48 protein-coding genes (2 of these 48 only partly in view) are annotated in these 57,671 nt (G+C 71.0%); 22 read left to right on the top strand and 26 right to left on the bottom strand.

The window, feature by feature from the left end; translation table 11 throughout:
- Positions 1–6,066: the 5' portion of a COG1361 S-layer family protein gene (locus tag ACFFQA_RS01690; RefSeq protein ID WP_377849718.1), read on the bottom strand. It extends 1,173 nt beyond the left edge of the window; 6,066 of the gene's 7,239 nt are visible here — the first part of the coding sequence; it begins with the start codon at positions 6,064–6,066; its stop codon lies beyond the left edge, outside the window.
- Between the two features lie 256 nt (positions 6,067–6,322).
- Between ACFFQA_RS01690 and ACFFQA_RS01685 the strand changes: the two genes are divergently transcribed.
- A complete protein-coding gene (locus tag ACFFQA_RS01685; RefSeq protein ID WP_377849717.1) occupies positions 6,323–7,540 on the top strand; it encodes a DUF1906 domain-containing protein in 1,218 nt (405 codons plus the stop codon).
- A gap of 15 nt (positions 7,541–7,555) precedes the next feature.
- On the opposite strand, the gene ACFFQA_RS01680 is transcribed toward ACFFQA_RS01685, so the two are convergent.
- Both ACFFQA_RS01680 and ACFFQA_RS01675 read right to left on the bottom strand, forming a co-directional pair.
- Positions 7,556–9,031, bottom strand: a complete 1,476-nt coding sequence (locus ACFFQA_RS01680; RefSeq protein ID WP_377849716.1) for an FGGY-family carbohydrate kinase — start codon at positions 9,029–9,031, stop codon at positions 7,556–7,558.
- Positions 9,028–10,302: a four-carbon acid sugar kinase family protein gene (locus tag ACFFQA_RS01675; RefSeq protein WP_377849715.1), complete on the bottom strand. Its 1,275-nt coding sequence runs from the start codon at positions 10,300–10,302 to the stop codon at positions 9,028–9,030. The genes ACFFQA_RS01680 and ACFFQA_RS01675 overlap by 4 nt, the downstream gene beginning before the upstream one ends.
- A 124-nt stretch (positions 10,303–10,426) precedes the next feature.
- Here ACFFQA_RS01675 and ACFFQA_RS01670 point away from each other — a divergent pair, with 124 nt between their 5' ends.
- On the top strand, positions 10,427–11,008 hold the full coding sequence (locus ACFFQA_RS01670; RefSeq protein ID WP_377849714.1) for a pyridoxamine 5'-phosphate oxidase family protein: 582 nt from the start codon (positions 10,427–10,429) through the stop codon (positions 11,006–11,008).
- Between the two features lie 346 nt (positions 11,009–11,354).
- Here the strand turns inward: ACFFQA_RS01670 and ACFFQA_RS01665 are convergent, their stop codons facing one another.
- Positions 11,355–12,140, bottom strand: coding sequence for a response regulator transcription factor (locus tag ACFFQA_RS01665; RefSeq protein WP_377849713.1), 786 nt, complete (start codon positions 12,138–12,140; stop codon positions 11,355–11,357).
- Positions 12,141–12,604: 464 nt separating this feature from the next.
- Positions 12,605–13,933 carry a helix-turn-helix domain-containing protein gene (locus ACFFQA_RS01660; protein WP_377849712.1) on the bottom strand — a complete coding sequence of 443 codons (1,329 nt, stop codon included), beginning with the start codon at positions 13,931–13,933 and terminating at the stop codon, positions 12,605–12,607.
- 27 nt (positions 13,934–13,960) lie between these two features.
- Between ACFFQA_RS01660 and ACFFQA_RS01655 the strand changes: the two genes are divergently transcribed.
- Complete coding sequence (locus ACFFQA_RS01655; protein WP_377849711.1) at positions 13,961–14,314, top strand: hypothetical protein; 354 nt, start codon at positions 13,961–13,963, stop codon at positions 14,312–14,314.
- A gap of 113 nt (positions 14,315–14,427) precedes the next feature.
- Here ACFFQA_RS01655 and ACFFQA_RS01650 read toward each other — a convergent pair whose 3' ends face one another.
- Positions 14,428–15,090, bottom strand: coding sequence for a DedA family protein (locus ACFFQA_RS01650; protein WP_377849710.1), 663 nt, complete (start codon positions 15,088–15,090; stop codon positions 14,428–14,430).
- 666 nt (positions 15,091–15,756) lie between these two features.
- Between ACFFQA_RS01650 and ACFFQA_RS01645 the strand changes: the two genes are divergently transcribed.
- On the top strand, positions 15,757–18,117 hold the full coding sequence (locus ACFFQA_RS01645) for a SulP family inorganic anion transporter (protein ID WP_377849709.1): 2,361 nt from the start codon (positions 15,757–15,759) through the stop codon (positions 18,115–18,117).
- 96 nt (positions 18,118–18,213) lie between these two features.
- On the opposite strand, the gene ACFFQA_RS01640 is transcribed toward ACFFQA_RS01645, so the two are convergent.
- From ACFFQA_RS01640 to ACFFQA_RS01620, 5 genes are read right to left on the bottom strand one after another with little or no spacing between them, the layout of a single operon-like run.
- Entirely contained in the window at positions 18,214–18,951 is a 738-nt protein-coding gene (locus ACFFQA_RS01640; protein ID WP_377849708.1) for a metallophosphoesterase family protein, read from the bottom strand.
- Positions 18,948–19,208, bottom strand: a complete 261-nt coding sequence (locus ACFFQA_RS01635) for a BON domain-containing protein (RefSeq protein ID WP_377849707.1) — start codon at positions 19,206–19,208, stop codon at positions 18,948–18,950. The genes ACFFQA_RS01640 and ACFFQA_RS01635 overlap by 4 nt, the downstream gene beginning before the upstream one ends.
- Positions 19,147–19,782: a nucleotidyltransferase domain-containing protein gene (locus ACFFQA_RS01630; protein WP_377849706.1), complete on the bottom strand. Its 636-nt coding sequence runs from the start codon at positions 19,780–19,782 to the stop codon at positions 19,147–19,149. The genes ACFFQA_RS01635 and ACFFQA_RS01630 overlap by 62 nt, the downstream gene beginning before the upstream one ends.
- Positions 19,783–19,785: 3 nt before the next feature.
- Entirely contained in the window at positions 19,786–20,208 is a 423-nt protein-coding gene (locus tag ACFFQA_RS01625; RefSeq protein ID WP_377849705.1) for a hypothetical protein, read from the bottom strand.
- Positions 20,209–20,224: 16 nt separating this feature from the next.
- Positions 20,225–21,193 carry a TIGR03557 family F420-dependent LLM class oxidoreductase gene (locus ACFFQA_RS01620; protein ID WP_377849704.1) on the bottom strand — a complete coding sequence of 323 codons (969 nt, stop codon included), beginning with the start codon at positions 21,191–21,193 and terminating at the stop codon, positions 20,225–20,227.
- Positions 21,194–21,385: 192 nt separating this feature from the next.
- On the opposite strand from ACFFQA_RS01620, the gene ACFFQA_RS01615 reads away from it, so the two are divergent.
- The gene (locus ACFFQA_RS01615) at positions 21,386–21,577 is read left to right on the top strand and encodes a hypothetical protein (protein WP_377849703.1); all 192 of its coding nucleotides are present in this window, start codon (positions 21,386–21,388) and stop codon (positions 21,575–21,577) included.
- Here ACFFQA_RS01615 and hisS read toward each other — a convergent pair.
- The gene (gene hisS, locus ACFFQA_RS01610; protein WP_377849702.1) at positions 21,563–22,831 is read right to left on the bottom strand and encodes a histidine--tRNA ligase; all 1,269 of its coding nucleotides are present in this window, start codon (positions 22,829–22,831) and stop codon (positions 21,563–21,565) included. The two genes, ACFFQA_RS01615 and hisS, sit on opposite strands and share 15 nt — an antisense overlap.
- A gap of 138 nt (positions 22,832–22,969) precedes the next feature.
- Between hisS and ACFFQA_RS01605 the strand changes: the two genes are divergently transcribed.
- Positions 22,970–23,497, top strand: coding sequence for a GNAT family N-acetyltransferase (locus ACFFQA_RS01605; protein WP_377849701.1), 528 nt, complete (start codon positions 22,970–22,972; stop codon positions 23,495–23,497).
- A 137-nt stretch (positions 23,498–23,634) separates the two neighbouring features.
- On the opposite strand, the gene ACFFQA_RS01600 is transcribed toward ACFFQA_RS01605, so the two are convergent.
- Complete coding sequence (locus ACFFQA_RS01600) at positions 23,635–23,898, bottom strand: DUF3039 domain-containing protein (protein WP_377849700.1); 264 nt, start codon at positions 23,896–23,898, stop codon at positions 23,635–23,637.
- A gap of 59 nt (positions 23,899–23,957) precedes the next feature.
- On the opposite strand from ACFFQA_RS01600, the gene ACFFQA_RS01595 reads away from it, so the two are divergent.
- Positions 23,958–24,881 (top strand): pseudouridine-5'-phosphate glycosidase, encoded by a 924-nt coding sequence (locus tag ACFFQA_RS01595; protein WP_377849699.1) that lies wholly within the window; start codon positions 23,958–23,960, stop codon positions 24,879–24,881.
- On the top strand, positions 24,878–25,792 hold the full coding sequence (locus ACFFQA_RS01590) for a carbohydrate kinase family protein (protein ID WP_377849698.1): 915 nt from the start codon (positions 24,878–24,880) through the stop codon (positions 25,790–25,792). The genes ACFFQA_RS01595 and ACFFQA_RS01590 overlap by 4 nt, the downstream gene beginning before the upstream one ends.
- Positions 25,793–25,808: 16 nt before the next feature.
- On the opposite strand, the gene ACFFQA_RS01585 is transcribed toward ACFFQA_RS01590, so the two are convergent.
- Positions 25,809–26,129: a DUF3099 domain-containing protein gene (locus ACFFQA_RS01585; protein WP_377849697.1), complete on the bottom strand. Its 321-nt coding sequence runs from the start codon at positions 26,127–26,129 to the stop codon at positions 25,809–25,811.
- Between the two features lie 61 nt (positions 26,130–26,190).
- On the opposite strand from ACFFQA_RS01585, the gene ACFFQA_RS01580 reads away from it, so the two are divergent.
- Both ACFFQA_RS01580 and ACFFQA_RS01575 read left to right on the top strand, forming a co-directional pair.
- A complete protein-coding gene (locus tag ACFFQA_RS01580) occupies positions 26,191–27,750 on the top strand; it encodes a PucR family transcriptional regulator (RefSeq protein ID WP_377849696.1) in 1,560 nt (519 codons plus the stop codon).
- A 121-nt stretch (positions 27,751–27,871) separates the two neighbouring features.
- Positions 27,872–29,155: an NAD(P)/FAD-dependent oxidoreductase gene (locus ACFFQA_RS01575; protein ID WP_377849695.1), complete on the top strand. Its 1,284-nt coding sequence runs from the start codon at positions 27,872–27,874 to the stop codon at positions 29,153–29,155.
- Between the two features lie 14 nt (positions 29,156–29,169).
- On the opposite strand, the gene ACFFQA_RS01570 is transcribed toward ACFFQA_RS01575, so the two are convergent.
- Entirely contained in the window at positions 29,170–30,237 is a 1,068-nt protein-coding gene (locus ACFFQA_RS01570; RefSeq protein ID WP_377849694.1) for a C45 family autoproteolytic acyltransferase/hydrolase, read from the bottom strand.
- 173 nt (positions 30,238–30,410) lie between these two features.
- On the opposite strand from ACFFQA_RS01570, the gene dtd reads away from it, so the two are divergent.
- A complete protein-coding gene (gene dtd, locus ACFFQA_RS01565) occupies positions 30,411–30,836 on the top strand; it encodes a D-aminoacyl-tRNA deacylase (RefSeq protein ID WP_377849693.1) in 426 nt (141 codons plus the stop codon).
- Positions 30,837–31,095: 259 nt separating this feature from the next.
- A complete protein-coding gene (locus ACFFQA_RS01560; RefSeq protein ID WP_377849692.1) occupies positions 31,096–32,070 on the top strand; it encodes a sigma-70 family RNA polymerase sigma factor in 975 nt (324 codons plus the stop codon).
- Positions 32,071–32,837: 767 nt separating this feature from the next.
- Here ACFFQA_RS01560 and ACFFQA_RS01555 read toward each other — a convergent pair.
- A complete protein-coding gene (locus ACFFQA_RS01555) occupies positions 32,838–33,554 on the bottom strand; it encodes a tyrosine-protein phosphatase (protein ID WP_377849691.1) in 717 nt (238 codons plus the stop codon).
- A 95-nt stretch (positions 33,555–33,649) separates the two neighbouring features.
- Positions 33,650–34,642 (bottom strand): LacI family DNA-binding transcriptional regulator, encoded by a 993-nt coding sequence (locus ACFFQA_RS01550; protein WP_377849690.1) that lies wholly within the window; start codon positions 34,640–34,642, stop codon positions 33,650–33,652.
- A gap of 58 nt (positions 34,643–34,700) precedes the next feature.
- On the opposite strand from ACFFQA_RS01550, the gene ACFFQA_RS01545 reads away from it, so the two are divergent.
- The 5 genes from ACFFQA_RS01545 (at position 34,701) to ACFFQA_RS01525 (ending at position 41,140) form a co-directional block, all read left to right on the top strand.
- The gene (locus ACFFQA_RS01545) at positions 34,701–35,834 is read left to right on the top strand and encodes an adenosylhomocysteinase (protein WP_377849689.1); all 1,134 of its coding nucleotides are present in this window, start codon (positions 34,701–34,703) and stop codon (positions 35,832–35,834) included.
- Positions 35,827–36,804, top strand: a complete 978-nt coding sequence (locus ACFFQA_RS01540) for a Gfo/Idh/MocA family protein (protein WP_377849688.1) — start codon at positions 35,827–35,829, stop codon at positions 36,802–36,804. The genes ACFFQA_RS01545 and ACFFQA_RS01540 overlap by 8 nt, the downstream gene beginning before the upstream one ends.
- A gap of 88 nt (positions 36,805–36,892) precedes the next feature.
- Positions 36,893–38,557 (top strand): fumarate hydratase, encoded by a 1,665-nt coding sequence (locus ACFFQA_RS01535; protein ID WP_377849687.1) that lies wholly within the window; start codon positions 36,893–36,895, stop codon positions 38,555–38,557.
- A 45-nt stretch (positions 38,558–38,602) separates the two neighbouring features.
- The gene (locus ACFFQA_RS01530) at positions 38,603–39,829 is read left to right on the top strand and encodes a hypothetical protein (RefSeq protein WP_377849686.1); all 1,227 of its coding nucleotides are present in this window, start codon (positions 38,603–38,605) and stop codon (positions 39,827–39,829) included.
- Between the two features lie 60 nt (positions 39,830–39,889).
- Entirely contained in the window at positions 39,890–41,140 is a 1,251-nt protein-coding gene (locus tag ACFFQA_RS01525; protein WP_377849685.1) for a hypothetical protein, read from the top strand.
- A 62-nt stretch (positions 41,141–41,202) separates the two neighbouring features.
- Here the strand turns inward: ACFFQA_RS01525 and ACFFQA_RS01520 are convergent, their stop codons facing one another.
- The gene (locus tag ACFFQA_RS01520; RefSeq protein WP_377849684.1) at positions 41,203–41,682 is read right to left on the bottom strand and encodes a hypothetical protein; all 480 of its coding nucleotides are present in this window, start codon (positions 41,680–41,682) and stop codon (positions 41,203–41,205) included.
- Positions 41,683–41,828: 146 nt separating this feature from the next.
- On the opposite strand from ACFFQA_RS01520, the gene eccCb reads away from it, so the two are divergent.
- Complete coding sequence (gene eccCb, locus ACFFQA_RS01515) at positions 41,829–44,465, top strand: type VII secretion protein EccCb (RefSeq protein WP_377849683.1); 2,637 nt, start codon at positions 41,829–41,831, stop codon at positions 44,463–44,465.
- Positions 44,462–46,882, top strand: a complete 2,421-nt coding sequence (locus ACFFQA_RS01510; RefSeq protein WP_377849682.1) for an FtsK/SpoIIIE domain-containing protein — start codon at positions 44,462–44,464, stop codon at positions 46,880–46,882. Before eccCb ends, ACFFQA_RS01510 begins: the two co-directional genes overlap by 4 nt.
- On the opposite strand, the gene ACFFQA_RS01505 is transcribed toward ACFFQA_RS01510, so the two are convergent.
- The 8 genes from ACFFQA_RS01505 to ACFFQA_RS01470 all read right to left on the bottom strand — a co-directional run bounded on the left by ACFFQA_RS01505 (position 46,883) and on the right by ACFFQA_RS01470 (position 54,807).
- Positions 46,883–47,872: a hypothetical protein gene (locus ACFFQA_RS01505; protein ID WP_377849681.1), complete on the bottom strand. Its 990-nt coding sequence runs from the start codon at positions 47,870–47,872 to the stop codon at positions 46,883–46,885.
- On the bottom strand, positions 47,869–48,210 hold the full coding sequence (locus ACFFQA_RS01500) for a PadR family transcriptional regulator (protein ID WP_377849680.1): 342 nt from the start codon (positions 48,208–48,210) through the stop codon (positions 47,869–47,871). Before ACFFQA_RS01500 ends, ACFFQA_RS01505 begins: the two co-directional genes overlap by 4 nt.
- A 113-nt stretch (positions 48,211–48,323) precedes the next feature.
- Positions 48,324–49,469, bottom strand: coding sequence for a hypothetical protein (locus ACFFQA_RS01495; RefSeq protein ID WP_377849679.1), 1,146 nt, complete (start codon positions 49,467–49,469; stop codon positions 48,324–48,326).
- A complete protein-coding gene (locus tag ACFFQA_RS01490; RefSeq protein WP_377849678.1) occupies positions 49,466–50,725 on the bottom strand; it encodes a glucarate dehydratase family protein in 1,260 nt (419 codons plus the stop codon). The genes ACFFQA_RS01495 and ACFFQA_RS01490 overlap by 4 nt, the downstream gene beginning before the upstream one ends.
- Positions 50,722–51,621, bottom strand: coding sequence for a 5-dehydro-4-deoxyglucarate dehydratase (locus ACFFQA_RS01485; RefSeq protein ID WP_377849677.1), 900 nt, complete (start codon positions 51,619–51,621; stop codon positions 50,722–50,724). Before ACFFQA_RS01485 ends, ACFFQA_RS01490 begins: the two co-directional genes overlap by 4 nt.
- 56 nt (positions 51,622–51,677) lie before the next feature.
- The gene (locus ACFFQA_RS01480) at positions 51,678–52,544 is read right to left on the bottom strand and encodes a carbohydrate ABC transporter permease (RefSeq protein ID WP_377849676.1); all 867 of its coding nucleotides are present in this window, start codon (positions 52,542–52,544) and stop codon (positions 51,678–51,680) included.
- Positions 52,541–53,389 carry a carbohydrate ABC transporter permease gene (locus tag ACFFQA_RS01475; protein WP_377849675.1) on the bottom strand — a complete coding sequence of 283 codons (849 nt, stop codon included), beginning with the start codon at positions 53,387–53,389 and terminating at the stop codon, positions 52,541–52,543. The genes ACFFQA_RS01480 and ACFFQA_RS01475 overlap by 4 nt, the downstream gene beginning before the upstream one ends.
- A 104-nt stretch (positions 53,390–53,493) precedes the next feature.
- Positions 53,494–54,807, bottom strand: coding sequence for an ABC transporter substrate-binding protein (locus tag ACFFQA_RS01470; RefSeq protein WP_377849674.1), 1,314 nt, complete (start codon positions 54,805–54,807; stop codon positions 53,494–53,496).
- A 139-nt stretch (positions 54,808–54,946) separates the two neighbouring features.
- Between ACFFQA_RS01470 and ACFFQA_RS01465 the strand changes: the two genes are divergently transcribed.
- The 3 genes in view from ACFFQA_RS01465 to ACFFQA_RS01455 are tightly spaced (at most 19 nt apart) and all read left to right on the top strand, a layout consistent with a single transcriptional unit that may run on beyond the window.
- A complete protein-coding gene (locus ACFFQA_RS01465) occupies positions 54,947–55,744 on the top strand; it encodes an IclR family transcriptional regulator (protein ID WP_377849673.1) in 798 nt (265 codons plus the stop codon).
- A 19-nt stretch (positions 55,745–55,763) separates the two neighbouring features.
- Positions 55,764–56,588 carry an NAD-dependent epimerase/dehydratase family protein gene (locus ACFFQA_RS01460; RefSeq protein ID WP_377849672.1) on the top strand — a complete coding sequence of 275 codons (825 nt, stop codon included), beginning with the start codon at positions 55,764–55,766 and terminating at the stop codon, positions 56,586–56,588.
- A protein-coding gene (locus ACFFQA_RS01455) for an aldehyde dehydrogenase (NADP(+)) (RefSeq protein ID WP_377849671.1) crosses the window boundary here: on the top strand, positions 56,585–57,671 show its 5' portion. It continues 407 nt past the right edge of the window; only the first 1,087 of its 1,494 coding nucleotides appear in the window; its start codon is at positions 56,585–56,587; its stop codon lies beyond the right edge, outside the window. Before ACFFQA_RS01460 ends, ACFFQA_RS01455 begins: the two co-directional genes overlap by 4 nt.

Raw genomic sequence — 57,671 nt, 5'->3', positions numbered from 1 at the left:
GACCTTCGACAGGTCGTCGGTGAACGTGGCTCCCTTCAGTTCCGTCTGGCCCGTGTTGGTGACCACGACGGTGTAGGTGACCTGCTCCCCGGGACTCGCCGTCTGGGAACTGGAGGTCTTGACGATCGACAGGCCGGGGAGCGGGGTGGTGGTCGTGCAGCTCGGATCGGTCGATCCCGGCGGGCAGTTGCCGCCCGGCGTCTCGGAGCTGACCGCGTTGACGAGCTTGCGATCGCCGGTGATCGGATCCTGCACTCGAACCGAGTAGGTGACTGTCGCGGTGTCACCGGGCTGGAGGTCGCCGGTCCACGTCAGCTTCGGCGGAGCGTAGGCGACAGAGCCGACGGTGGCCTTGGCGTCGGCGTTGTACACCGCGTCGTCGAGCACCTTGCTCAGATCATCCACAAAGGACGCGCCGATCTGCGGTGTCTGACCGGTGTTGGTCACCGTGACCGTGTACGTGACCTGGTCGCCGGGCTTGACCGTGGCGGGCGCCGCCTTCTTGACGATCTTCAGTCCGGAGACGGGCGTGGTAGTCCCGCACTTCGGGTCCTTCGACCCGGGCGGGCAGTTCCCACTGGACGTGACGACGTTGATCAGCTTGTTGTCCCCGGTGTTGGGCTTGCGCACAGTCACCGAGTACTTGACCGTCGCCACAGCACCGATCGCCAGATCACCCGTCCACGTCAAGCGCGGTTCCGCATACGTCGCAGCACCAACGGAGGCGGACACATCCGCGTTGTAGGCAGCGTCGTCCAAGACCTTCGACAGGTCGTCGGTGAACGTCGCCCCCTTGAGTTCGGTCTGCCCGGTGTTGGTCACCGTCACCGTGTACGTGACCTTGTCGCCAGGATTCGCGGACTGCCGGTCAACTTCCTTGCGAACGTCCACACCGGACACTGGCGTCGTCGTCGAACACTTCGGATCCTTCGACCCGGGCGGGCAGTTCCCACTGGACGTGACGACGTTGATCAGCTTGTTGTCCCCAGTGTTCGGCGACTTCACCGTGACCGAGTACCTGATCGTCGCGGTCACACCGATCGCCAGATCACCCGTCCACGTCAAGCGCGGTTCCGCATACGTCGCAGCACCAACGGAGGCGGACACATCCGCGTTGTAGGCAGCGTCGTCCAAGACCTTCGACAGGTCGTCGGTGAACGTCGCCCCCTTGAGTTCGGTCTGCCCGGTGTTGGTCACCGTCACCGTGTACGTGACCTTGTCACCAGGATTGGCCGACTGCCGGTCAACTTCCTTGCGAACGTCCACACCGGACACCGGCGTCGTCGTCGAACACTTCGGATCCTTCGACCCCGGAGGGCAGTTCCCACCCGGCGTTTCCGAGCTGACTACGTTCACCAGTTCGTTGTCCCCGGTGTTCGGCGACTTCACCGTGACCGAATACGTGATCGTCGCGGTCACACCGATCGCCAGATCACCGGTCCACGTCAAGCGCGGCGGCGTGTACGACACCGAGCCCACCGTCGCTGCGGCGTCGGCGTTGTAGACGGCGTCATCCAGGACCTTCGACAGGTCATCGGTGAACGTCGCCCCCTTCAGCTCCGTCCGGCCCGTGTTGGTCACCGTCACCGTGTACGTGACCTTGTCACCAGGATTCGCGGACTGCTTGTCGACTGCCTTCTTGACGGCGAGCCCGGGGAGCGGGGTCTCCGTGGAGCAGTCAGGGTCCTGCGAGCCCGGCGGGCAGTTCCCTGGCGTGCTCGTGCTGACCGTGTTGCGCATGCGGTGATCACCGGTGATCGGGTTCCGAACCGTCACGGAGTACTTCACCGTGGCAGAAGCACCGATCGGGAGGTTGCCGGTCCACGTCAACCGAGGGGTCGTGAACACCGCGGCACCGACCGAAGCCGAGGCGTCCTCGTTGTACGCGGCATCGTCCAGGACTTCGGTCAGATCGTCCACAAAGGATGCTGCGGGAAGCTCGGTCTGCCCCGTGTTGGTCACCGTCACCGTGTAGGTGACCTTGTCACCTGGGTTCGCGGTCTGCTTGTCCGCAAGCTTCTTGACGGTCAGCTCCGGCCCGGGCACCTGCGACGTGCAGTTGGGATCCGTCGAGCCAGGCGGGCAGTTGCCGCCCGGCGTGTCCGAGGTGACCGTGTTGTTGAGCTTCTTGTCCCCAGTGTTCGGGTTCCGGACGGTGACCGAGTACTTCACTGTGGCCACAGCACCAACGGCCAGGTCACCGGTCCACGTCAACCGAGGAGCCGCATACACCACCGCACCAACGGAAGCAGCCGCGTCGGCGTTGTACACCGCATCATCGAGAACCTGGGTGAGATCGTCGGTGAAGGTCGCTCCGGGAAGTGCGGTTTGGCCCGTGTTGGTGACCGTCACCGTGTACGTGACCTTGTCACCGGGCACCACCTGATCCCGGTCGGCCTTCTTCACGATCAGCAGACCGGACACGGGGGTCGTCGTGGTGCACGAAGGCTTGCAGTTGTTGCCGGGCGTCTCCGAGCTGACCGCGTTGATCAGCTTGTTGTCGCCGGTGTTGGGCTTGCGCACAGTCACGGAGTACTTGACCGTCGCCGACGCACCGACAGCGAGATCACCGGTCCACGTCAACCGAGGAGCCGCGTACACCACCGCACCAACGGAAGCAGCCGCGTCCGCGTTGTACACCGCATCATCGAGAACCTGGGTGAGATCGTCGGTGAAGGTCGCTCCGACGAGCACAGTCTGACCTGTGTTGGTCATGGTGACCGTGTACGTGACCTTGTCGCCAGGATTGGCCGACTGCTTGTCGACCTCCTTGCGGAGGTCCACACCCGAGACCGGCGTCGTCGTCGAACACTTCGGATCCGACGACCCCGGAGGACAGTTGCCGCCAGGCGTCTCCGAACTGACCGCGTTGACGAGCTTGTGGTCCCCCTTGACCGGATCGTTGACTCGGACGGAGTACTTGACCGTCGCCGACGCACCGACAGCGAGATCACCGGTCCACGTCAACCGAGGAGCCGCGTACGCCACTGTGCCAGCGGAGGCGACGGCGTCCGCGTTGTACGTGGCGTCGTCGAGCACCTTCGAAAGGTCGTCCACAAAGGACGCGCCAGGCAGGTCCGTCTGCCCCGTGTTGCTGACCGTCACGGTGTAGGTCACCGTGCCGCCGGGGTTCACCTGCGCGGGGTCGGACTTCTTCTCGATGCGGAATCCGGAGACGGGCGTGGTGGTAGTACAGCTAGGACTGGTGGAGCCCGGTGGACACGTGTTCCCAGGAGTCTCCGAACTGACGAGGTTGATCAGCTTGTTGTCCCCGGTGTTGGGCTTGCGCACTGTCACCGAGTACGTGACCGTGGCGGACTCGCCCACCTTGAGGTCACCCGACCACGTCAGCCGAGGAGCGGCATACGTCGTGGTACCGACCGACGCCTTGGCGTCCGCGTTGTACGTGGCGTCGTCGAGAACCTTCGTCATATCGTCCACAAAGGACGCTCCGACCAGGGTCGTTTGCCCGGTGTTGGTCACGGTCACGGTATAGGTGACCTTGTCACCGGGACTGGCCGACTTCTTGTCCACGGTCTTCTCGATGGACATGCCGGGAACGAGCGTCGTCTGCGAGCACGCGGGGTCGGTGGAACCAGGCGGACAGTTGCCGCCGGGGGTCTCCGAAGACACCGCGTTGACCAGCTTGTGGTCTCCGGTGTTCGGCGACTTCACGGTCACCGAGTACGTGATGGTTGCGGTGCCCTGCGCCGACAGGGTCCCGACCCATGTCAGTCGTGGAGCGGCATACGTCGCAGCACCAACAGAAGCAGCCACGTCCGCGTTGTAGTCCGCGTCGTCCAGCACCTTGGACAGATCGTCAACGACCGTCAGGTCCTTGGCCGTGACTCGACCGGTGTTGCGCACCGTGAGCGTGTAGACGACCTTCTCGCCTGGCTTGGCCTCACTCTTGTCCACGCTCTTGTTCACGGTGTAGCTCGGCGCGGGTACCTGTGTGGTCGCACACGCCGCCGCGTCGTCATCGGAACAGCGGTTGTCCGGCGGCACGATTCCGGGCGGCCCTTCGGTCCCCTTGGCCCGGTTGACGAGAGTCTTGCCGATGGCGTCCTCACCGACCAACACCTTGACCTGAAGGCTCGCGGAACCACCGATCGCGAGGTCACCCGCGTTCCACACGAGCGGCCCCGTGCCGGAGACAGTGCCCTGCGAGGGCGCCGAGGACACGTAGCTGGTTCCCGGCGGAAGCGTGTCCGTCACCACGATCCCCGGTGCCGCAACGGTTCCCGTATTGCGGATACCGACCGTGTAGGTCAGTGTCTCGCCGGGCAGCGCCTCGGCCTTGTCCACGGACTTGACCAGCTCGTAGCGCGGCGAGGTCACCGTGTTTCGCACGGTGTTGCTCTCGCGCTCCTGCGAGCGCCCGGTTTCCAGCCCCTTGAAGGTCAGCTGCGCGGTGTTGTCGAGCTTGGTGCCATCTGCGACGGACTCGGCGACCTTGACCCGGAACGTGATCCGCGCGCTCGCGCCAGGCTCCAGGTTCCGCACCGCACACGTGACGTTCTGGCCGCTCGCCGAACAGCCGGGTCCCGATCCGGCCACATAGGACAGACCGGTCGGCAGCTTGTCAGTGACCGAGATGTTCGTCGCGGTGTCCAGGTCGTTGACGGTCCCGTCGGACCGCTTGTTGGTGACGTCCAGGGTGTAGGTGATCTCACCGCCCTTGACCACCCAGCCCGGCGGGTTGTCGTTGGTGGTGCCGATCGGGTCGTTGGCCTTGGTGATGTGGAGGTCCGGCTCGCGGGCATCGGTCATCAGCCACACGGTCTGCGGGTAGATCGCGTCGCCGTTGGTGCCGATCTTCAACTGGAGCCTGTCGGTACCCGCGGGAACCTTGCCGGTGACGTCGACCGTGCGGGCGTCGTAGCCGAAGTTGTTGACCGGGGCGGGATTCCTGCTGGTGATGTTGGTACCGGCACCGGACGCGGTGACGAGGTCGATGCGGCTGCTGAAGGCGTTGGGCTGGTTGGAGCCCGCGATCGCGGGCGCGGGCATCGGCAGCGTCTGCAACGAGGACGCGTCCTTGCCGATCTGGAGGTAGTCCCTGTCGATGTTGGCGTCACCGTCACCGGCGGTGATCCCGAGAGTGGCGTTCGGGGTGCGGGTGCTGACGGTCTTGATGCCGGTGAGGTTGACGGTGACCGCGTTGTTCCCGGACACCTTCTGGTAGCCGTCCCAGACCTGGAGGTAGCGCAACGGCTCCGCCGGGTTCTCGTAGGCGACGACCAGCGACCAGCCGCCCCAGCACCCGAGGTTCGACGACGTGCTGATCGAAAGACCCTGGCACGCCTGGAGGTCGGCGACGGTGTAGTCACCGGACCCCGCCTGGCGCACCAGGGCGGTGACGTCCTTCGCCCCCGCGTGCGCGGTGATCGTCGGTGTGCCCGGGGTGCCGAGCGCGTCGAACCAGTCGTAGGTGTCCGCGGTCAGCCGCTGGTAGGTCGAGCTGCCGGGAACCTTGATGGCGACCTGGTTCGCCTTGGTCGCGTCACCGGAGGTCCCGCGGCTGGCAACCGGGTTGAGCTGCCAGTACAACCGCGCGGAGAGCACGTCGGAGCCGCTGGGCAGCGTGATCCGCGCGCTGGAGGCGGTGTTTCCCGGCGCGGCGGGATCGATCTTGACCCAGGTCGCCGTCTCCCCGTTGCTGCTGCTGTCGGTGCAGTTCGCCGCCCCGCAGCGGACCACGGAGTTCGACGCCATGGTGATCGCGCCGTGGGCCAGGCCGGAGTACACCGGCTCCGGACCGATCTGCCGTTCCGTTCCCAGGCCACGCGGCTGCGGCTGCGGCACGGCAGCGGGAACAGGCGCCGGCGGAGATGTGGCGGCCCGGGGCGTCGGCGCGGCCGGGGAAGCGACCGGAGAGGTGGCCTGAGCTGTCGCCTGAGCCGTGGTCGGCGCAGGAGCCGCTGAGGTGGTCGCGCCGCGTCCGCGATGCTCCCTCGGCACGGCGGCCGCCACCGTCGGGGTCAGCAGGGAAATCGTGAGCACCGCGGCCAGCACGGGCTGCGCGGCACGAAAGAATCCGCGCAGCGACAACGGCTTCAACATTCCTCTGCCCTTTCCGATGGCTCCGAACAAGAGCAAATAGACACGCCCTGACCAGGAGCAACCCGGTGAAATCGAGGAAATACCTCAGATGGGGGACACACTCCTGGACATCGTCACGCACCGCCGAAGATCGCCACGCCGAACCGGAATACGCACCCTCACTCGGAGGTGTGCAATCGGCATCGCCGAAAAGCGGTATTCCGTTCTCGGTGCCAAGGTCGGCTCTCGGAGACCCACACGTTCCGGGGGTTCGACGATGCACCACCGCCACGCCTTGCTGACCGGCTCGGTCCTCGCCACCGCGCTGCTGGCACCGGGCACAGCGACCGCGGACGACACCAAGACCATCACCTACCGGGGCTACCAGCTCGACGTCCCCGCCACCTGGGAGGTCCTCGACCTCGACCACGCCCCGCACGCGTGCGTCCGGTTCGACCGGCACGTGGTCTACCTGGGTCACCCCGACGACGACCAGCACTGCCCCTCGACCGCCGTCGGCAAGACGGACGCACTCGTACTGGAGCCGGTGGAGAACGCCAAGCCCACCACGGCGGTGGTCACCCGGCTACCGTCCTATGTGGCCAGACCGACCGAGCTGCCGGACACACCCGACCACGAGTTCGCCATGGTGGTCAGCGCCGCCGGAGTGCTCGTCACGGCGAGCACCGGCGAGAACAACGACCAGATCCGCCGCATCCTCGACACCGGCCGCATCACGCCGGAAGCCCAGGTGTCCACCACGGACGCCGTCGCCCGCCCGCGGGCGGCAGCCCCGCGAGCGGTTGTCCCCGGCATCTACCGAGGCGCGGGTTTCGACACGTGCACCGCTCCGTCCTCGGAAGCCATGCGGGCGTGGTTAGGCTCGCCCTACCGCGCGATCGGGATCTACATCGGCGGGATCAGCAGAGCCTGCTCACAGCGCAACCTCACCGCGGACTGGGTCGCCGAGCAGATCGCGCAGGGCTGGCGGCTGGTCCCGATCTACGTCGGTCACCAGGCGCCGTGCACCACCTACCGCAACCGGATCGACCCGGAGCTCTCCGGCGCACAGGGCAGGGGTGCCGCCGACGACGCGGTGGTGCGCGCGACCGAGCTCGGACTCGCACCGGGAACCACGATCTACAACGACATGGAGAGCTACGACTCGTCCAATGTGGAGTGTCGTGAGATCGTGCTGACCTTCCTCGACAACTGGACGGCCCGCGTGCGCGAGCTGGGCTTCCTCTCCGGGGTCTACAGCAGCGTTGCGACCGGAGTACGGGCGCTGGCCAACGCCTACGACAGCCCGTTGCTCCCCGACCACATCTGGCTCGCGCGGTGGGACAACATCCCGACCACCTCGGACAGGGCGATCCCGGATCACCTGTGGGCCAACCGCCAGCGCATCAAGCAGTACACCGGCGGCCACGACGAGACGTACAACGGCGTCACTATCAACATCGACTGCGACCACCTCGACGTCGGCGGCCCCTGACCAGGTGCCAGCCGCTCAGCGACGCGCGGGGAACTGCTCCCCCGCCGGCAGGAACCGCCTGCGGTACAACGCCTCGTAGCGCGCGGAGACCACCGGGCCGGCGGTGACGTCCGTGCGCTCGACGCCCGGGTTCCCCGACGCCAGCCCTGCGGCGGGCGCGGCGAGCAGCGCGGCGCCCATCAGCGTGGGATCGCCGGTGACGGTCGAGGTCGGCCACGGGTTTACGGCGGCCTTGATCTGCGTCCACCCGGGCAGCCGCCCGCCGCCGAGCACGGTCACCCGCGCTGGCAGCACGTTGATGATCGCGGAGATCTCCTCGGTCACCCAGCGCGCGTGGAAGGCGGTGCCCTCCAGCACCGCCGCTGCCAGGTCGGCGAGGCTGTGCCGGTCGGTCACACCGCGCAGTGCCAGCCTGCGGTGCGGCCTCGGCTGGGGCGCGGCGCAGCCGTGCAGGTACGGCTCGACGACGATCCCCGTCGGCCGTTCGCTGCTCTCGCCGAGCAGGTCGAAGAACCGCTTCGCCGCGTCGGGGCCCACGCTGTCGGCGAGCATCCGCCGCACGAACCACTCCGCGAGCGCCGTGCTGCTGGGCAGCTCGCCGATGACGCACCAGCGCGCGCCGTCGACGAACCGGCCCGCGCTGGTCCCGGTGGCCACCAGCGCGGAGGGATCGGCGAGCCGGTCGGCGACCGCGATCAGGGCCTCGGTGGAACCGGCGGAGTCCGCGAACTGCCCCGGCGCGCGCACACCGGCCGCGTAGGCGCCCACCAGGTGGTCATGACCGGCGATGACGACCGGCGTGCCCGCGAACAGGCCGGTGCCGACGGCGACGGACTCGGTGACCTGGCCGGTGACCTCACCGCGCGCGAGCACGGCGGGCAGCTGGGACCGGCGCAGCCCGGCGAGCGCGAGCAGGTCCGAGTCGAACTCACCGGTGCGCACGTCGAAGGCCATCGTGCGCTGGGCGAGGGTGACGTTCGTGCTGAGCTCGCCGGTCAGCGCGAGCGCGACCAGGTCGGAGACGCTGACCCAGCACCGGGTCTTCCTGAGCAGACCGGCCGCGTGCTCCCGCAGCCACAGCCACTTCGGCAGCGGGTGCCGCGCGTGCACCGGGAGCCCGGTTGTCGTGGCCAGCGACACCGCGCCGAGCTCGCGGTCCAGCCACGCGGTCTGCGCGGCGGCCCGGCCGTCGGCCCAGGACAGCATGGGGTGCAACGGTTTCAGGTCGGCGTCCAGGGCGACCCCGGTCTCGGCCATGCTGGCGACACCGATCGCCTCCGGGGCCGTGCCCGCGACGCTGACGCACTCGGCGAGGCAGTCGAGCACGAGCTGGACGATGCCCTCGGCGTCGTAGTACTGGCCGCCGGAGCCGCGCGGGGTCGGCCGGACCAGGCGCACGACCGGGACCCCGTCCACACCGAACAGCCCGACCTTGGTGTTGCCGCTGCCGACGTCGATCCCGGCGAGCAGCCGGCGCACCGCGGTGGTCATCCGGAGAACGCCGTGACGAGCCTGCGCAGCGCGTCGTCCTCGCCGACCGAGCCAGGCACGACCACGAACGGCCGGTTCTCCAGCAACCACAACGGGACGCCCGGCATCAGCTGCCCCGCCACCGTCGCGCGGCGCGCGCCGAACCCGTCCGTCGCCACCCTGGACGAGGTGATCCCGCCCTTGACGATCACACTGTCCACTGTGGGCGCGACGGCCGAGACGACGTCGGCGATCGCGTCCAGCAGCACGGCGGGCGTGTCCGGGCCGGGGTGCGCGGTGCGTTCGGTGCTCAGCACCGCCACCCCGTGCGTGGCCAGCTCCTCGCCGATCCGGGTGGTCAGCTCGCCGACCAGGGCGGGGCAGCCGCCGAGCGCGGCGTCGGTGGACATCTCGATCCGGCGCTCGGCCAGCTCGCCGAGCGCGCTCACCTGCCGGGTGCTCGTCTCGCTCACCGACCCGCAGACCACCAGCAACCTGCCCCGACCGCTGAGCCTGCGGTCGTCGATGGTGCGCTGACGCAGCCCGGCCCGCACGGTGGCGAAGGAGACCCCGCAGCGGACCACGACGGACTTGCCGGAGCGTTCGGCGGCCAACAGCCCGGCCGAGATCGTCTCCAGGTCGGAGTACTCGGTGGCGTCGGGCACGACCACCTCGTGCGGCCCGGCGTCGAACAACGCGTCGCGCACGACGTGGGGGCCGCCCTCGCGCAGCTCGTCCAGCGCGATCGTCCTTGCCCGCCACCGCCCCTTGGTGACCTCATCGACCCAGTCGGCGATCCGGTGCGAGCGGAAGCCGAAGAGCCGGTCGCGGGCGAACTCCGTCTCGGCGGCGGGTACGGCCCGCCCGTCGACGCTGAGGTGGTGCACACCGTCCCTGGTGAACCGGCCGCGCTCCAGGAACGCCGGGACGAACAGGCCCGAGGTGTTCTGGAGGACGGCCTCCATCTCCGGGAAGACGTGCCCGCGCAGCGCGGAGTCCCCGCGCAGCAGGAAGGCGAGCTCGTCACCGGTGGCGCCGGCGGCTGTTCGAGCCTGCTCGACGATTCCCGCGACCATCGCGACGGCGGCGGCCCGTGGCAGGCTCCGCGAGTTGGAGAGCGCGAACACGGCCTTGCGCGGGCCGCGGAGGAACGCTCCGAAGGCCGCGGTGTCCGGTCGCAGGACGACGTCGATGTCGGAGGCCGTGTGGGTCCCGGTCGGGTCGTCGTCGATGATGACGACCCGGCGGCGGTCGTCCTCGGCGGCGAACACGTCATGAGTGGCAGCAGTCAAGACCGTTCCAGCCGATGGGCGTAGCGAGCGGTGTGATGCAGGGCACTGCGAACCTCTCGCATCCACGCGTGGGATGTCAACAATCTGACGACCCTTCGGGAATATCGCGTGCACACTCGCGGACATGGGAAAGAGCTACGAGCGCATCGACGGCAGGCTGCGCGAGTTCATCGAGAGGCAGCCGCTGTTCTTCGTCGCCACGGCCCCGCTGTCCGGGAACGGGCACGTCAACCTCTCCCCCAAGGGCAGGTCCAGCTCGCTGGTGGTGCTGGACGAGCTGACCGTGGCCTACCTCGACTTCGGCGGCAGCCACGCCGAGACCATCGCGCACCTGCGGGAGAACGGCCGGATCACGGTGATGTGGTGCGCCTTCGAAGGGCCGCCGACCATCGTCAGGGTGCACGGGACGGGCGAGGTGGTCCTGCGTGACGACCCGAGGTGGGCCGGGCTGGTCCCGCGCTTCGCCGAGGCCGACGCGCCGGGGGTTCGGGCGATCATCGTCGTCAACGCCAGGCGGATCACCGACACGTGCGGCTACGCGGTGCCCTTCATGGACTACCGCGAGGACCGCGACCTGCACGCGCAGTACTTCGGCCGCAAGTCCGACGAGGAGTTCGCGCACTACTGCGAGACGAAGGAGTTCAACGGCACCAGCATCGACGGGCTGCCCGCGCTGCCGCTCCCGCTGCCACCGCGAACCGCCTAGAACCTCATCCCGCAAGCCGTCCCGATACCCCGAAACCCCAGCCACCCCCGCACCCCCGTGCACGCGTGGGCCGGCTGGCGTGGCTGGGGTCTCGCGTTTTGTAGCCTTATTGCGCAAGAGAGCGCTCTCATTTCGCATTAAGCCTACAAAACGCGAAAAAGGGGGCACGCGGACCACGTGGAAAGAGGACGGACCTGGGTCAGTGGTGACTGGAGATGGTCACCACCGACCCAGGTTCCCACCGGCTCCACTCCGTCTGGTCGCCCATCCGGTGCAGGGTGTGGAGCCGGATCGCCCCGACTGGCAGGTCTGGGCCGACCCCCGAAGCCGGCCCAGGCGGTGCTCTCTAGCTCGCGGAGCGGCGGGCGCCGGTCATCACCGGCTCGGCGTCCAGGACGCGCAGTCCGCCGCCGAAGCCCTCGGGCCCCGGCACGAGCAGTCCGTTGGACAGGGCGTTGGCGACGGCCGCGGCCCGGTCACTGACGTGCAGCTTGGAGAAGACCCGCTGCAGGTGGGTCTTGACGGTGGTCTCGGCGACGAAGAGCCTGCGGCCGATCTCGGCGTTGGTCAGCCCCTCGGCGACCAGCCGGAGCACGTCCAGCTCCCGGCCGGAGAGCACCGAGCGGCTCTCCTGCCTGCGCAGCCGCGGCATCCGTCCGGGCATCGGCAGCAGCTGCGACGGCATCGCCGCCACCCCGCTGCGGGCCTGGCGGACCGCGGAGATCAGCTCGTCCGGCGCGGCGGTCTTGAGCACGAAGCCCATCGCACCGGCCTCCAGCGCGGCGCCCGCCCGCGCCTGGTTGTCGGAGAAGACCACGACCACGATGGGCAGCCGGGTGCGCAGGACGGCCTTGATGACCTCGATGCCGTCGACCTCGCCGAGGTCGAGGTCCACCAGGACGACGTCCGGGCGCGCCGCGCAGACCTGGTCGACGACCCTGGCGCCGCCGCCGACGGCGCCGACGAAGGCGAAGTCCGCGTGTCTGCCGAAGCAGGCACGCAGCCCCTCAGCCACGACCGGGTGACGATCGACCGCGAGCACGCGGAGCCTGGTGTCGTGCGCCTCCTCGCGGGAGCAGGTGCACGAAAGCTCGCGTGGCCGCAGGTCAGGCGGCGGGGTGTTCAGCGACATGACAGACCTTTCCACTGGCCCCAGAGGCAGAGCTGACAACGTGGAACTTCGTGTTGACAACCGCTGACAACAGCATCCTACTTAAGTATGTGTCCGGCAGTCAACACGCGTGTCATCACGATGGGCAGCTGCTTCCTTCCGGGCAACGCGGTCCCCACCTGCGCGGAACTCCGCGTGGAGTAGTCCAGACGCGTGTCCTTCGGCCAGAGTAGGCCGACCCGGTTCTTGTCAAACTGTTGACAACCCGTCCCAGCCAGCTGAGTCACGTTGACGGGCTCGGCTCGCCCTCTTACCCTCAGCGCGTGAACACAGTGGGTGAGCACCACCGTGTTCGGGCAGCACCATGGCGCGGCGGACCTACTTCCGTAGCCACTCAGTCAGGGTCAACCATGACAGTGCGTGACAAGCGAGCGGGCGGCTCGCAGGGCGGAATGCCGGGCACCCCAGGGGCAGGGGACGTCCGGCTAGGAGCGCGCGCGCTGGTCGCGAAGGGTCTGCACGGACAAGGAGGCGACCTCCTTGAGCAGCGCGGGCCGCACCTCGTCCGGATCGGCGGAGTCCAGGTGCTGCAGCAGCTCGTCCAGCGCGCTGAGCCTGCGCTCCTCCCGGCCGAGCTGCGCGCTGACCCGCACGATGGTCATCAGCGCCCGCATCTGGTCCGCGGTGTCCAGCGGGCCGGTCAACGCGTTCTCGGCGTGCTCCAGTGCGGCTTCGAGGTCGTCGGAGCGCACCGCGACGGCCGCCCGCATCAGCGCGACCTGCGAGTCGACCTGGCTGGCGGACGCCCGGCGGACCTGGGTGACCTCCCCGAGCAGGGACTCGGCGGAGACCGGAAGGGGAAGGTCGAAGTTCAGCATCATGTAGACGGCGGTGATGCGGACGCGGCACCACAGGTCGGTGCCGATGGAACCGACCGGGTGCGCCAGGGCCGCCTGGATCTGCTGCGAGGCCTGGTCGACGAAGCCCGCGCGGGTCAGGGCCCCCGCGTAGGTCCAGTGCATGGTGACCGCGGCCTCGGTGTAGGTCGGCCTGTCCCGCCAGTCCGGGGTGTCCAGCGGTCCGGCGTTGACCAGGTCGATGCCCCGCGCGCACACGCGCAGCGCCTCGTCGGTCCTGCGGGCCTCGGCCAGCGAGGAGGCCAGCGCGACGGACGCGCGCAGGCGCAGCAGCCATGCCTGGTCCGGGGCGAACCCCGAGTTCGCCAGGCCCTCGGCCTCCAGCAGCGCCTTCTGCGCCAGCTCGGCGGCCTCGCGGAACCGGCCGAGGTTGCGCAGGGCCGCCGCGTTCAGGGTGGCGGTGACGACCTTCGCGGCGGGCGGCAGTCCCCGGTACATCGGCTCGATCGCCTCAAGCCGGTCGGCGACGTCCTGGGTGCGGCCGAGCTTGCCGGCGCACGCCGCCGCGACGTACTCGCAGAGCCAGCGGTCCTGCGGGTCGCGCACGCTCTCCCGCAGCGAGTCCAGCAGCTCCAGCGCCGCGTCCGGCCGAGCCTCCAGCAGCAGGTCCATCACGCGGGCCGCGCCCACCATGAACTCCCCACCGCTGAGCCGGGTGCCGCTGTCGAGTCCGGCGAAGGACTCCGTCGGCACGCCCAGCCTGGCGGCGAGCTGTTCCACCACCTTGGGGGTCGGCGTCCGCTGCCCGGACTCCAGGCGGGACAGGTAGCTGCTCGACAGACCCTCACCGGCGAGATCGCGCTGGGTGAGCCCCCTGGAAACGCGAAGAGCACGCAGTCGGTCGCCGAACGTGGCAGGAAGCTCACGTTCGAGGCTGACTCGATCGGCAGATGTCATGACAGGTAGCTACTCGAGGAGGCAGGCATGCTTGTTGCCTTTCTGATGACACTGTACGCGGGAATTCTTTCACCCCTAGACAGTGGCGTTCAATCCACCGATACCAATTCGACGCTCGCGCAGGAGACGCAGCAGGTACAGCTCGATCCGGGCCGCAAGCCCTGCGACGTGGCATGGCCGATGTGCCAGCCACCGAACCCGCGCGCGGTCGAGCCGGTCGTGTTGACCGCCGACTTGCCTGACGCGTGTGGCAACGTCGCGTGGCCGGACTCCTGCCCGCCGCCGCGCACCGTCTCGGTCACCGGTATCGAGTGGCCGCTCGCGCCCGCTCCGGACCCCGGCAAGCCGGGTGGCCCCGGCGTCGAGTGGCCCAAGCCTTGACCTGTCTGGGCTGAAGCCATGCGCTGACTAGCACCGACATGACATGAGGGGCGGGGTGTCCGCGGGGGCGGCACCCCGCCCCTTCCTGTGCGGAGTCGGGTGTGCGGCGCGCTCTAGCGCGCCTCTTCCAGCTCCTTGTCCTGCGGCGCGGTTGCGACCGCCTTGGCCTTCGCCTTGCGCTTGCGGACGAGGAAGATCACCAGACCGGCGACGGCCAGGCCGCCGAGCAGGAAGTAGCTGGCGGTGCTGAGCTTGGACTCGATCTGCTTGGCGGCCTCGCCGGCCATGGCGGCGATGGTCACGTGCAGCGCGGCCCACGGGGCGGCGCCGCAGATCGAGGCGATGAGCAGCTTCGGGTAGGCCAGGCCCGCCGTGCCCGCCGCGGCCGGGGTCAGCGAACGCACGACCGGCAGCCACCGGGCGAAGAACACCGCCCACGCCCCGCGCCTGCGGATCAGCGCGGTCGCCTTGTCCCAGTTGTCCTGGCCCATCTTCTTGACCAGGCGGGTCTCCCGGAGCCTGCCGCCGAAGCGGCGCCCGACGAGGTAGCCCACCGAGTCCCCTGCGACGGCGGCCAGGGTGACCACCGCCCACATGGCGATGCCGGTGCCCAGCGCCTTGACCGTGCTCGCGGCCACGAGCAGGCCGACCTCGCCGGGCACGATCAGGCCGAGGCCGATCGTGGTCTCGCCGAACGTGAACGCCGCAGCGGCGGCGAGTACCAGCGGCTGCGGGAGTCCTGCGATGGACTCCAAGCCGTCACTGATCAGTCCCACGGGTTGAGTCCCCCCAGTTTCGGTACGTGAGAAAGCTCGATTCAAGAAATTGAGCGCACGGGCCGTGACGAAGCCTCCCCCGGCGGCCCAGCGACCTAGCCTATCCGGGCGATCATGCTCGCGAATCCGTTTTGGGGGGTAATGTCCGTTCCGCCCGAAGATCGACGTCCGGGGGGTCGACAGCGGGGAGACTTGGTCAGAGCCGCCCGTCATCTACTCCCCTGACAGGCTGAATTCAAGATCTCGGACGCGCGAACTTGCTCCCCGGAGATCGTTTTCGGTACTGATGATGGGGACGTAGGTCACACAACTGACTCCGACGCGGGTAGGGCCAGGAGGAGCCGTCATGGCAACGACCCGGTACCGCGCCGAAGCCGAGCCAGTGCTCGACGCCTTCTGCGCCGACTTTGCCGACACGACGAACGACGCACGCCTGTGGCCGCCGGAGGCCACCCGGACGCCCCGTTCGTTATCCGCTCGCGCGCCGCGACGCCGCCGCGCGCGAGACCTTCACCCGCTCGGGTAACCGCACACGCTCACCCGGTCGTCGACCCGGGTACCACGCAGGTGGGAGCCGCCGCAGGAACTGCGGCAGAGCCCGCCTGCCTTCCCCACCCCAGCCCCGGGCAGCCCGCCCGGTGGCGTTTGTCCTGGAGGCACCACACCATGATCAACATCCGCCGCCCGCGCACCTCCGCGGGAGACCACGCCAGCACCGGTCCGCCGGGCGCGCGGCGGACGGAGTCGCCGTCCCAGCCGGAGCAGCCCTCGTCCTCGTGGCTGCGCACCGTGCTGCGGCACGACCTGCCCGCGTCCCTGGTGGTCCTGCTGATCGCCATCCCGCTGTCGCTGGGCATCGCGGCCGCCTCCGGCGCCCCGATGATCGCCGGCCTGATCGCCGCCGTGGTCGGCGGCGTCGTCGCCGGCGCGCTCAGCGGGGCTCCCCTGCAGGTCAGCGGGCCCGCCGCCGGTCTAACCGTGATCGTCGCCGGGATGATCGCCGAGTACGGCTGGGCCGCGACCACGTTCATCACCGTGGCCGGCGGTGCCGTGCAGCTGGTCCTGGGCGTGACCAGGATGGGCCGCGCCGCGCTCTCCCTGTCGCCCGCCGTGGTGCACGGCATGCTCGCCGGCATCGGCGCGGTCATCGCGCTGAGCCAGATCCACGTCGTGCTCGGCGGTGAGGCGCAGAGCTCGGTCCTGGCCAACCTGCTCGACCTGCCTGGCCAGATCATCGGCCACCACGACGCCGCGTTCGGGATCGGCATCGTCACCTTCGCGGTGCTGCTGGTGTGGCCCAGGATTCCCAAGGTGTCGCTGATCCCCGCGCCCCTGGTCGCGGTCGCGGTCGCCACCCTGGTCTCGATCGGCTTCGGGCTCACCGTGCCCAGGGTCGACCTGCCGGAGAACCCCTTCTCCGGGCTCGCCCTTCCGACGCTGCCCGCCGGTGACCTCGGCGGCATCCTCGTCGCCATCTTCACCATCGCCGCCGTCGCCAGCGTCGAGTCGCTGCTGTCGGCGGTGGCGGTCGACAAGCTGCACTCCGGGCCGCGCGCCAACCTCGACAAGGAGCTCGTGGCGCAGGGCGCGGCCAACATGGCCTCCGGCGCGCTCGGCGGCCTCCCGGTCACCGGCGTGATCGTGCGCAGCTCCACCAACGTCGCGGCGGGCGCGAAGACGCGTGCGTCCTCGATCATGCACGGCGTGTGGATCGCGTTGTTCGTGCTGTTCCTCGGGAGCACGCTTGAGATGATCCCGATGGCCGCGCTCGCCGCGGTCCTGGTGCTCACCGGTGTCCGCCTGGTCAGCCTCGCGCACATGCGGGAGCTGTGGCGCCACCGCGAGTTCCCGGTCTACGTGGTCACCTTCGCAGGCGTGGTGTTCCTCGACCTGGTCAAGGGCGTGCTGCTGGGCATCGCCGTCGCGCTGCTGCTGGCGCTGTGGCGGCTGACCAGGGCGACCGTGGAGGTCGTCGAGGACTCCACCGACAACTGGCGCGTCGTCGTGCGCGGCTCGCTGATCTTCCTCGGGGTCGCCAAGCTGGTCAACGAGCTGCGCCGGGTCCCGGAGCGCAAGCGGGTCGTGCTGGAGCTGCACGTGGACTTCATGGACCACGCGGGCTACGAGGCGATCCACGACTGGCGGTCCAGCTACGAGCGGACCGGCGGCACCGTGCGCGTGGACGAGGTCCAGGACACCTGGTACCAGCGGGCCCGCCAGGGTCGTCCGGAGCAGCGCAAGAGCCTGCCCGGCCAGCTGCCGCGCTGGTTCGCGCCGTGGTCGTACTGGCAGAACATGCACGCGGACGACATCACGGCCGACGGCGCCTGCCCGGACGCCGGCTCGATCGTCCCGGAGCCCCGGCCCGGCGCCGACCCGATGATGCTCGGCATGCACGAGTTCCAGCGCAGATCCGCGCCCCTCGTGCGGCCGTTCCTGTCCGAGCTCGCCGCGCGGGGGCAGCAGCCCAGCCAGTTCTTCGTGACGTGCGCCGACTCGCGGGTGGTCCCGAACCTGATCACCAGCAGTGGCCCCGGTGACCTGTTCACCGCGCGCAACGTCGGGAACCTGGTGCCGCGCAACGACAACGAGACCACCGGCTCATCGGTGGGCGCGGCGATCGAGTTCGCGGTCGAGGCGCTGAAGGTGCCCAGCATCGTCGTCTGCGGTCACTCGTTGTGCGGCGCGATGAACGCCTCGCTCAACGGTGGCGCGCGGCAGGGCTCACACCTGGCGTCGTGGCTGCGGCACGTTGAGCCGAGCCTGAACCGCTTCCGCGCGGAGGGGCACGACCACGACCCGAGCGTTCCGGGGTGCGTCGACCTGGACGCCGCCGACCGGCTGAGCGTGGTCAACGTGGTGCAGCAGCTGGACAACCTGATGACCTACCCGTCGGTGCGCGACGCGGTTGACGAGGGCCGCCTGACGCTGGTCGGGCTGTACTTCGACATCTCCGAGGCGCGTGTCTACGTGGTGGACCAGGCAACCGGCCGACTGTCCCCCGTGGACCCGGCGGCGGTGCTCTGACCGCACTGACCGCAACGGCCCCCTTCGCGAGAAGGGGGCCGTTGTCTTTGTGCCGCGAGGAACCCAAGATCCGCCCGGCCAGGTTCTCCTGGAGCGTCAGCGCATGGCCCGATCGCGTTCGGCCGGTTCCAGGCAGTAGATGTTGTAGGCGGTGCGGATCACCGGCTGCGCCACGTTGCGCACGCGCACCCCACCGGCGGTCATGCCGTGCTCCGTTCCCGCGTGGGCGTGCCCGTGGAAGGCGATGTCCGCACCGGCGTTGTCGATGGCCTCGGCGAGCAGGTAGGAGCCGAGGAACGGGTAGATCTCCAACGGCTCCCCGCGAAGGGTGTCGGACACCGGGGAGTAGTGGGTCAACGCGATCCGGACGTCGGTGTCGAGGTCGCTGAGCGCCTTGCCGAGCCGGTCGGAGACCTCGGCGGTGTGCCCCACGAACGCCTTCATCTCGCGCTCACCGAACGCGCTGGCGCACTTCCCGGCGAAACCGCCGCCGAAGCCCTTCACCCCGGCGATCCCGACCTCGCGGCCGTTGACGTCGAGCCGCGCGCTGTTCCCCTCCAGCACCGTGATCCCGGCATCACTGAGCACAGTGGACAGTTCTTCGGCCAGATCGCTGTGGTGGTCGTGGTTCCCCAGCACGGCGACCACCGGAACCGCCAGGCCGCCGAACTCGCGGGCGACCACGCGGGCCTCCTCGACCGTGCCGTGCTTGGTGAGGTCACCGGCCAGCAGCAACAGATCCGCGCGGCCACCGATCTCGTCGAGCGCGGGGCGGAGGTGGCCGCTGGCATCCGGTGCGAGGTGCACGTCCCCCACGGCGGCGATCCTGATCACCTCAGCTCCTCCCGCCCCTCCGGCGCCCGCGCCCCGACGACACGGACATCGTTGTGCACCTTCAGGTTCGCCGCGATGTCGTGCACCACCCGATCAAGTTCGCGCCTGCGCTCCTCGCTCGCCACGTCGCCACTGAGGTAGACCTGGTCGCCGCGCAGAACCACGCGCACGCCCTGCTCAGCGGTCCTGGGATCCTCAGCCAGCGCGCGCCGCAGACGTGCCACCGCGTACTGCGGGGGCTCCTGGTCGGTTGTCATCGGCTTGCCTCCCTGGTTGCTGTGCGAGTGTCGCGATGCCGAGGCGGTGGGCCAGCAGCAGAAGCGCCTCCGCGAACGGCGAACCCGCGGTGCGGCACGCGGTCTCGGTCCAGTCGATCTGTTCCCGCAGCGCGCGCAGGACAGGGAGCAGCACGGCGAAGTCGCAGCGGTGCTCGTCCAGGACGAGCATCTTGTCCACGACGAGGTCGGTGCCGGTCGCCACCGGCGCCCGCACCGAGCCCACGCGCATCCACTCCGCGCGCGCCAACGTCTCGTCAGTGACCGGGCTCTCGACGGGGTGATGGATGAGATCCACCAGGTGCTCGCCGTCATAGACCTTGCTGAGCCATGTCTCCGGCGGTTGAGCAGCGCGCATACCCGCCGCCACGAGCACGCGGACGGCCTCCGCGCTGTCCTGCTCACGGACGAGGACGTCGACGTCGTGCTCGGACTCGGGACCGCCACGCGCCCAGACCGCGATGCCTCCGGTCAACGCGAACGGGACACCGGCCGCGCGCAGGGCGCTGACCACCCGCACCGCGGTGCGGACGAGCTGGTCGATGTGGCCGGGCATCGGTCACCAGCGCTCGATGCGTTCAGCGCGGTCTTCTGCGGCAATGGTCGAATCGTCCTTTGTGGAGTGGACGAACCCGGTTGACTCGATCTCCTCGCTCACCAGAACCGGACCGAACTCTTCTGGTTCCCGTTGAGTGCCAAGGTCATCGTCCTCCGTCAGCGTCGGGTCCTCGTCGATCGTCTCGTCCAGCTCGGAGTCCGGCGTGGACGCGCGTGGTCGTTCGGGCACGAGGTCGGGTTCGGTGTCGGGCACCTCTTCTTCGAGGCGCTCGTCGAGGGTCTCGCCCTCGCGTTGCTCGTGGGGGGTGGTGCCGTGTCGGTCCACGCCGCTCCAGTGCTCCGCCGGGTCGATTCCCTCCTCCAACGGGTCCACACCGATGCTGTCCTCGTCCAGCTCCTCCGCCGGGAGTTCCGGCATGTCCATGGCTTCCTCCCTCCCGTCAGCCGGTCTTCGCGTGGTCGAACCGCGGCAGCACGTGCGCGGACCACGCCTTGAAGAACTCGTCCTGGCGGGGGCCGATCTGCTGCACGTAGACCTCGTCGTATCCGGCGTCGACGTACTCCTGAAGCGCGGCAACGTGTTTCTCGGGATCTGGCCCGCAGGGGACCGACCCGCGCACGGTGTCCTCGGTGACCAGGGTGCTCGCCTGCTCGAAGTGCCTCGGCGTCGGCAGGACCTGGGCCAGCTCGCCGGGCAGGTGCTGGTTCGGCCAGATCCGGTGCGCGGTGCGGACGCCCTCGGCCTCGGTCTCCGCCCAGCACACCTTGAACCCCGCCTGCGTCGGCCGGTCGGCACCGCCGGAGGCGCGGAACGTGGAGATCAGTTCCTTGTCGGGAATGGTGCTGATGAACCCGTCACCGATGCGCCCGGCCAGCTTCGCCGACTTGGGGCCGAACGCGGAGACGTAGATCGGCACGGGTTGCTCGGGCAGCGTGTAGACCCGCGCGTTCTCGACGGTGTAGTGCTGGCCCCGGTAGCTGACGTCGTCACCACGGTGCAGGGCGCAGATCAGCTCGACCGCCTCCTCCAGCATGTCCAGCCGCACGTCGGCGGGCGGCCAGTGATCGCCCAGGATGTGCTCGTTGAGCGCCTCCCCGCTGCCCACTCCCAGGGTGAAACCACCCCGGCACTGCACGGCCGCGGTCGCGGCGGCCTGCGCGATGACGGCGGGGTGGGTTCGCACCGTCGGGCAGGTCACCGCCGTGGTGATGGGCAGGCTCGTTGCCTCGGACAACGCGCCGATCACCGACCAGACGAACGGGCTCTGCCCCTGCTCGCGGTTCCACGGGTGGAAGTGGTCGGAGATCCACAGCCTGCTGAACCCGGCGTCCTCGGCTTGTTGGGCCTGCCGGACCAGCTCGCGCGGGCCGAACTCCTCGCTGGACAGGAAGTATCCGATGCCGGTCATGCACTTCGGCTACCCGTCTCCTCGGAGGTCAATCACCGGTGTGACGACGCGTCACGGGGGTAGCCCGTCAGAGGTGGACCCGAGTTCGCGAGCCAGTCCCGTCCACTTTGGACACCTCGGTCGCTCGGTGTGCGCGAACCCATTCGAGAACAGGGTCCCCCGGCGGCGGAGCACAAGGAGGTCGAACACCAGATGCAACGCGGCAGCGACAAGCACGGACCGCGACGGGACGAGGAGCTCCAGCGCGAGCTGGAGGGCACGCTGCGGGCGAACCGGCCGGTGCGGGCGCACGAGTGGCTGGACCCGGAGCCGCCTGCTGACGACGACCCCGAGGTCCTGCGCGGCACCGACATCCGGCCGGAGCCCGGCTCAGCGGGCGCCTAGCGGGCGCTCCTCCACGGCGGCGCCGGCCGCGTCGTCGGAGCGGAGGTGGACGAAGGAGGTGAAGCCCCACTCCTCCAGCCTGCCCAGCTGCGCGCCGAACTTGCCGCGCCTGCCCAGCACCGTCGCGGTGCGGCCATCGGCGCGGAGTTCGCGGGCCACCGACATCGCCCGTGCCGCAGGCACCTCCTTCTCGAACAGCACCGCGACCGAGTCCTGGGCGGGGGCGTCGCCGAGCAGGTCCACGATCCGCTCGAACCCGATGCTGAACCCGCACGCGGGGACGTCCTTGCCCAGGCTGCGGCCGATCAGCTTGTCGTAGCGGCCACCACCGGCGATCGAGGAGTTCGAGCCGGGGTGGGCCACCTCGAAGATCTGCCCGGTGTAGTAGCCCATGCCGCGCACGAGGGTGGGATCGAACTCCCAGCTCACCCCGGCCGTCTCCGCCAGGCTGGCCGTGGTCGCCGCGAGGTCGGCCACCACGTCGTCGGCCAGCGTCGGCACCGCGTTCGCCAGCGCGTCGGCGATGGAGGCGGCGGGCAGCTCCCGCAGCTTCTGGATGCGCTCCAGGGCGTCGCCGACCTTCTCGCCCGGCAGGCCCTTGCCGTCCAGCTCCGCCCGGACCCCGTCCCAGCCGATCTTGTCCAGCTTGTCCAGGCCGATGAAGAACGCGGGCCGGACCGCCTCGTCCAGCCCCGCCGCCTCCGCGAGCGCCGCGACGAAACGGCGGTCGGAGACGCGGACCGTGGCGCCGGTCAGGCCGACCGCGGTCAGGGCCGCCATGGTGGCCTCGATCAGCTCGGCCTCGGCGAGCACGGACTCCTCGCCGATCATGTCGATGTCGCACTGGACGAACTGGCGGTAGCGCCCCTTCTGCGGCCGCTCCGCGCGCCACACCGGGCCGTACTGCAGGCTGCGGAACGGCGAGGGCAGCGTCGCGTGGTTGGCCCCGTAGAACCGGGTCAGCGGCACCGTGAGGTCGTAGCGCAGCGCCAGGTCGGCCAGCTCGGCGGTGCGGGTGCCCGCGGGGAGCTCCTCGTCGAGGCCGCGCCGCATGATCTTGAAGAGCAGCTTCTCGTTCTCCCCGCCCTGGCCGGAGGTGAGCCGGTCCAGGTTCTCCAGCGCGGGCGTCTCGATTCTCCGGTAGCCGAAGCGGTGGTAGACCTCGACAATCGCCGCGAGGACGTGGTCGCGCCGGGCAACGGTGGCCGGGAGCAGGTCGCGGGTACCCCGTGCGGGGCTGTTGTCGATCTTCACCTTCGGTCCTTATGTCGGCGTCTGATGGGCCGTGACCGGCCAAAACTACCCGGCTCCCGAACACGGGCGCGATCCGGTTTCCCGTACCCCCGCGTAACTTGCTGGGCCGGCGGCGGTCCGGCCTGTTAGACACGGGGGATGCCCACTGGTGAGCTCGTCCGACTGCGCGCGTTCGACCCCTCCGAGGCCGAGGCGCTGTGGCGCTGGAACCACGACCCTGACGTCATGCGCTGGATGAACGACGGTTACCCGGACTCCGTGGCGCAGGTGGCCAAGCGGATGTCCGAGTGGCCGAGGAACTCCTACGAGAAGGTCGTGCTCGCCGTCGAGACCCGCGCGGAGGGGCGGCTGATCGGTGTCGCGGTGCTGCGCGACGCCGAGCCGGAGACCGGGAACGCGGAGCTGGACGTCTACATCGGCGAGAAGGACTGCTGGGGCTCCGGCTACGCCACGGACGCCACGCGCACGATGTGCCGGTTCGGCTTCGACCAGATGCGCCTGCACCGCGTCACGCTGTGGGTGGTCGCCGACAACGTCGCCGCGCGGCGGGTCTACGAGAAGGTCGGCTTCGTCGAGGAAGGCCGCCAGCGCGAGTGCTTCCGCCGGGACGGCGAGTGGCACGACATGATCATGATGGGCCTGCTGGAGAGCGACCTGCGCGACTGACCGGCTCCTGCCCCACCGGCGCATCAGTGGGTTGACGCAGCGGAAAACCACCGGTTCGTACCCTTATCGGGCTTTGGGAGCATTCCCACTGCCCGCTATGAGTACGAAACGGGGTTCAGCGCCCGTGGGGTACCGGGTCAGTCGTCGTCGCCGCCGGGGCGGAGCGACTCGTAGACCTTCTTGCACTCCGGGCACACCGGGGAGCCGGGCTTCGGGGAACGCGTGACAGGGAACACCTCACCGCACAGCGCCACCACGTGGGTGCCCATGACCGCGCTCTCGGCGATCTTGGATTTCCGCACGTAGTGGAACATTTTCGGGTCGTCGTCGCCCGACTGGTCAGTGCTCTCGGGTCGCGTTCCGGTGTCCGGCAGCGTCTGCGTCAAGCTCACGTACACCATGATGCCTCACGGATGATGCCTTCCGGACAGCAAGTTCGGGCACGGAGTGAGGAGACAGGGTGGCTGACAGCCGGCTGCGGTTGGGCGACGAGGTGGCGCAGGCCCTCGCGGAGGGGCGCGCGGTGGTCGCGCTGGAGAGCACGATCCTCTCGCACGGCCTGCCCGCCCCGTCCAACCTGGAGGTCGGGCGCGAGCTGGAGCGGATCGTGCGCGAGCGCGGCGCGGTCCCGGCCACGATCGCGGTGCTGGACGGCGCGGCGGTCGTCGGGCTGGACGACGCGCAGCTGCAGCGGGTGTGCGACCCGGCGAACAGCCTGGTCAAGCTGTCGCGGCGGGACCTCGGCCCGGCGCTGGCCACCGGCGTCGCCGGGGCGACCACGGTCGCCAGCACCGCCGCCATCGGCCACGCCGCGGGCATCGGGGTCTTCGGCACCGGTGGGCTCGGCGGCGTGCACCGGGGCGCGCGGGAGACCTGGGACGTCTCCGCCGACCTCGCGGTGCTGGCCGAGACGCCGATGACGGTGGTGTGCTCCGGCGTGAAGTCGATCCTGGACATCCCGGCCACCCTGGAGCTGCTGGAGACCAGCTCGGTGCCGGTGCTCGGCTACGGGACCGACCGGTTCCCCGCCTTCTACCTGCGCGACTCCGGGCTGGACGTGCCGTGGCGGGTCGACTCCGCCAAGGACGCCGCCGAGGTGATCGCCACCCACCGCGAGCACGTGCCGGGCCGCGCGGGGGTGCTGCTGGTGAACCCGATCCCGGTCGAGCACGAGATGGACCGCGAGCTGCACGACCGGCTGCTCGCGGGCGGCCTGGCGAAGCTGGAGCGGGAGGACGTCCACGGCAAGCACGTCACGCCCGCGCTGCTGGAGTACTTCCACACCGCCAGCGAGGGCGTGAGCCTGACCGCCAACACCGAACTGGTCCGGTCGAACGTGCGGGTGGCAGCGGAGGTCGCGGTGGCGCTGGCGGAACGGGCATGACGCGGGCGAGACCACGGGTGCTGGTCGTCGGGGACGCCGGGCTCGACGTGGTCGCCCGGCACCACGGACCGGTGGTGCACGGCGGTGACGTGCGGTCCACGGTCACGTTGCAGCCCGGCGGAGCGGGGGCGAACACCTCGGCGTGGCTGGCGCACTGCGGAGCGGAGGCCGTGCTCGTCGGCCGGGTCGGCGCGGACGCGGCAGGGCGGCAGGTGACCGCGGAGCTCAACGCGATCGGCGTGCGCTGCGCGTTCACCCTGGACCCCGTGGCGAACACCTGCTGCGTCGTGGTGCTCGTGGACGGCGAGGGGCAGCGGACGATGCTGCCGGACCGGGGCGCCAACGCCCGGCTGTCGCCTGAGGACCTCGATCCCGCGCTGCTGGCCGACGCCGACCACCTGCACCTGTCCGGCTACGTGCTGCTCGACCCGTCCTCGCGGGAGGCGGGGCTGGCCGCGCTGCGGGTGGCGCGGGAGGCCGGGCTGACCACGTCGGTGGACCCGCAGGCCGCCGCACTCATCACCGCGGGCGGGGTGGAGTCCTTCGTCGACGACATCCGCGGGGTGGACCTGCTGCTGCCCAACACCGAGGAGCTGGTGGCGCTGACCGGGTCGAAGGAGCCGGAGGCCGCGCGCGAGCTGCTCGGGGTCGTCGGCGCGGTCGCGGTCACCTCCGGCGGTGACGGCGCGTCGTGGGTGGACGGAACCAGGCTGGTCTCGGTGGACTCGCCACGGGTGGAGTGCGTCGACTCGACCGGGGCCGGCGACGCCTTCGACGCGGGCCTGCTCTGCGGCTGGCTCTCGGGCCTGGAGCCGGAGCAGTCGCTGCTGGCCGGGGTCCGTGCCGGTGCCGCAGCCGTCCAGCAGGTCGGCGCGCAGCCCGCGCACCCCGGACCGGCCAGGAACGGCTGAGCCGACGCGGCGGGGGTCAGCCGTCGATGACCGGGTGCTGGCGTGCCTCGATCTGCCGCGCCGAGCGCCCCGGGCGGTAGCGGTTGGCCTCCTCCGCCTTGAGCGGGGGACGGTCGTTGGCGATGAGCACCGCCATCCACGGCAACGGCACCGAGAGCAGCACGAACCCGAGCGCCAGCCACCAGATCTGGTAGAACACGCCCGCCAGGATCAGGCACGGGATGCGCATGGACATCATCAGCAGGTACTTGCGCTTGCGCGCGGCGTACTGATCTTCGTATGACGGAGCGGCCTCGGTGATCAGGACCGGGGTTTCGTCCCGTTGGGAACCGTTCACGTCCCACCTCCACACCCCATACTTCCACCGTCGCAGGACACCGAAGACAACGAGGGTCGTGATGGTCGCCCTGGATCGCCTCGTCGACGTGCTCGGCGGAGTCGGAGCCGTGTTGTGTGCCGCGCCCCGTGGCCGGGACGTCGACCTGCGGGGGGTCGCGTTGCACGACCCCACCGAGGACTACCCCACCGCGCCCAGCGACGTGCTACTCGGTTTGGGTACGAAGACGGTGGCCGCCGCCGTCCGGCTGGTCGGCTCCACCAACGCCAGCGCGCTGGTGCTGCACGGGCGGCAGCCGCTGGACGAGCGGATCTCCGCCGCCGCGCGCCGGGCCGGGGTCGCGGTGCTGCTGGTCGACCCGGCGGTGCCGTGGAGCCACCTCGCCGGGGTGATCCACACGCTGGTGCTCGGCGGGACCTCGGCGAGCCGGGAGCACCCCGGCGACCTGTTCGCGGTGGCCGACGCGATCGCGGCCGTGGTCGGCGGACCGGTGACCATCGAGGACCAGCAGTCGCGGGTGCTCGCCTACTCCGGCCGCCAGGAGTCGGTGGACGCGGCGCGGGTGCAGACGATCCTGGGCCGCCGCGTGCCGCCGGACGTGCTGCGGGCGCTGGAGTCGCAAGGGGTGTTCAAGCACCTCGCGGTCTCCGACGAGCCCCTTGAGGTGCCGTCCCTGACGCCCGGCCTCGGCGCGCGGCTGGTGGTGGCGATCCGCGCGGGGCGGGAGCTGCTGGGGTCGGTGTGGGTGGAGGCCGTGCCACCGATCTCCGAGCAGCGGCTGGCCGGGCTGGTCGACGGGGCCAGGACCGCCGCGCTGCACCTGCTGCGGGCGCGGGCCAGTTCGGACCTGGAGCGGCGCGGCGAGAGCGACCTGGTCGTGCGGCTGGTGGAGGGCGACGCGGACGCGCCCGCGGTGCTGGCCCGCCTCGGCCTGCCGGCGACCGGGCTGCGGGTGATCGCGCTGCGCGCCGACGCCGGGGAGGCCGAGCACGGCGCGGCGCTGCTGGCCTTCGAGCGCGCGACGGCGGGTTTCGGCTGGTCACGCCCCGGCCGCAGCGCTTTGCTCGGCAACGTCCTCTACACCGTGCTGCCGTGCGGCGAGGACGTCGAGGTGGCGCGGGACTGGGTGCGCTCGCTGGCCACCGAGCTGCCCGCCGAGGTGGTGCTGCACGCGGGCATCGGGGGCGACGCGAGCACCACCGAACTCCCGTCCAGCCGCCACGAGGCCGACGAATGCCTCGCGGTGTCGGCGGCTCTGCCGTCCGCGGGGACCACGGTCGCCTACGACGAGGCGTGGTCACAGGTGTTGCTGCTGCGTCTGGCCGCGGTGGCCGAGGCGGGGCGGCTGCCGACGCGGGGTCCGGTCGCGGAGCTGCTGCGGCAGGACGAGGAGGGCGGCACCGCCTACGCCGACACCCTGCGCGCGTGGCTGGCCGCCCAGGGCGACGTGCGCGGCGCGGCGCAGCGCCTGGCCGTGCACCCGAACACGCTGCGCTACCGGCTGCGCAAGATCGAGCAGCTCACCACGCTGCGGCTGGACGACCCGGAGCAGCGGCTCGCGCTGGCCATCGCGCTCACCGCGACGACGCTCACGACGACACCGCGCGCAACACGGCGGTAGCGAACGTTGTCCTGAGAGCACAAATCGACAGTTGTTTTTTGTCCAGATGTGCTCGTGCTTCCGGGGTTTTCCCAGCTCATAGTTCTGCCATCGGGCCAGAACGTCGTGAGGGAGGCCACCCGTGAACGCAGCCGGACAGCCGCGCACCGCAGTCGTCGTCGGTGGAGGCATCGTCGGTCTCTCCGTGGCCTGGTTCCTCCAGGAACACGGCGTCGAGGTGACCGTCGTCGAGCGCGCCGAGGTGGGCGCGGGCGCGTCCTGGGGCAACGCCGGCTGGCTCTCCCCCGGCCTGGCGATCCCGCTGCCGGAGCCGAGCGTGCTGCGCTACGGCTTCCGCTCGCTGATGGACCCGGACGCGCCCCTGTACGTGCCGACCAAGCCGGACCCGAAGCTGTGGGCGTTCCTCACCCGCTTCGCCGCGCACTGCACGATGCCGCAGTGGCGCAAGGCGATGCGGCACTACCTGCCGGTCAACGCGGGCGCTCTGGACGCTTTCGACGTGCTCACCAGCAACGGGGTCGCCGCGAAGACCGTGGAGGCGCCGATCATGGCCGCCTTCGAGCGCGCCGAGCAGGCCGGCGACCTCCGGCACGAGCTGGAGCTGATCAACCAGGCCGGGCAGGAGATCAACTTCACCGAGCTCTCCGGCGACGAGGTCCGCAAGGCCGTCCCGCAGGTCTCCGGCAACGTCGAGCTGGCGCTGCGGCTGGACGGCCAGCGCTACATCGACCCGGGCGCCTTCACCCAGGCCCTCGCGGCGTCGGTGCGCGAGCGGGGCGGCGAGATCCGCACCGGCTTCACCGCGCGCACCCTGCGGCACGGCCCCAAGGGCGTCACGGTCGAGGCCTTCGCGGGCGACCCGGTGCACGCCGACACCGTGGTGCTGGCGACCGGCTCCTGGCTGGACGAGCTGGCCAGGCCGCTCGGCGTGAAGATGCCGGTGCGCGCGGGCCGCGGCTACTCCTTCAGCGTGCCGGTGACCGAGGAGGTCCCGTGCCCGGTGTACTTCCCGGCCGTGCGCGTGGCGTGCACGCCGTACCAGGGGCGGCTGCGGGTCGCGGGCACCATGGAGTTCCGCCACGCCGACGCGCCGCTGGACCCGCGCCGGGTCAGCTCGATCGTCAACTCCGCGCGCAAGCTGCTCACCGGCGTCGACTGGACCGAGCAGGCCGAGACCTGGGTCGGCCCGCGCCCGGTCACCCCGGACGGGCTGCCGCTGATCGGTGAGACCAAGGTGCCCGGCGTCTTCGTCGCCGGTGGGCACGGCATGTGGGGCGTGACCCTGGGCCCGCTGACCGGCCAGCTGCTCGCCGAGCAGATGGTCACCGGCAAGGCTCCGGCCGCGCTGCACCCCTTCGACCCGCACCGCGGCGGTCTCCGCGGCTTGGTGCGTCGCTCGGCCTGACGGCAGGGGTCAGGTCAAGCGGGACCGCCGAGCAGGCGGTCGACGGAGATGGTGACCGGCGTGCCGCCTCGGCGCACGACGGTCACCTCTCTCGTTGTCAGGTCCGCGACGAAGGAGCACAGGGTCGCGGACTGGTCCCCCGGCACCGGGTCGCGGTGGACACCGCGCGGCGCGGACCGCGTCAGCACCTCGACGAACCAGTCCGTGTCCGGGTCCGCCTTCGGCGCTGACAGCCGGGTGAGCACCTGCGCCCGCGCCACGCTCGACGCGCTCGCCCGGTCCGGCAGCTCCGTCAGGTGTCTGAGGTGGTTGGTGTGCCAAGCCCACGGTCTGGCCGGGGTCACCTCGTGCATGGCCGTGCTGCCGCTGGCGCTCTCCACCTGCACCAGCCTGCCGGTGTCGAGGTCGCCGACGTTGTAGGCGAACCCGCCCGCACTCGGGTTGCGGCCGAGGAAGCGCACGACGTCCTCCACACCGCGGACGGCGTGCAGGCCGCGCGCGACGAAGTGCCTGCCCACGCCCGGTCTCGGCTGCACGAGCGGGATGTGGTCGATGCCGAGCACCATGCCGAGCCCGGTCACCACGAACGCGTTGCCCGGCAGGAAACCCGGGTACCACAGTGAGCTGACGGCGGGCTCACCGTCGAGCTGGAGGGTGAGCAGCACCATGTGCTCCTCCTGACCGGCGGTGCCGTCCTCGTTGTGGGCGAGCACCGAGCGCCGCCCCCGCCACAGCACGTCCGAGCACCCCGTCGCGATCACCTCGTTGGGGACGTCCCCGCGCAGGTTCGCCAGCAGCAGCGTGCGTAAGGGCATGTCCGCGCCCTTGGCGAGCTCCGCCAGCTCCGCGTGCTGCTCGGGCGCTCCCCGCTCGGTCAGCCGGACCAGCTCGGTCAGCGCCTCCGCACCCGTCCCGGTGGCCTCGTAGCGCCGCATGGCGGCGATCTCGGGCATGCCGAGCACGAGGTCCCTGATCCGCCCGGCGAACTCCTCCCCGAGGGCGCGGAAGGCCGCTCTTCGTTCGCCGCGCACCACCACCCACGGCATGCCGCCCAGCTCGTGGTGGTCGATCCGCACAGTCATGCGCCTGCCGCCCTTCGTCACCGAACTCCGTCTCCCCTGTCGCCGGGAAGGACTCCGGTGTAACCCGATGGCACGACATCGCGCACACATACGTCCGGAAAGTCCGGCGAACGCCATGTGAGGATCTTCGCCATGGCTGGTCAGCTCATCGGGACGGACGGCGGGACGGGCGCATGAGGGCGGTGGTGACGCGGGTCACGCGGGCGAAGGTGACGGTCGGCGAGGAGGTCGTCGGCGCGATCGAGGAGCCGGGACTGCTGGTGCTGCTGGGAGTGACGCACACCGATGGAGAGGAGCAGGCCGCGACGATGGCGCGGAAGCTGCACGAGCTGAGGATCCTTCGCGAGGAGGAGTCGTGCGCGACCGCGCCGGCACCACTTCTGGTGGTGAGCCAGTTCACGCTCTACGGCGACACCCGCAAGGGCCGCCGTCCTTCGTGGACAGCCGCGGCGCGTCCGGAACACGCGGAACCGTTGGTACAGGCCGTAACTGAGGATCTTCTCAGTCGCGGCGCGCGGGTGGAGACGGGCCGCTTCGGCGCGAGCATGGCCGTCGAGAGCGTGAACGACGGTCCGTTCACCGTCATCGTGGACGTATAAGCGCGTCCTGAGAGAAGTGCGGAGTTCTCTCAGACAATCCTCAGGGTTGGTTGAGCAACCGCCCGGCGCGATGTGACGTCTTGCTAATCGTGAGACACGGGAACGAAAACGAGTTCGTGCTCGTTCTCGAAGTGTCCAGCCGAGACAGCGCGGATACCCCAGGGGGAGCCGACCTGCCGAGGCTCGCCGCGCAAGGGAGCGCAGGCGCGCGGAACAACAGCGCCCCACGCCAGCAGCCACCGACCGGGGAGGAAGCCCGATGACCGTCCCGCAGACCGTAACCGAACTCAACGCGCCCGCCGAGATCGACCTCGACGCGCAGGGACCGGCAGCCGACCTGGTCCGGGTGTACCTCAACGGCATCGGGAAGACCGCGCTGCTCACCGCCGCCGACGAGGTGGAGCTGGCCAAGCGGATCGAGGCCGGCGTCTTCGCGCAGCACATGCTCGACACGGCGAGGTCCCTTACGCCGCAGCGCAAGGCGGACCTCAAGGCGCTCGTGCGGGACGGCCACCGCGCCAAGAACCACCTGCTGGAGGCCAACCTCCGCCTGGTGGTCTCGCTGGCCAAGCGCTACACCGGCCGTGGCATGCCGCTGCTGGACCTGATCCAGGAGGGCAACCTCGGCCTGATCCGCGCGGTGGAGAAGTTCGACTACACCAAGGGTTTCAAGTTCTCCACGTATGCGACGTGGTGGATCCGCCAGGCCATCACCAGGGGCATGGCCGACCAGGGCCGCACGATCCGGCTGCCGGTCCACCTGGTGGAGCAGGTGAACAAGCTGGCCAGGATCAAGCGCGACCTGCACCAGCAGCTGGGCCGCGAGGCCACGCACGAGGAGCTGGCCGCCGAGTCCGGCCTGCCGGAGAACAAGATCTCCGACCTGCTCGACCACGCGCGCGACCCGGTGAGCCTGGACATGCCGGTGGGCACCGAGGAGGACGCCCCGCTCGGCGACTTCATCGAGGACTCCGAGGCGACCGACGCCGAGAGCGCGGTCATCTCCAGTCTTCTCCAGGACGACCTGCGCCGCGTTCTGTCCACTTTGGACGACCGCGAGCAGCACGTGATCCGGCTGCGCTACGGCCTCGACGACGGCCAGCCCAAGACCCTCGACCAGATCGGCCGCCTGTTCGGCCTCTCCCGGGAGCGGGTCAGGCAGATCGAGCGCGAGGTCATGTCCAAGCTGCGCCAGGGCGAGCGCGCGGAGAAGCTGCGCGCCTACGCGAGCTGAGCCGGGGAACACCACTCGTTCGGCAGCGTTGACCTGTGACGTGAATCACGGCAAGGTCAACGATTGCCCTGATGCGAACTTCGCGGGCGAACGCGCTTCTGTGCGGTCGCCCGCACACCCCGGGAGGTCGGACCCGTCGGGGGCGGGTCCGGCCTTCCGACCTTGTCCGGGCACTCCGCCCCAAGCCCAGGGCACCAGCCCCGCGCGCCCCCGGCGATTCCGTGCGCCACCGCCCGCCACTCGGCGACACCACCCGCCACGCCCTGTGCGCCACCCGCCACTCGGCGATTCCGACGCCACAGGCGGGCACATCCGCACTCCGTCACCCCCGGCGCCACGGACGCCTCGGACGCCACGAGGCGAGCACTCGTACTCCGAAGATCACCGCCATCTCGCCCACCCTGGGACCAACTTCGCGTTTTGTAGGCTTAATGCGAAATGAGAGCGCTCTCCTCCACATTAAGCCTACAAAACGCGAGAACGGTGGGCCGGAGGTGAGCCGGGGACGGGGCCGGAGGTGGGCGGGCCGGAGGTGGGCGGGAGGGGTGAGGCCGGGGCGGGGGGACGGGACCGGGTCCGCGCCTCGCCGAGGGGCGGATGGTCCAGCGGGCCGGACGGCCGGGCTCAACCCCCGGAGCGCGTGGTCCGGCGTCGCGACGGCCGGGCTCAACCCAGGAGCGCGTGGCCCAGCATCGCGACGGCCAGGCTCAACCCCCGGAGCGCGTGGTTCGGCGTCGCGAGGGCCGGGGTGGAGTCGCCGGGGCGCCTCAGCCGAGGAGGCGGGTGGTCCAGCGGGCCGCGACGGCCGGGCTCACACCGTGCTCGTCCAGCCAGCCGGTGGGGCCGTCCGGGTGCGACTCCAGGCGGTCCAGTACCGCTTCCATCGCGCGGGCCGGGGCTTCGAAGAGGTGGCGGACCGGCTCCAGGTCCCTGCCCTCCGGCAGCAGCACCCCATCGGTCAACCTGGCGATGACCTGGTCCATGTTGGCCTGGGTCCGGACGTAGTCCGCCACGATCGCCTCACGGGTCACGCCGACGGCGGAGAGCATCAGCGCCGTGGCCACTCCCGTGCGGTCCTTGCCCGCGGCGCAGTGCACCAGCACCGGGCCGTCCGAGTACGCCGCCAGGCGCAGCACCTCCACGAACTCGGCCGCCGACGCCTTGAGCATGCCGACGTAGACCGCGGCGAGGTCCGTCGCCGCCGGGCTCGTCGGGGTGGACGCCTCGTTGAGGTCGGCGACCACCGCCTCCAGCAGCGGGATGCGGCGCACCACCGTGTCCTGCCCGGCCAGGGGGTGGGCGGCGCCTTCGTGCTCGGCGGTGGCGCGCAGGTCGACCACCAGCTTCGGCGGCCAGACCGGCAGGTCGGGGGCCTCGTCGCCGTCGTGCGGCGCGTCCGAGCGGTAGAGCACGCCCGCCCTCGTGGTGCGGCCGTCCAGCGTGGGCAGCCCGCCCAGGTCCCTGACGTTGACCAGCTTCGCCATCCAGTTGCCCCGTTCTCGCCCGAGGACCCGCCTGCCGGTCCGGGCATCGTCATCGTTCTCCCGTGCACAGCCTCCCCCGGACGGGTGCGGCGCGATCAGCCGCCCCTGGTGGAGGCGCGGACCACCAGATTCGCCGGGACTCGGGTCCTGCGCGGTCGCTCCCCCGTGCCGATCCACGACAGCAGCGACCGGCCCGCCACCTCTCCCGCGCGCCGTCCGGCGAAGTCGACCGAGGTCAGTGCCGGGCGGCACAGCTGGGAGAACGGCAGATCTCCCATGCCGACGACCGCGACCTCGCCGCGGCCGAGCCGGTCCAGCGCCGCGAGGACGCCGTAGGCCAGCAGGTCGTCGGCGCAGACCACCGCGGTCACCCCGGAGTCCAGCCACTCCGGCAGCACCGACGCCATGGTGACCGCGGCGGCCAAGGGGTCCCAGCCGGGCAGGTCGAGGGTGCGCAGCACGTCCGCGTCCGCGACGCGGTCCAGGAACGCGCGGCGGCGGGTGCGGAAGGTCGGCTTGTCACTGGTCGGCCCTATGTAGCCGAAACCGCGGTGGCCGAGTGCGGTGAGGTGGTCGCTGATCAGCTCGCCCGCCGCCACCGTGTCCAGGTCGACGCGCGGCAGCGCGGGTGTGCGGCCGGGCGCGTCGACGACCAGCGTCGGGCACCTCGGCACGAGGTCGCGCAGGACCGGCTCGCCCGGACTGATCAGCACCACGCCCGCCGGGTCCAGCGAGTACGCGCGCAGCACCGTTCGCGCGTCGTAGTCGGTGCCCGACGTCGGCAGCACCAGGGCGAGGGTGTGTTCGTCGCCGAGGGCGGTGCCGAGCCCTGCGAGGACGTCTCCGAAGAACGGGTTCGCCGGGTCGGGCAGGACCGCGCAGACCGTGCCGGAGTCACCTGTGACCAGGCTGCGCGCGGAGCGGTTCGGGCGGTAGCCCAGCTCGGTGACCGCCGCGAGGACGCGCTCGCGCAGCTCGGCGGAGATCCGGCCGGTGTCCTTGCCGTTGACCACCAGGGACACCGCCGAGACCGAGCACCCCGCGTGCTCGGCGACCTCGCGAGCACCGATCCTGCCTTCGCGAACCACGGCCGCAGCCTACGTCACACGCTTGACGTCAAACGTTTGACGCCGCACGCTCCCGGTCGTGCTCTCACGTATCCCCTGGGTCGTCGGCAGCTGCGGCCTGCTGGCCTCGATCGGCGCCGAGTTCGACCGCACGCGCCCCTTCGCGCACATGGTCATCGGCACCGCGATCCACCTCGAACCCAAGACCGTCGCACTGCTGCTCACGCTGCGCAGGGGCGGCGCCGAGATCGTCGCGGCCGGCAACCTCAACAGCACCCAACCCGAGACCGTTGACCACCTCCGCGCGCAGGGCGTCCACGTCGTCGGCAGCACCACGACCGACCACGGCACCCACGTCGCGGAACTGGAGCGGGTGCTCGACGCCGAGCCGCACTTGTTGCTGGACAACGGCGGAGAGCTGTTCGAGCGGTACCTCACGCGGCCGTACGAGCGACTGCTCGGCGGGACCGAGGAGACCACCTCGGGTCGGATGCGCCTGGAACCGTTGCGGGCCGAGCTGGCGCGGCCGGTGCTCGTGGTCAACGACAGTCCGATCAAGCAGTTCGCGGAGAACACCCGCGCGGTCGGGCTCAGCGTGCTGGAGTCCTTCCTCCGCATCACCAACCGGACGCCGCACGGCGCGCGGGTGACCGTTCTCGGTTACGGCGCGTGCGGCCGAGGTGTCGCGGAGTGCTTCCGGCAGGCGCACGCCCTGGTCTCGGTGATCGAGGTGGACCCGGTGGCCAGGCTGCGCGCCCACCTGGACGGCTTCGACGTGCTGGACCGCACGTCCGCGCTCAGCTCCGCCGAGGTCGTCGTCACCGTGACCGGCGCCCGTGACGTGCTGGCCCCGGCGGACCTGCCGCTGCTGAGGGACGACGCGGTCCTGGCCAACGCCGGGCACTTCCCTGACGAGATCAATCTGGGTGACGCCGAGGTGGCACCGCTGACGGAGGGCATCGACACCGTGCACCTGGCCAACGGCAAACGGCTGTACCTGCTGGGCGGTGGACATATGGTGAACCTCGCGGGGCCGCGCGCGTTGGGCAACTCCGTGGAGTCCATGGACCTCGGTTTCGCTCTGCAGAGCCGCTGCCTCGAAGCGGTCGCCACCGGCGCTGTCGGTCCGGATTCCTGTGTAGTGCCAGTGCCAACGGCGATCGACGAGCGCGTCGCCACCGAGTACGTCGCCCTGAGGAGCGCCCGTGTCTGACCCACTCCGCATCGGCGTCCTCGGCGCGGGCCGCATCGCCGCGAAGGCCGTGGTCGCGCCCGCCCGTGACACCGGCTTCGAGGTCGCGGCGATCGCCGCCCGCGACTACGACCGCGCGAAGGACTACGCGCTCCAGCACGGAATCGCCAAGGCGCACAAGGACTACATGGCCCTGGTCGAGGACGGGTCACTGGACGCGGTGTACGTCGCGCTGCCGCCGTCCGCGCACGCCGAGTGGTCCATCGCCGCGCTGCGAGCCGGTCGGAACGTGTTGGTGGAGAAGCCTTTCGCCGCCAACGCGGACCAGGCCGAGGCGATGGTCAACGAGGCCGAGGCGGCGGGTCGCGTGCTCATGGAGGCGTTCCACTACCGCTACCACCCGCTGACGTCGCGGTTGACCACCCTCGTCGCGGGGCTCGGACGGCTTCACACCATCGAGGCCGTGTCGAACGTGCCGATCCCCGACCGGTCCGACATCCGGCACAACCCGGAGCTGGCGGGCGGGGCGCTGATGGACCTCGGCTGCTATCCCGTGCACCTGATCCGCACGCTCACCGGCGCGGAGCCCGAGGTGGTGCGGGCCGAAGCCGTGCAGGAGGTGCCCGGCGTGGACCTGAGCATGGCCGCGACGCTGGCGCTGCCCGGCGGCGGGAGCGCCGAGGTGCGGTGCTCGATGGCCGCCGGACCGGAGAGCGGGGGACCGGAGATCACCCTGACCGTCGTCGGCGAGCGCGGGCGGCTGCACGTCACCAACCCGACGCTGCCCCAGGCGGGCGCGGAGATCAGCGTCGACGGCGGCGCCCCGGAGCGGGCCGACCGGCTGCCGACGACCTTCGAGTGCCAGCTCGCCGCCTTCTCCGAGGCCCTCCGCGGCGGCCCGGCACCGGTCACCGGCGGGGCCGACGCCGTGGCGAACATGCGGGTGATCGACCGGATCTACCAGGTCAGCGGGATGGCGCCGCGAGTCTGAGCAGGATCACACCCCGGTCACGGCGGGGCTGTCGGCGGCTAGAGGTAACGTCCCCCGCGTACCCGAAGCGCGCAAGGGAGCACGCGACGTGACCGCCACCACCACGACCGAGTTCCAGTACACCGACCTGCTGCCACTGGGGCCGGACCACACGGACTACCGCCTGATCAGCACCGAGGGCGTCCGTGTCGTCGAGGCCGCGGGCAGGCGGTTCCTGGAGATCGCCCCCGAGGCGCTGACCCTGCTCGCCCGCGAGGCGATCAAGGACATCCAGCACCTGCTGCGGCCGACCCACCTCGCCCAGCTGCGCGCGATCGTGGACGACCCCGAGGCCAGCGGCAACGACCGCTTCGTCGCGATGGACCTGCTGCGCAACGCCTGCATCGCCGCGGGCGGCGTGCTGCCGATGTGCCAGGACACCGGCACCGCGATCGTGATGGGCAAGCGCACCGAGACCGTGCTCACCGGCGGCGAGGACGAGAAGGCCCTGTCCAAGGGCATCTTCGACGCCTACCAGGAGCTGAACCTGCGGTACTCGCAGCTGGCACCGGTGACGTTCTGGGAGGAGCGCAACACCGGGACGAACCTGCCCGCGCAGATCGAGCTGTTCAGCAAGCCGGGCACGGACCCGTACTACGAGTTCCTGTTCATGGCCAAGGGCGGCGGCAGCGCCAACAAGACCTTCCTCTACCAGGAGACCAAGGCGCTGCTGAACCCGTCGCGGCTGGCGAAGTTCCTCGACGAGAAGCTGCGCGGCCTGGGCACCGCCGCGTGCCCGCCGTACCACCTGGCGATCGTGGTCGGCGGCACCTCGGCGGAGCTCAACCTCAAGGTCGCCAAGCTCGCCTCCGCGCGCTACCTGGACGCGCTGCCCACCGAGGGCTCCGCAGCAGGGCACGCCTTCCGCGACGTCGACCTCGAACAGCAGGTCCTGGAGATGACCAGGCAGTTCGGCATCGGCGCGCAGTTCGGCGGCAAGTACTTCTGCCACGACGTGCGGGTGATCCGGCTGCCAAGGCACGGCGCGTCCTGCCCGGTCGGCGTCGCGGTGTCCTGCTCCGCCGACCGCCAGGCCAAGGCGAAGATCACCCCGGACGGCGTGTTCCTGGAGCAGCTGGAGCGCGACCCGGCGCGGTTCCTGCCCGAGGTCGCCGACGACCAGCTCTCCGAGGAGGTCGTGAAGATCGACCTCACCCGTCCGATGAGCGACATTCGCGAAACGCTTTCGGCATTGCCGGTGAAAACCCGGTTGTCGCTCACCGGGCCGCTCGTCGTCGCGCGCGACATCGCGCACGCGAAGATCAAGGAGCGGCTGGACGCGGGCGAGGGAATGCCGCAGTACCTGCGCGACCACCCCGTCTACTACGCGGGCCCGGCCAAGACCCCCGAGGGCTACGCCTCCGGCTCGTTCGGTCCCACCACGGCCGGGCGGATGGACTCCTACGTCGAGCAGTTCCAGGCGGCGGGCGGCTCGCTGGTGATGCTGGCCAAGGGCAACCGGTCCAAGCAGGTCACCGACGCGTGCAAGAACCACGGCGGCTTCTACCTGGGCTCCATCGGCGGCCCGGCGGCGCGGCTGGCACAGGACTGCATCCGCAAGGTCGAGGTGCTGGAGTACCCGGAGCTCGGCATGGAGGCGGTGTGGAAGATCGAGGTCGAGGACTTCCCCGCCTTCATCGTGGTCGACGACAAGGGTGAGGACTTCTTCGCGGGGACCTCGCAGCCCACTCTGCAGATCTCGTTTCGAAAATAGGACTTCGGGGAGGCGGGTTGAGCACCAGCGCTGATACTGATCGGCATGAGCGCTCGACCTGTTTCGGCCTGGCTGCGTTTTCCCTGGTTGCCGGGAGAGGCGGTGCTGCTGCACCACCGGGCGGTCCGGACGCTGCCGGTGGTCAGGTTCGTCCTGCTGGGTGGCGTCGTGCTGCTGGGCTCGGTCGCGGAGCTCAGCCCGTTCGGCGTCCAGGCACCCCGCTGGGCGCTGCCGGTGGCCGCGGCGGTGATCGCGGTCCTGTCGGTGTTCGGCCGCCGCAACGGGCGGGTGCCCGAGGGGGTGACGTGGGCGGTCAGGAAGGACGGCCGCGTCGGCCTGCTCACCACCGGCTACCCGGTGCCCGGCGACCCGAGGATCGGGTCGCTGACCTGGTTCGGCCCGGAGATGACCGCGGTGCTGGCGCAGCGGAGGGCGCACCCGGTGAGCGAGTCGGCGATCCGGTTGCTGCGCTGCGCCGGGCGCGACCGGGACGAGGAGGAGTTCCTCGCGCTGGCGCAGGAGCAGCCCGCGGAGCTGGTCCTCGCCGACCGCGACGGCGCGGCGCAGGTGCTCGCGCCGCGGATCGGGCTCAGCGGCTCGCTGACCAGGTTCAGCAGGGCGCGGCAGGAGGTGCTCGGCTGGTTCTCCGACTCGTCCCCGCAGTCGGCGGCGGGCCGGATCACGCTGGAGGACGTGCGCGCGATCGCCACCACCGGGATCGCGCCCGGCCACCGGCTGGAGGAGCTGCTCGGCGACTTCGCCCTGCCCACCGAGGCGGACGAGCGCTTCGACCTGGGCTGTCCGCGCTGCTGGCCGTCCAGGGTGGACGGTCACGGGGAGCTGGACCCGGCGAGCCTGGTCAGCGCGCTGCGCGCGGACCTGGCGCTGCAGGTGGAGCTGGACGAGAAGCGGGCGGCCGAGGACCCGGCGGAACAGCGGCTGGTGGAGCGCTGGTCGCGGCGCTGGCAGGACCGGCTGGACGCGATCGCCTACACCCGGCGGCTGCCGCAGGCGCCCGCCCCGGTGCTGCCCGCCGCGCGCCCGGCGCTCTCCGAGTCCGCGACGCTGGCGGTCCGGCTGGTCGCGGCGGAGACCGACGTCAGCCGGGTTCCCTTGCGCCCCAAGCTGACCACGGTCGGCGTGCCGGAGAAGCCGGGCACCGTCGCGGTGCTGCGGCCCGCGCGGGCGCGGCTGTGGCGGCTGGCCGACACCGTGCTGATCGCGCTGACCGGGGCCCTGGTGGCGGCCGTGGTCTTCGCTCTCCTCGCGTGATTCCTTGCGCGGCAAGGAATTCAGGCGACGAATCGTTCTCGTCTGGCGATACTCGGCACCATGAGCGAGTACCGCGTTCCGGCATGGCGCCGGTTCCCCTGGGTACCGGCGGAGTCGGTGCAGATCAGCGGCGACCTGTCCACCGGGTCGTTGCCGTTGCTGCGGTGGGGACTGCTGGCGGGAGCGGCTGTCTGCGCGACACTCGCGCACCTGGTGCACGGGACGGACACCGAGACCGTCCCGCCGTGGTGGGTGTTCACCGGTGCGGCGGCGGTGATCGCGGTGCTGGCGTACTTCACCAGGCGCTACGGGGTCGTGCCCTCCGGCGACGGCTGGCTGGCGAGTCAGGACGGCCGGGTCGGTTCGGTGGAGACCGGCTTCCCGCACGAGCGCAGTGTCACGGCGGTGTGGCTGGATCCCGCGAGAACCTCGGTGGCGCAGGGGTTGTGGGCACGGGCGATGCTCGTGGCCGCGGCTGGCGTGATCACCGCGACGGGGCGCGATCCCGCCCTGCACGGCTTTCCGGTGGGCGAAGACGAGGCCAGCGACGAGGACTTCCCGGACACCACGGGCGCCGTGGTTGCCTGGGACGGCTCCGGTGCGTTCTGGATGTCCGGGATGCGGGAGCAGCCGGAGGTCCGGGATGCGGTGCTCAGCAGGCTGGGCGCGGTGCCGGAACCCGAGCCCGCAGGCACGCTCACCCCGCTGGTCCTCCGGATCACCCGGCGGGACCTGCGGACGCTGGCGTGGGCCGGGGTCGCGACGGCGGCCATGCTGGAGACGGTGTTCGCCGGGCACGCGCCGCCGGACGAGACCGACCACGCCTTGGACCTGAAGCTGACCCGGTGCTGGCCGTCGCGGATCGACGGGCTCTCCGCGGCGGAGCTGCACGATCTCGGCCCCGAGCGGATCTTGGCCGCGCTGCGGGTGGATCTGGCCGCACAGGCGGAACGGGACCGGGCCGAGCCGGGCTACGCGCACGCGGTGTCGGCCTGGCTGGAGCAGTGGACCGAACGCCTGGACGCGGTCGCGCGGGCGGAGGGGCTCGCGGTGGTGGCGGCGCCGGAACCGGCGACCGCCGACCGCCCACCGCTGTCCACAGTGGCCAGTGTGGCGTTGCTGCTGTGCGCGTCCTGCTCGGACCGGGGGCTGGGGCCGCTGCGGCCGGAGCTGGTGGGGCTGGGGGTCCCCGCCGAGCCGCGCACGGCGTCGCTCCCGGCCGGGGCGCCCGGTTGGCGGGTGGCCAACTCGGTGGTCACCGTGCTGGCGTTGCTGGTGGCGGGGGGCGCTCTCCGCGCGCTCCTCGGGTGAACGGGGTGCGGAGGGCGGCGCGCCCGGCCCCTGCCGCCGGGAACGCCGCCCTCAACGCGGCATCACTTCTTCTCGACGCGCTGCTCGACGGAGACGACGCGCTCGCCGAGCGGCTTGGCCAGCTTCAGCTCGACCGGGGGGTAGCGCATGTCCATCGTGCAAGCCTGGGTCTTGTCCGGGTGCCGCTCGGTGAGCAGGAGCTTGACGGTCTTGTCCGTCTGCTCGACGACCTCGCCGCTGACCTTGCTGCAGCCGCCCTCGCGGCCGTACGTGCCGACCGTGGAGCCGTTGTCCTTCGTCCAGACCAGCCGCTTGTAGCCGTCCATGTCCTGGCTGGCCGGGTCGAGCTGCTTGTCCTGGATGGCGGTGCCGCCCTCGGGCGGCTTCGGGATGGCGATGTTCGGTTCGGAGGTCGGCTGACCGGGCGCACTGGACGCGGGCGGGTTGTTCGACGGCTGGCCGCCGAAGCCCACCTCCGAGCCACAGGCCGCCATGGTGAGCAGCAGTGCGCCGGTGCCGACTACGGTTGCGATGCGTCTCATGCCCTAGAGACGGAAGCTCCCCCGCAGCGGGTTGCTCGGAACCGAAACTCATTGAAATGCCAAGGAAAGCTGATCCGGGTGGGCGGCCGTGTGGCCACTGTGGATAATGCCCGGCAGCGCAGGCGCCCTTCCTCTGGAGGACAGTGATGACCGGCGGAGCAGAGGCCGAGGTCCCGCGTTCGCAGGGCGTGGTCGGCGTGGACCAGCTCGACCCGGAACGGTGCTGGGCGGCGCGCCCGCCCGAGCGGATGCTGCGGGTGCCGATCGGCTTCGACGGCGCGGGCGCCCCGGTGACGCTGGACCTCAACCCCAGCCACCACGGCGGCAACGGCCCGCACGCGCTGCTGGTCGGCGCGGCGGGCTCCGGCAAGACCGAGCTGCTGCGCTCGCTGGTGCTGGGCCTCGCCGTGCACCACCACCCCGCGCAGCTGGAGCTGCTGCTCGTCGACCACCTGGGCGGGAGCTTCCGCGACCTGGAACGGCTGCCGCAGGTGCTCGGCGTCGTCGGCCACTACCCGCCGCACTCGGCGCGCTTCGACGTCGACCCGAGCCTGTTCGCCAGGCTGGCGCGGTTCCTGCACTGGCTCGCCGACGAGCGGCTGGGCTGGATGGGGGCGCTGGGCGCGCGCAGCATGGAGGAGTACAACCAGGCCCGCAAGGCCGCCCAGCAGCAGCCGATGCGGCCGATGGTGATCGCCGTCGACCACTACGACGTGCTGGTCGGCCAGTCCCTTGAGGTGCGCGACGCGCTGCTGCGGCTGGCCGAGCAGGGCGAGGCCCTCGGCATGCACCTGCTGGTGTGCGGCGAGCGGCTGGACCCCGGCGCGCTCGGCGGGCTGGAGCGCAGCCTGTCGTGCCGGATCGTGCTCGGCACGGGGTCGCCAGCGGAGTCGCGGATGCTGCTGGGCACCGAGGACGCCCACGGCCTGCCCGCTGGCGCGGGCTACCTGACCGACCCGGTCGGCGGGGCTGCGGCGTTCCAGGCCCCCGACCAGTCCGGCCTGGTTCGGGCGGTCGCCGACCGGGTCGTCAGCTGGGCCCCGCCGCGGCCGCGGGCGCTGTGGCCGCCGCCGCTGCGGCCGATGCCGCTGGCCGAGGTGCTGGGCTGGCTGTCCATCGACCCGGAACGCGGCCTGTCCACCGACCAGTGGCAGCCGGGCCGGATGACCGTGCCATTGGGCAGGCTGGACCACCACGTGAGCGGGCCGGACGGCGAGCTGCCCCGGCTGGAGCTGGACCTCGGCCGGGGGCCGGGGCACCTGGCGGTCTGCGGGCGGCCGGGCTCGGGCACCTCGACGGCGTTGCTGACGCTGCTGACCACGCTCGCGCTCACCCACACCCCGCGCGAGGCGGGGTTCTACTGCCTGGACTTCGACGGCGGCGAGCGGCCGGGGCTGACCGAGCTCGACGGGCTGCCGCACACCGCGACCGTGGCGGGGCCAGGGGACCCCGCCCAGGTCCGGCGGGTGCTCGGTGAGCTCGCCAGGATCATCCGCGCGCGCACGGAGCTGTGCCGGGCGCACGGGGTGAGCTCGCCGACCGGGTTCCGGCAGCTGCTGGAGTCCACGCCCGAGCAGGGTCCGCTGCCCCGCGAGGCGTTCCTGGTGGTCGACGGCGCCGCGCGGCTGCTGCGCGAGCACCAGGGGGCCGAGGCCGCGCTGCTGGAGATCGCGGCCCGCGGGCCGCTGGTGGGTGTTCACCTCGCGCTGAGCGTGGACCGGTGGGACGCCCTGCCACCGCAGCTGACCGAGCTGCTGCCGAACCGGCTGGAGCTGCGGCTGGAGGACCCGCAGACCTCGCTGGTGGAGGCGCGGCTGGCCGAGCAGGTGCCGCTGGGCGTCCCCGGCAGGGGCATCCACCTCGAACCCCGGCCGGACGGGGCGGCGGGGGTGCCGAGGCACTTCCAGCTGGCCGCGCCGGTGCTGCCCAGGACGACGACGGTGGCCGAGGTCCGCGACCTGGTCAACCAGTTCGGCACCGGGGCGGTCGTGCCGAGGCTGGAGCCGATGCCGACGATGGTGCAGCCCTCGGCGCTGCCCCCGGCGACGGGCCCGGCCTTCCCGATCGGCGTGGACGAGGCGCTGGCCCCGGTCTCGCTGGACCCGTTGCGCACCGCGCACATGCTGATCTACGGCGAGCCGGGCAGCGGGCGGACGAACCTGCTGCGGCTGCTCATGCTGGGCATCGCGGAGAACTGCGACCCCGGCGCGGCGCGGATCGTGCTGACCGACCACCGCGGCCACCTCGCGGACCTGCCGACGAGGCTGGGCAACCACCTCGCGGGCTTCGCGCCCAACCCGGAGTCGCTCCAGCCGATCGTCGAGGACCTGTGCACGGCCATGTCCGCCCGGCTCGCCGCCGCAGACGCGGCGGCCGCCGAGGGCAGCGGGCGGGGCTGGGCCGGGCCGGAGATCTTCCTGATCGTCGACGACTACGACCAGCTCAGCGGGCCGACGCACGACCCGCTGCTGCCGCTGCTGCCGCTGCTGCCCGCTGGTGCGCGGATCGGGCTGCACGTGGTGCTGGCGCGGTCGACGGCCGGTGCGGCCAAGGCCCACTCGGGACCGGTGCTGACCGCCGTGCGCAGTGCGGGCGCCACCGGGGTGCTGCTCTCCGGCGACCCGCAGGAAGGACCGCTGTTCGGGCCGGTCGCGCCCAGTCCGCTGCCACCGGGCCGGGCGGTGCTGGTGGCCCCGGACGGCAATTCGACGCTGGTGCAGATCGCGTGTCACACCGACGCGGTCTGGCAACCGCCGCTCGCGGAGGAGGACGCGCTGCGATGAACCCCGAGACCGTCCCGCAGCACTGGGAGCCCGCCCAGGAGGCGGCTCCCCCAGCCCCCTCGCCCGACCTGCTGCGGCTGCTCGGCGTGCCGGGCATCGAGGCGCTGCACCCGCAGCCCGCGTGGCCGCCGCGCCCCTTCGACCGAAGACTGCGCGCGCCCATCGGGCTCGACCCGGCGGGCGCTCCGCTGGTGCTCGACCTCAAGCAGGCGGAGGCGGGCGGCCTCGGCCCGCACGGTGTGATCGTGGGCGCGGAGGGCGGCGTCCGGGACGAGCTGCTGCGCGACCTGCTGCTCGGGCTGGCGCTGACGCACCCGCCCGAGGCGGTGAACTTCGTGCTGCTCGGGCACCGGGGCGCGCCGGAGCTGGAGGAGCTGGCCGGCCTGCCGCACGTGCTGGGCACGGCGCTGGACCTGGCGCACGATCCCCGCCAGCGGCGCAGGATGACCGAGCAGCTGCAGGGCGAGGTCGACCGCAGGCACCAGCTCCAGCTCGACGGCGGCCACCCGAGGTTCCTGGAGTACCAGGAGGCCCTGCAGGCCGGGGAGAACCTGCCGCAGCTGCCCGCGATCGTGTGCGCAGTCGCCGGGTACGACGTGCTCGCGGCCGATCCGGCGCTGCGGGAGACCCTGCTGTGGGCGGCCAAGGCCGGGCCGCGCGGCGGGCTGCACCTGGTGCTGACCACCGGCGAGATCGACACCGAGCAGTTCCGCGGCCTCTACAGCCACCTGGCGTGGCGGGTCGCGTTGCGCACCAACGACGAGGAGACCTCGCGGATCGCGCTGGGCACCCCGGACGCGGCGCACCTGCCGCTCGACGCACCGGGCGCGGGCTTCCTGCGCGCCGGGCCCACCGGGCTGGCCACCTTCCAGGCCGTCACCAGCGGCTCGTCGGCGTCGCGCCTGGTCAGAACCCTGGCGGGCTGGAGCCCGCCGCCGCCGACGGCCTGGCTGCCGCCGCCCGCCCCGCACGACCTGGACACGGTGCTCTACCCGCTGGTGATCACCGACGACGGCCGGCTGCTGGCCAAGCACACGCACTTCTCGCCGCAGGAGCGGCTGTCCACGCCGATCGGCGTGCTCGACGATCCCGGGGCGCTCGCGCACTACTCGCTGCTGTTCGACTTCGCCGGGCCGCACGGCCACCTCGCCGCCTACGGGCAGCCGGGGTCGGGGACCTCGACGGCGCTGTGCACGCTGCTGGCCTCGCTGGCGCTGCGGCACCCCGCGGACCAGGTCGGCTGCCTGCTGGTGGACCTCGACCCTGGCGAGGGGCCGCTGAGCGAGCTGCGGGAGCTGGGCAACGTCCTGGGGTGCGCGGGCGCGGGCGAACCCGACCAGGTCGCCGAGCTGGTGTACCGGGCGGGCCAGGTGGTCCGCTCGCGGGAGGCGCTGTTCTCGGCGGCGGGCATCGAGTCGATCGAGGTGCTGCGGCAGCGCAGGCTGCACGGCGAGCCGCTGGACGACTGGCCGTCGGACGTGTTCCTGATCATCGACGGCTGGCCCCGGCTGCGGGAGCGCTTCGCCGAGCTGGTGCCGCTGGTCGAGCACCTGGCGGAGGCGGGTCCGCTCTACGGCGTGCACCTGGCGCTGGCCACGGACAGCTGGCAGGCGATCGACCGGCAGATGCGGTCCAAGCTGGGCACGACGCTGGAGCTGCACGAGGCGGGTCGCGGCGTCGAGGCGGGCGGCCACGACATCCAGGTGGCCCGGCCGCGCATCCAGGGCTGCCCCGACCTGCCGACGCTGGCGAAGACCCTGGCGCGGTTCAGCGCGGCCTCCCCGCGGCCGCCCGCCGGGGAACCGCCGGTGCCCGACGAGCCGCCGGTTCCCGTCGCCCCGCTCGCTCCGGAGCCGGAACCCGTTGCGCCGCAAGAACCTCAGCCCACCGGCACGGTGACATGGGACCCGGCGGTGAGCCCGCACTTCGCGGTGTTCGGCGAGTCCGGCCAGGAGCGCTCGGAGCTGCTGCGCGCGCTGCTGCGGGAGGTGACGCTGAGGCACTCGGCGGCGCAGAGCAAGGTGCTGCTCTTCGACTACCGCAGCGAGCTGCGCGACACCGCGGAGGACCTCGGCGACCACCTGGTCGGCTACGCCGACGACCCGGACGCGGGCGCGGAGATGCTGCGAGACCTGCACTCCTTGCTGCACAACAGGTTGCCGCCGGTGGAGGCGAGCGCCGACGCGGTGCGCGGGCGGAGCTGGTGGAGCGGCCCGGAGCTGTACCTCGTCGTCGACGACTACGACCGGGTCAGCGGCGGCGAGGTCGGCCTGTCCTGGCTGGCCCCGCTGCTGCCGATCGCCGACGACCTCGGCTTCCACCTGCTGCTGTCCTGCACGCCGCGCGGGCCGGAGGAGCTGGCCGCCGACCCGCTGCTGGACCGCCTCTGCTCGATGTACCGCCCCCAGGGAGGCTGATCAGCTCGTCACGGTGAGCGCGCTCCGGGTGCGCGGCGGGAGCGTCTTGACCGCCTCGGCCCGGAGCCACACCGCCGACGCCACGAGCACGACGGGCTCGGCGATGAGGAACGCGAACGCGGTCCAGGAGACCTGGTCGGTGCCCAGCGAGTACGGCAGCGCGGCGAGGCGCTGGACGGCCGTCAGCCCGAACACCACGGCGACCGCGATCAACCAGGCCGCGGGTGCCCGCCAGAGCCGCTTGTAATGCACGACCAGGTAGCCGACCGCTGCGGCCAGGAACAGCCACACGTGGTTGACGAACACCGGGCTCCACATGCCCGCGAGGCTGAAAGCGCTCAGGGCCACGAGCGCGACCAGCCACCACCGTGCTCCCCGGATTCTCGGGGCGTCGGAGTGGAACCCCGCGAACGCGCACAGCACGTACACCGTGGAGACCACGGAGAACGCCACCAGGATCGAGATGAGGTTCACCGGGCCGCTCACCGCTTCGACGAGGTGGTACGCCTGGAGCGTGAGCAACACCCCCGCACCACCCAATGCGACCCGTCGCGCGCCCCAGAGCAACGCCAGGAACGTGAACACCGTGACGGCGTTGGTCGTCAGCGCGACGATCTCGTACCAGTCCACGGGAAGCGGCTCAACACGGGAGTAGGGGGAGGGGAACAGCCCCGGAGCGACTCTCATCAGCAGGGACCACGTCGCCGTCACCGACCCGGTCAGCAACCCGATGAGCGCGACCAGGCGCACGACCTGGCCTTTGACCAGAGCACGGGGACTGCCGACCGTTCCGGGCCACCGAGTGCGGGCAGACAACGCGACCAGGCTGCCGAACTCGCCCCAGCCGGGCCAGCCGAACTCGTGCCGGAGTTCGTCGTGCTCGTCGGTGTCGGCGAGGAAGGCGGCGACCATCTCCTCCTCGCGTTCCTCGCGGTACCACCGCGGCAACACGAGCAGCATCCTGCGGTAGCGCTGTTCCAACCGGCTCATGCCGTGCCCCCTTCGAAGCCCCACGCCCGCAGCCGCGCCGTGGCGGCCCTGACGTTGCTGTTCAACCGCGCGACCTCGGCGTGCAGCGCCTGGGCCCCGGCGTTGGTGAGCCGGTAGTAGCGCCGCAACCTGCCCTGGTGCACCTCGTCCCGGTCGTGCTCGACCAGCCCCCCGGCGACAAGCCGGTCGAGCACCCCGTACAGCGTGCCGACTCGAAGCCGGACCCGCTCCTCGGTCATCTCCCCCACGGCGCGGACGATCGCGTACCCGTGCAGCGGCTCGTCGGCCAACACGGTCAACACGAGAAACGTCTGCTCGTTCATCGCCTCGTGTGCCACGCCGACACTATATATCGTCCCCCGATATATACGCACCCCCGATGTGTCCCGGGCATGGGAAAGGCCCACCTGGCGAGTTCGGGGGCTCGGCAGGTGGGCCTTCGTCGAGGGGGCTACAGCGCGGTCAGGGCTTCGCGGATGGCGGCGAGGCGAGCCGGGGAGGCCAGGCCCGCGTGGTAGACGTGCAGCTCGTCCACGCCCGCCGCGAGGTAGCGCTCGAACTCCGCACGGAGGGCGGCGGCGTCGGCCGGGCGGGGCGGGAGGGCCAGGACGTAGCCCGCGACTCCCCGGTCCTGACCCGCCAGCTCGCGCATGGCCTGGATGCCGGGGACGCTCACCTCCGGCCCCGGCCAGCAGCTCACCACCAGGGTGTCGATGTCCTCGCGGATCTCCGGGGCCACCGTGGCGAAGGGGCCTGTCGCCCACGGGTCGGCATTGCCGTGCAGCGAGATCGCGATGGACGGAGCCAGCGCGCGGATCTCGTTGACCAGCAACGATCTCAGATCCGCCGCCACAGCGGTGCGGGCTTCGCTGAGCCGGGCCGCCAGATCCGCGCCGAGCGCCTCTTCCACGCTGGACGGCACTGCACCATCCACAGTGGACTTGACCGAGGCGCGCAGCTCAACGGGGTCAACGCCGACCTTCGCGTAGCGCAGGACGCACCCTGCGCAGAAGCACAGCGACAACAGCTGCTGCTGGACCTTGTCCCAGTCCGCGCCGTCGGTCTTCTCGTGGTGTCCACCGTGGAAGAAGCCCAGCGGACCACATGCCTCCAGGATGATGCCGTCGAGGTCGCCGAGCTTGACGATCTCGCGGACCAGGGTGGCGCAGTACTCCGCAACGTCCTCATTGGACGGACACAGCGCGTACGGGTACACGTCGTCGAACGCGTTGCGCACGGCGAGGTCCTGATGGGCCGAACCCAGGTACGTCGAGTGCGTCAGGACCGTCCACGCGTGCACGGGAAGCCCGACAGAGCGCAGCGACTCCCTTGCCACGCCGAAGGAGTCCGGGCCGTCAACCCAGGTCGGCGCGGGCGGAACCAGGCGGCCCCGCCACTCCGATGGGCGGATCGGGACGTAGCAGGCCGCGCGCGCCGCCGTGACCATGCGGTGGTTCGGATGGGACGGGGTCGCCGCCCTGGTCGTGTGGTAGGACGCCGCGAGGGCCACCGCGTCCGCTCCGAGTCCCGCGATGCGTTCCGCAGCCGCCGGATCGCCCACCAGGTCCCAGGGATAGGCGTAGGGAACCTTGGTCACCACCGCGGTCGCTTCCTCTCGTAGCTCGGGTCGAACCGCTTCATGTACCCGGTGTCGTCGCGCTGCCGGATGCCGCAGTTCAGGTAGTTCTCGTGCAGTCGCGCCAGCTTGTCACGGTCGAGCTCGACGCCGAGGCCCGGCGTGGTCGGCACCGGGACCGCTCCATCCACAAAGGACAGAACCCCGGGTACCACCACGTCGTCGGCCGCGTTCCACGGGTAGTGGGTGTCGCAGGCGTAGCCCAGGTTCGGCGTGGCCGCCGCGAGGTGGGTCATCGCCGCCAGGCTGATCCCCAGGTGGGAGTTGGAGTGCATGGACAGGCCGATGCCGAAGGTCCGGCAGATCGCGGCCAGCTCGCGGGACCGGTTCAGCCCGCCCCAGTAGTGGTGGTCGGACAGGATGACCTGGACCGCGTCCAGCTCGACCGACTGGGGTAGGTGCTCGAACGCCACGACGCACATGTTGGTGGCCAACGGGATGCCGGCCTTCGCCGCCACCTCGGCCATGCCGGGGATCTCCGGTGTGGGGTCCTCGAAGTACTCCAGGACCCCGCTCAGCTCCTCGGCGACGCGCAGCGAGGTCTCCGTGGACCACGCGCAGTTCGGGTCGATGCGCAGCGGATGTCCGGGGAAGGCCTCCCGCAGCGCGCGGATGGCCTCGATCTCCTGCTCCGGCGGGAAGACCCCACCCTTGAGCTTGATCGAGCCGAAGCCGTACTCGTCGATCATCTTCCGCGCCTGGGCGACGATGCCCGCCGGGTCCAGCGCGGCACCCCACTCGTCGTCGGAGGCACCCGGATGCCCTGCCCACTTGTAGAACAGGTAGGCGCTGTAGGGAACAGCGGACCGCACGGCGCCGCCGAGCAGGTCGCTGACCGGGCGCCCCAGGATCTTGCCCTGGACGTCCAGGCACGCCACCTCGAACGGCGAGTACACGCGGTCGATGGTGCCCTCGGCGGTGATCTGGCCGGTGAGGCCGTGCTTGTCCGAGTTGCTGGCGCCACCGAGCACCGTGGAAACCTTGGCGCGCAAGGCGTTCGTCGCGAACACGTCGAGTCCGGCGAGCTGAGGCGCGACCGCGTTCAGCAGGTCCAGGTGTCCCTGGTCGCCGTAGCTCTCGCCCAGACCCGAGACGCCGTCCTCGGTGATCACTTCGATGATGCTTCGCAGCGCCCACGGCTCGTGCACGCCCGCGGAGTTCAGCAGCGGCGGGTCAGCGAAGGCGATCGGCGTGACGACGACCTCGCGAATCCTCACAGCAGCCCCAGACCCGTCGCGATGATGCGTTCCAGCTCGCGCACGTGCTCCGGGGCGGGGTCGATCAGCGGCGCGCGCACGGAGCCGACGTCGAGCCCGCGCGACCGCACCCCGGCCTTGACCAGCGAGACCGCGTAACCGGGCACGGTGTCGCGCAGCTCGACCAGCGGACGGAAGAACTCACTGAGGAAAGTGTTGACGCGCGCGGAGTTTCCGGTGGTGACCGCCTCGTAGAAGGCGAGGGAGATCTCCGGGGCGAAGCAGAACACCGCCGAGGAGTACAGGTCCACGCCGATGCCGCGGTACGCGGGCACGGTCATCTCGGCGGTGGGCAGTCCGTTGAAGAACTGGAACGGCTTGTGCACCGCGTTGCGGACCGCGAGCACGATGCGCTGCATCTGGTCCAGGTCACCGAGGCCGTCCTTGAACCCGACCACCGTCGGCAGGCTCGCCGCCCGCACGGCGCTCTCCGGGGTGAACACGGCGTTGTTGCGCTGGTAGATGATCAGCGGCAGGTCCGAGGCGGAGGCGACCTGCTCGACGTAGTCGCCGAGCCCTTCCGCCGGGGAGCCGACCAGGTACGGCGGCAGCAGCAGGAGACCGTCGGCTCCTGCCTTCTGCGCCGCGCGCGCGAACTGCTTCGCCAGCGGAAGCGGTCCGCCCGCGCCCGCGAAGACCGGGACCTTGCCCGCCGCGGTCTCGACCGCGACCCGGACGACGCGCTCGTACTCCACGGGCTCCAGCGCGTGGAACTCACCGGTTCCGCAGGCGGCGAAGACGCCACCTGGTCCCGCGTCCACCCCGTGCTTCACGTGCTCGGCCAGCACCCCCTCGGCCACCTCGCCGGTCCCGGTGAACGGTGTCACCGGGAAGAACAGCACTCCATCCAGCTGCATGTGAGACCTCACGACGTCGAGACCAGCGTTCGAGCCCGTATCCGCGCCGACACGGATCATCCCTTCACCGCACCGGAGGTGATGCCGCGAAGGAAGGACTTCTGTAGGGACAGGTACACCAGCAGGCTGGGCACCAGGGCGAGCAGCGCGCCCGCGAGCACCACACCGGGACCGACCTGGTCGTCGGAGCGCAGCGATGCCAGCGCGACGGTCAGGGTGTAGTCCGCGGGCTCGGTCGCCACGATCAGCGGGAGCAGGTACTGGTCCCAGATCATGGTGAAGCCGAACACCGCGACCACACCGAGGGCGGGACGGCACAGCGGGACGATGATCTGCGCGAAGATCCGCAGCTCGCTCGCGCCGTCCACTTTGGCCGCTTCCTCCAGCTCGACCGGGATCTCCTTCATGAACTCCGTCATGACGAAGATGGAGAAACCCCAGGCGCCCAAGGGAAGGATCACGCCCAGCAGCGTCCCCTTGAGACCGAGCTGGCCGATGGTCAGCGACAGCGGGATCGCGATGACCTCCTCGGGGAGCATCATCGTGGTGAGCACCGCGAGCATCACCAGCGCCTGCGCGCGGAACTTCTTGCGCGCCAAGGCGTACGCGGCGAAGACGCTCACCGAGACCTGGAGCAGCAGGCCACCGCCCGCGATCACCAGCGAGTTGACCAGGTAGCCCCAGATGCCCCGCTCGCCCGCCACCTCGAAGTTGATCGTCGAGGGGTTGTTGGGCAGCAGCGAGAGCTTCGTCGGGTCGGGGCTGTTGTCGAAGGCCCCGGAGAACACGGTGATCAACGGCCCGCAGAACACCAGCAGCGCGGCGGTGCACAGCGCGATCCGGCCCGCGGTGCTCAGGACGGCGGTGCGGCCGCTCCCCCAGCCCAGGGCCGTGTCACAGCGCCCGGCGACTCCCGTGCTCACATCGCCTCCTTGCGCTTGCGGTAGTACTGCACGACCAGCGTCAGCACGAGGGTGACCAGGAACAGCACCACCGAACCCGCCGACGCGACACCGAGCTCGTTGCGCTCGAACCCGAGGGAGAACACCCGCGTCATCCACACGTCCGTCGATCCCGCCGGGCCGCCGCCGGTGAGCACGTAGACCTCGGTGAACACGCGCAGTCCACGGATCGCCGCGAGGGTCAGCAGAATGGTGATCACCGGGCGTAGCGCGGGAAGCGTGACGTGGCGCAGCCGCTGCACGGTGGAGGCGCCGTCGATGGCGGAGGACTCGTAGAGCTGGCGGTCGATCCCGGCCAGCCCGGCGAGGATGATCACCATGTCGTACGGGGCGCCCTTCCAGATCCCGACGCCCATCACCGACCACAGCGCGGTGTCCGGGCTGTCCAGGAAGGGCTGCGCGCCGATGCCGAACCACGACAGCACCGAGTTCAGGAAGCCCTCGTCGGCCGGGAAGTACAACAGCCGCCAGATCTCGCCGACCACCGCCGTCGCCGCAACCACGGGCAGGAACACCGCGGAGCGCACGAACCACAGCGACCGCGCTGTGCCCTCCAACAGCAGCGCCAGCGCGAAGCCGATGACCATCGACCCCGCGGTCTGCCCGAACGCGAGGAGGAGCGTGCGCCCCAGTGCCGACTGGAAGCGCTCGTCGGTCAGCACGGTGACGTAGTTGTCCAGCCCCACCCACACGTCGCCGAGGAACGGGCGGACGTTGAACAGGCTCAGCCGGATGCCCTCGGCCATCGGGATGTACTTGAACAGCAGGAAGATCAGCAGCGCTGGGGCCAGGAACAGCCATGGCACAAGGGTTCCCGTGAGGCGACGGCGGTGCCGCCGCCTCACGGGGTGGAGCCCGGCGGCACCGCCGCCACTAGCCGCCGGGTCCACGTCTCGGGTGGCCAGGGTGGTCACTTGGCCATCCCCTGGGACTTCAGCTCCTTGTTCAGGTTCGCGGCGAGCTTGCCCAGCTCGGCGCGGATGTCGCTGCCGCAGCGGGCGAACAGGGCGTTCAGGGTCTCCGCGGTCTGCTGGCGGAAGGGTTGGAAGTTCGGCACGTTCGGGAAGGGACGCGCGTCCTCGGCGTAGACCTCGGCGACGGTGTTCCACCTCGGGTCGTTGTAGACCGCGCTCACGTCCACCTTGGAGTTGACCGGAAGCCGCACGACCGGACGCGGAACCCCTTGCATACCAGCCTTCTGCGCATCGGGCGAGACCATGAACTCGGCGAGCTTCTTCTGGTCGGCCGGACGCGCGGACCCGGCCATCAGGTACATGTTCTCGCCCTCGCCGAGCACCGTGGAGCCGCTCGGGCCCTTGGGCGAGGCGATGACCTCGTACTTGTCCTTGCCGGGCGCCTTGTCGAAGCGGCCCATCATGTACGGGCCGGTGAGGTAGATCCCGGCCTTGCCCTGCTCGAAGAACGTGTGCGCGTCGTTGGTGATCGTGGTGAGCGCGCCGGGCTGGACCACCTTGCTGTCGCAGAACATCCCGCGCAACCACTCGACCGCGGCGACGGTTCCCGGCGAGTCCACCGCGACGCGGTACTTGCCGTTGTCCTCGGCGAGGATGTCGCCGCCCGCCTGCCAGATGTAGGAGGAGGCCCACCACGCGAGGTAGCCGCGGTCGGTGGAACCGGGGACGAGCATGCCGTAGGTGTCGCTCTGCCCGTTGCCGTCCGGGTCGCCGGCGGTGAACGCCTTCGCCAGGTCAACGAGCTCGGCCCACGTGGTCGGCACCGGCTTGCCCAGCTTCTCCCGCCAGTCCTTGCGGATGAAGGTGGCCTGCGCCTGCGTGGAGACGGGGACGCCGTAGTACTTGCCGTCGGAGCCCTTCGCGTTGTTCCAGGCCCGGTCGACCAGGTCCGCGCCGCCCGCGAAGGAGGCCCGGTCGACCTCGGTGACCATGCCCTGCGACTGGTAGACCCCGAGCGCGCTCACGTCGGTGATCACCAGGTCCGGCAGGTCGCGCGAGGCGGCCCGCTCCTGCATGCGCTTGTCGAAGTCGTTGTAGACCGGCTTGTAGTCGATCTTGACGCCGGTCCTGGCCGTGAAGTCGGCGAAGATCTTCTCGTAGACCTTCGCGGTGTCGTCCAGGCTGCGGGTCCACACCTCGAGCGGGGCGTTCGGGTCGCCCTGCGGCGCCGACGCGGTGCCGCACCCGGCCGCGAGGAGGCCGAACGCGGCCAGCACTGCGGCCACCGAACGCGAGGTGCCGATCGACATTGACCCTCCTCCAGACCCTACTGTTCACATTTCTGAACGTCAGTCGTACTTGTGAACGAGTTGGGAGGACTGTAAGAATCGGTCTCACGCGCTGTCAAGGGGGCTAGCGCACCGAGGACGAGAAGACGAGGAGGCCGTCGTGAGCGAAGCGGCCACTGGGAGCGCGACCCGACCGGCCGCGGTGAAGTCGGCGGACAGAACCGTTGAGCTGCTGGAGGTTCTGGCCTCTTTCGACCGCAGGCTGACCCTGACCGAGTTGCACCGCGAGCTGAACTACCCCAAGTCCAGCCTGTACATGCTGTTGCAGACACTGGTCGCGCGCGGCTGGATCGAGGTCGAGCCGGACCGCGGCACCTACGGCATCGGCGTGCGCGCACTCCTCGTCGGAACGTCCTATTTGGACCACGACCCCGTTGTGCGCACGGCGATCCGGCTGATGGAACAGGTCCGGCAGGAGATCAACGAGACGGTCCACCTCGCCCGGCTCGACGGGCCGAACGTGGTCTACCTCGCCAGCCGCGAGTCCGAGCACCACCTGCGCGTGGTCTCCCGCGTCGGCCGCAGGCTGCCCGCGTTCAGCACCGCGCTCGGCAAGGCGGTGCTCGCGACCCGGCCGCCGGAGGAGGTGGCGGCCCTGCTGCCGGAGGAGATGGCGCCACTGACCGCGAACACCGTGACCAGCCCGGACGCGTTGCGGGCGCAGCTCGCGGAGTTCCGCTCGCTGGGCTACGCCTTCGAGCGCGAGGAGAACACGCCGGGCCTGTGCTGCTTCGCGGTGGCGCTGCCCTACCGCAGCCCGGTCACGGACGCGCTCAGCTGCTCGGTCCCGGTCGCCCGCCTCGACGACGCGCACGAGCGCCAGGTCATCTCCGCCCTGCTCGGCGCCGCACGCACGCTGAGCGAACTGCTCCGCCAGCCAGGTCTGACGAGCCTCTGACCCAGGAAGGGTTTTCCCTGTGACCGAACGGATTCTGCTCACCGGAGCCGCCGGCGGCGTCGGCACGCTGATGCGCACCCGGCTGGCGAGGCCGGGTCGCACGCTGCGGCTGCTGGACATCGCCGACCTCCCCCCGGCGGCCGACGGCGAGGCCGTCGAGCTGGTGCGCGCCTCGGTGACCGACCTCGACGCCATGGAACGCGCGTGCGAAGGCGTCGACGCGATCCTGCACCTCGGCGGGCACAGCCTTGAGGCGTCGTGGAAGGACATCCTCGACGTCAACATCAACGGCACCTACACCGTGTTCGAGGCGGCCCGCAGGCAAGGCGTCCAGCGCGTGATCTTCGCCAGCTCCAACCACGCGGTGGGTTACGTGCCGCGCACGGTCGGCGAGGTCGGTGACTACGCGTTTCCCCGGCCGGACACCAACTACGGCGTCGGCAAGGTCGCGGGCGAGGCGATCGGATCGCACTACGCCGACCGCTACGGGCTCGACGTGATCAGCATCCGGATCGGCTCCTGCTTCGAGAAGCCGCGCGACACCAGGATGCTCTCCACCTGGTTGTCCCCCGACGACGGCGCGCGGTTGTTCGAGGCCTGCCTGTCGACGCCGAAGCCGGGCTACCGCGTGGTGTGGGGCGTCTCCAACAACACCCGCGGCTGGTTCAGCCTCGCCGAGGCGAAGGCGATCGGCTATGTCTCGCAGGACGACTCCGAGGTGTTCGCGGCGGAGCTGATCGCCGAGCACGGAGAACCCCAGCTGGACCAGGATCCGCACCGCCTCGTCGGCGGCGCGTGGTGCGGACCGGACATGGACACGGCACGGAAGGAGGCGGGCCGTTGAGCTCGCAGGGAGTCCAGGGCTACAACCCCCGCACCGGCGAGGCGTTCGGCGAGCCCGTTCCATCCACTTCGGACAGTCAGGTCGACGCGGTCGTCAGCGCGGCGGCGCGGGCGTTCCCCGCATGGGCCGCCGCCACGGACCGGGCCGCGGTGCTGACCCGGCTCGCGGACGCGCTCGACGCCGAGGCGGAGCTGCTGATCTCCACCGCTGACACCGAAACGGCGCTGGGTGTGCCCCGGCTGACCACGGAGCTCAAGCGCACGACGAACCAGCTGCGGCTGTTCGCCGAGGTGATCACCGAGGGCAGCTACCGCGAGGCCACCATCGACTCGCCGGATCCCGACATCATCCCGCCGCGCCCGGACCTGCGCCGCATCCTGCAACCGCTGGGCGTGGTCGCGGTGTTCTCGGCGAGCAACTTCCCGTTCGCGTTCTCGGTGGCAGGCGGCGACACCGCTTCCGCCCTCGCATCGGGCTGTCCCGTTGTGGTCAAAGCGCATTCGGCGCATCCGAACACCTCGCGGGAGACCGCGCGCGTGGTCAGCTCCGTCCTGCCGGAGGGTGTGTTCGGCATCGTCTACGGCACCCAGGCGGGCCGCACGCTCGTGCAGCACCCGCAGGTGAAGGCCGTTGGTTTCACCGGCTCCACCGGCGGTGGGCGCGCGCTGTTCGACCTCGCACAGGGCCGCCCGGAGCCGATCCCGTTCTACGGAGAGCTGGGCAGCGTCAACCCGGTCGTCGTGCTGCCCTCGGCGGCGGCGAGCCGTTCCGCCGAGCTGGCAACGGGTTTCGCCCAGTCGCTCACGATGGGCGTCGGCCAGTTCTGCACCAACCCCGGACTGCTGTTCGCCCCGGAGTCCCTTGTGGACGAACTGGCGAAGGCGGTCGGCGGCGCGGGCGGCGGCGCGATGCTGACCGAGCGGATGCGCGACTCGTACGAGTCCGGTGTGGACAGTCTCGCCACGCACTCCGCGGTACGGCTTGTCGCGACCGGGTCGGGTGATGGTGGGGGCTGGAGCGTCGCCCCCAGGCTCCACCAGGTGTCCATCGAGGACTTCGCCGCCGACGTGGAGAAGCTGACCG

The organism is Allokutzneria oryzae (assembly GCF_042429765.1).
Taxonomy (GTDB): domain Bacteria; phylum Actinomycetota; class Actinomycetes; order Mycobacteriales; family Pseudonocardiaceae; genus Allokutzneria; species Allokutzneria oryzae.
Note: the sequence above shows the minus strand (reverse complement) of the source record. Positions and strands in the feature narration are given on the sequence as shown.

Bases quoted from the DNA above. Each gene is read 5' to 3' on its own strand.
- ACFFQA_RS01685 (WP_377849717.1), top strand. From the start codon at position 6,323: ATGCACCACCGCCACGCCTTGCTGACCGGCTCGGTCCTCGCCACCGCG.
- ACFFQA_RS01680 (WP_377849716.1), bottom strand. From the start codon at position 9,031: ATGACCACCGCGGTGCGCCGGCTGCTCGCCGGGATCGACGTCGGCAGC.
- ACFFQA_RS01670 (WP_377849714.1), top strand. From the start codon at position 10,427: ATGGGAAAGAGCTACGAGCGCATCGACGGCAGGCTGCGCGAGTTCATC.
- ACFFQA_RS01665 (WP_377849713.1), bottom strand. From the start codon at position 12,140: ATGTCGCTGAACACCCCGCCGCCTGACCTGCGGCCACGCGAGCTTTCG.
- ACFFQA_RS01660 (WP_377849712.1), bottom strand. From the start codon at position 13,933: ATGACATCTGCCGATCGAGTCAGCCTCGAACGTGAGCTTCCTGCCACG.
- ACFFQA_RS01655 (WP_377849711.1), top strand. From the start codon at position 13,961: ATGCTTGTTGCCTTTCTGATGACACTGTACGCGGGAATTCTTTCACCC.
- ACFFQA_RS01645 (WP_377849709.1), top strand. From the start codon at position 15,757: ATGATCAACATCCGCCGCCCGCGCACCTCCGCGGGAGACCACGCCAGC.
- ACFFQA_RS01635 (WP_377849707.1), bottom strand. From the start codon at position 19,208: ATGACAACCGACCAGGAGCCCCCGCAGTACGCGGTGGCACGTCTGCGG.
- ACFFQA_RS01630 (WP_377849706.1), bottom strand. From the start codon at position 19,782: ATGCCCGGCCACATCGACCAGCTCGTCCGCACCGCGGTGCGGGTGGTC.
- ACFFQA_RS01625 (WP_377849705.1), bottom strand. From the start codon at position 20,208: ATGGACATGCCGGAACTCCCGGCGGAGGAGCTGGACGAGGACAGCATC.
- ACFFQA_RS01620 (WP_377849704.1), bottom strand. From the start codon at position 21,193: ATGACCGGCATCGGATACTTCCTGTCCAGCGAGGAGTTCGGCCCGCGC.
- ACFFQA_RS01615 (WP_377849703.1), top strand. From the start codon at position 21,386: ATGCAACGCGGCAGCGACAAGCACGGACCGCGACGGGACGAGGAGCTC.
- ACFFQA_RS01605 (WP_377849701.1), top strand. From the start codon at position 22,970: ATGCCCACTGGTGAGCTCGTCCGACTGCGCGCGTTCGACCCCTCCGAG.
- ACFFQA_RS01600 (WP_377849700.1), bottom strand. From the start codon at position 23,898: ATGGTGTACGTGAGCTTGACGCAGACGCTGCCGGACACCGGAACGCGA.
- ACFFQA_RS01590 (WP_377849698.1), top strand. From the start codon at position 24,878: ATGACGCGGGCGAGACCACGGGTGCTGGTCGTCGGGGACGCCGGGCTC.
- ACFFQA_RS01580 (WP_377849696.1), top strand. From the start codon at position 26,191: ATGGTCGCCCTGGATCGCCTCGTCGACGTGCTCGGCGGAGTCGGAGCC.
- ACFFQA_RS01570 (WP_377849694.1), bottom strand. From the start codon at position 30,237: ATGACTGTGCGGATCGACCACCACGAGCTGGGCGGCATGCCGTGGGTG.
- dtd (WP_377849693.1), top strand. From the start codon at position 30,411: ATGAGGGCGGTGGTGACGCGGGTCACGCGGGCGAAGGTGACGGTCGGC.
- ACFFQA_RS01560 (WP_377849692.1), top strand. From the start codon at position 31,096: ATGACCGTCCCGCAGACCGTAACCGAACTCAACGCGCCCGCCGAGATC.
- ACFFQA_RS01555 (WP_377849691.1), bottom strand. From the start codon at position 33,554: ATGGCGAAGCTGGTCAACGTCAGGGACCTGGGCGGGCTGCCCACGCTG.
- ACFFQA_RS01530 (WP_377849686.1), top strand. From the start codon at position 38,603: ATGAGCGCTCGACCTGTTTCGGCCTGGCTGCGTTTTCCCTGGTTGCCG.
- ACFFQA_RS01525 (WP_377849685.1), top strand. From the start codon at position 39,890: ATGAGCGAGTACCGCGTTCCGGCATGGCGCCGGTTCCCCTGGGTACCG.
- ACFFQA_RS01520 (WP_377849684.1), bottom strand. From the start codon at position 41,682: ATGAGACGCATCGCAACCGTAGTCGGCACCGGCGCACTGCTGCTCACC.
- eccCb (WP_377849683.1), top strand. From the start codon at position 41,829: ATGACCGGCGGAGCAGAGGCCGAGGTCCCGCGTTCGCAGGGCGTGGTC.
- ACFFQA_RS01510 (WP_377849682.1), top strand. From the start codon at position 44,462: ATGAACCCCGAGACCGTCCCGCAGCACTGGGAGCCCGCCCAGGAGGCG.
- ACFFQA_RS01505 (WP_377849681.1), bottom strand. From the start codon at position 47,872: ATGAGCCGGTTGGAACAGCGCTACCGCAGGATGCTGCTCGTGTTGCCG.
- ACFFQA_RS01485 (WP_377849677.1), bottom strand. From the start codon at position 51,621: ATGCAGCTGGATGGAGTGCTGTTCTTCCCGGTGACACCGTTCACCGGG.
- ACFFQA_RS01470 (WP_377849674.1), bottom strand. From the start codon at position 54,807: ATGTCGATCGGCACCTCGCGTTCGGTGGCCGCAGTGCTGGCCGCGTTC.